Origin of the sequence: Nonomuraea sp. WAC 01424 (assembly GCF_003947315.1) — a bacterium.
GTDB lineage: Bacteria > Actinomycetota > Actinomycetes > Streptosporangiales > Streptosporangiaceae > Nonomuraea > Nonomuraea spiralis.
In genome coordinates this window covers 166528-222155 of the sequence record NZ_QHHZ01000022.1, presented here as the reverse complement: position 1 = coordinate 222155, position 55628 = coordinate 166528, and the positions used below count along the sequence as shown (strand labels likewise).

The following is a 55628-nucleotide window of genomic DNA, read 5'->3' as shown; positions in this document are numbered from 1 at the left end:
CCACCATCAGCTTCAGGACGGAGGCGGGGTAGGGGCTCATGAAGTCGATGGCGGCGTTCTCGCGGCCCGGCAGGATGTCGATGCTGCCTTGGCCGCGGTTGGCGTACCAGCCGGCGTCGTCCCACTGCCTCCAGCGGACGGCCGAAGTGCGCAGCTTGTCGTCCATCGGGACGATCTTGCCCTCCGGGTACTGCGGGCTCATCAGCACGGTGCCGGAGGACAGGGGGCGGCCGAGCCGGTCCAGCTCGATGACGGTCAGGTCGATCTGGGGCTGCTGCGTGATCGGCGCGGCGGCCGCGGCGGCCGCGCGCAGGTCCGCCTTCTGCGGGACTTGCTTCGCCTCCTTGGCGGCACCCTCCCGCCGCAGCGCGTCCAGGTCGGTCGCACTCGTCGGCGGGTTGGTGTCCAGGACCTGCTCGAACCGCTGACGGCCGAGCGCCTGTTGCAGGAAGTGCGCCAGCGCGCTTCCTGAGCCGTTGTCCGCCTCCGCATTCGCAGGGTTCGGCACGACGAGGCCGCCCAGCAGCACGGCTGTGGTGGCGAGCCCGGACAGGACACGCCTCGGGCGACTTGTTGATCTAGTCAGAATCACTAGATCACCTTAGTCAGAAATGATCTCTGTTATCTGGCAGTTATGAAAGATCTCACAATAAGTCACGACTCGTGATCATCCGATCGCAGGCGGGCGATGTCATCGGGCCTGCCGGCCCGCACCTCCGAACCACCACCTGCGCCCTCCTGGACACCGCATCCACACCGCATCCACGCCGCATCCACACCGCAAGGAACGCCCAGCGCGATCCGCACCGGGCAGCGCCGGGTGGAGCCCCTTTGCTCGCCCGTCTTTGGCTGGCTCAACCTCCTCGTCCGCCACATGCGTAAATATATTGTCACCCACCGTGACAATCGCGAAGTCTGCGCTTTGCGGTATTGATCAGCCAATTGGGTTACTTCCGCTGGACGGTCCTGGACACTTCGCGAAGCGCCGTCCGCCGAGCCGTCCCGGCCCTTTGGGCGATTCGCCATGTTCAAGTCTTTGCGCTCGACACTGCCGCACCCTTCCTGGCCTTTGACGTGCAGCAAGCGCCAGGGCGCCAGTGGATCATCGATCCCGGCAAGGGGACGCTGCTGGCCGTGCGGGACCTCGTGGCGACGCCTCCGCACGGCTCGCGGGAGCTTCCCCCCGGAGACGATGGCAAGCCTCGTCGTCTGACGGTCGGTGATCAGCCTGATCGGTTCCACAAGCCGGGGGAGGTCTCCGGGGACGAGACGTACGAGGTCGCCGAGTGGACCGACACGGCGCCGGACTTCTGACGTTCACCCTCTCGTACGCGACGACCTGACCCGCCGTGCGCCCACGCTCATGCGACGTCCGTGAGCCGTTGAGCGGCCCGGCGTGCGTCCTGCCCGTCTGGATCAGCCCCCAGGGTCCCGGCCGGACGTCGCTCTGGTGGGGTGACGTGGGCGCGCCTGGGTCCATGCCTTGAGATGTCCCGATCACAGCAGCTTGACGCCAGGAGCGGCAGCGGTGGGACCAGCCCACCACCTTCACCGCCAGGACGGGCTTGGACTTCCAACCGCCCTGACCTCAGCCTTGAAGCTCCCTAAGGGCACAGCGCGGAGGTCAGCAGGGTCATGGCCGCCTGGTGAGGGTTGCCGGAGAACGGGGTGATCGACAAGGTGACCTGTCGCGAACCGTCGGCCGAGTTGAACGCCACCGTGAGGTAGCCCGGGGCGCCGCCGCCGTGGCCATACGCAGTGCCGCAGGGAAGAGGCGCCAGCTCCAGCCCCAGCCCATACCCCTCGGTCGTACCGGGATCCTTCATCTCCTTCAGCAGGCCAGGGCGGAGCAGCTTGCCCTGGAACAGGGCGCGGTAGAACCGGTTGATGTCCCCGGTGGTGGAGATGATCTCGCCCGCCGCACCGGCCATCGTGGGATTGAACCGTGTGACGTCAACGGGGACGACCTTGCCACCCCTGGTGACCGGCACATATGCGTGGGCGTGCGGGCCGTACACCTCCGGTGAGGTTCCCGGCACGCGGGTGTGCCGCAGGCCGAGCGGCCGCAGGATCCGCTCCCTGATCTCTGTCGCGTACGGCCTGCCGGTGACCTTCTCGATCAGCATGCCGAGCACGATGTAGTTGGTGTTGGAGTACCTGTACTCGGACCCGGGTGGGAAGTCGCGCGGGAGCTTTTCCGCTCTTTCCACCAGTTCGCGTGCCGACCAGGTGCGGTAGCGCTCCTTGGGGATGCCCGCCTCGTCCATCATGCCCGTCGAGTACTCGGGAAGGCCGCTGGTGTTCTGGAGGAGGTGCCTGATCGTGATGTCGGCGCCCTTGTCCACGAGCTTCGGCAGCCACTGCTCCACGCTGTCGGACAGGTGCAGCTTTCCCTCTCCCACCAGTTGAAGCACCGAGGTCGCCGTGAACGACTTGGTCACGCTCCCGGCCCGGAAGCGCCCGTCCACCGGGGCCGGCTGGGCATTGTTCATCTTCGCCCTGCCGCTGGCGGCTCGCCAGGTCTTGTCCCCGTCGCGAACCTCGGCGATCGCGGCGACGGCACCGCCTGCGACGATCTTGTCCAGCATCGCCTGCAAACTCGTCCGACCGCTCGGGCTCGCGTCTGCCGCCGCGGTGGCGGTCACGGCGGGCGTTGCCGACAACGACACGGTCAAGTACGCCACGACGGCTGCGCTTCTGCGTCTTCCCTTCACGTTGCTCCTCCGATTCGCGGAGTCCGGCTCTCGGCCTCCGCCGTACCAAGATCCGGCGCGAGAGGGCGGTACGGCGTCGGAGTTGTCCCCTACGGAAACCCTGATTCAACACCGACGATTTCCGACTTGGGAAGGACGCCTGTGTTGGCCTTCTGGCCAACCTCGGCCTTGAAGCTCTCGACGCAATCGGCGCGCCACGCCTGCTCGGCTCACCAGCATCGCCGTCGGCATCCGATGGGCACGCGACGACTTCCACAACCCGCTGATCGCCCTGGGTGATCTCGGGGTCGTCGCCGCAGACCTCGCAGGTGCGGGTGTGGCCAGCCGGTGCGGCGACCTCGCCGCACCGGGCCGCTCGCCGCCCCAGCGACTCCGACGAGTCCTCAGTAGGCCTGACCAGCCCGGAAGACGCTTAACGATCACGTATTGCGGCTTTGGGGTCCACCTTGGCTGGACTCCTTCTACAACAACCACGGCCCCGCCTACCACAGGCACGGCATGCACGCCCTCGGCGCCGTACCCGGTGGTGGAACCAAGGCCCAATGGGCACCTGCGTGTCCGTCGCCCTGGTCACCGGCGCCTCCTCGCTGGAGGAGATTCGCCAGCTCGGCGGGATATAGGTCTTCGATACTCGTGATAGGCGGCCGGATTCGAGGAGCCCCCGCCTGAGCTGACTCCGTTGCCTCGGTTCCCGGCCGCCGGTCAAGGCGCACCGGGCCCGCACCTCACAGGCAGCTAGGGCAGCACGCGTCCTGGTCGCCGCTCCGGCACAAGCCGCAGGTTCCGTCATCGACATCGGCCACACCATCGTCGATGGGCGGTACATCAAGGGGCCGGGCAGCATGACGAACAACGGCGACTATACCAACGTTTGCGTGGTAATCACGGGAAAAAGAACTCGAGCGGTTACTCGGACTACACGTTGGCTTGTCGGACCAACCGGCGCTCCGCGTCGTGGAGCGCTCCGGATGTGTTCGCCGGGAACTTGGAGGCACGTGCCTGCTATGAGTTCTACACTCGGATTAGCGCCTACAAGAATGCCGCTCGCGTGGCCAACAAGAACTCGAATCACGTCAAGGTAGGCACCTGCGGCTACCCGGTGAGACAGCAGGCTGCTTCCCCGCTTGGCGGGAAGGTGTCGGTCTCGGGCCACTGCGGCCGGCGCTCATGGCATCGCAGACTTGGAACTCAGCGGCCACCTCGGCGAGGACACCTGGCGCACCATCGCCGACGAGCTCGTCGACACCCTCGTCCGCCTGGTCGCGGACACCGGCGGAACGACATGGCAACGCCCACGCCCCGGCGGCAGCCGCCCGCTTCCGCCTCGTGCCCAACTCGCCAAGGCGCTCAGCCTGCCGACCGCCACCGCACGCAGGCCCTCCCGGAGTTCGAAGGCGCCGGCGAACATTGGCAGCTACGGAGGCCGCGCCACGTCCACCAGCACATGTTCACCGGCCTCGTACGCCGACTTGCCCGATCAACAGCGCCTCACGACGTAAGCCGAAACCGTGGCCGCCGAGCCTGGACTCACCAAGTTCCCGCATCGCCGCGCCCGGCGCGCTGCCGCCGATCCAGTGGTGTGATGGCGGCCGGTCAAGGCGAGGCCAGCGCCTCTGTCGGGGCCAGGTGGCCGGCACGGATGGCGGGGTAGAGCCCAGCCAGGCCGCCGATCAGCAGGGTGGCGACCAGACCGCCTGCCAGTGCCCAGATGGGGATCACCATCGGCAGGGCCTGAATGGCCGCGTACACACCGGTCACCGCGGTGCCCAGGAACAGGCCGCCGAGGCCGCCGAGACCGGACAGCAGCAGCGCCTCGGCCAGGAACTGGAGGAGGATCTGCCCCTGCGTGGCACCTAGTGACCGCCGCAGCCCGATCTCGGCTTTGCGTTCCAGGACCGAGATGACCATGGTGTTGGCCACGCCCACACCCCCGACGACCAGGGCGACCGCGCCGAGGCCGAGCAGCAGGCCGGTCAGGGCCCGGTCTGTCGCCTGGCGGGCGGCGAGCGCGTCGGACGGCCTGGACGCGTTCACCTCGCCGGGCACCTGAGGTTTGGCGACGGCGGCCAGCACGGCGCGCACCGCTTCCACGGCCGAGTCCTCGGTGCGGGTGTAGATCGTGGTCGGATGCCCGTCGAACGACAGGTACCGTGCGGCAGCGGGCCAGCCGATCAGCGCGGAGGAGTCCAACTCCGGCGCGAGCGGTGCCGCGTCCAGCATCCCGATGACGGTGAACCAGTGTCCACTCAGGTACACCTGCCGTCCCAGTGTCGTGACGCCCAGCCGTTCGGCCGCCGTCGAGCCCAGCACGACGGCCGGGTACCTCGCCGTCGCGCCGTTGAGCCAGGTGCCTCGCGCCACAGCCGCCCCGACGAGATCGGGGACGGTCAGCTCTGTGGCGACGACGGCGATGCCGCCGCTCTCGGCCGCGGGGATCCGATCGTTGCGGTACACGTGCGCGTCGGGCAGCAGCGCGGTAGCGGCGGCACCCGTCACCGGGCGGATCCTGCGGATCATGGCCGCCGCCTCCCGCGGCAGCTGCGCCTGCTTGCCGAACACGGTCTGGCCCGGCGCGACCGTGAGCAGGTTGGTGCCGAGCCTGGCCAGGGTCCGGTCCAGCTCGGCTCGGCTGGAGGCGGAGATCCCGACGACCGACACCATCGCGGCGATCCCGATGGCGACGCCGAGGGCCGACAGGAGGGCTCGCAGCGGCCGGGTGCGCAGCCCGGCCGCGCCCACCCTGATCACGTCCCTGGCCGACAGCGCCGTCATGGCAGCACCCGCCCGTCCCGCATGCGCACCTGCCTGGGCAGGGCGTGCGCGATCTCCAAGTCGTGTGTGATCACCACGATCGTGGTCCCTGACGCGTTCAGCTCTCGTAGCAGCGCGAGCACGCCCGCGCCTGCCACCGAGTCGAGGTTGCCCGTCGGCTCGTCGGCCAGCAGCAAGACAGGCCTGCGCACGGCCGCCCGTGCGATGGCCACGCGCTGCCGCTCGCCACCGGACAGTTCGTGCGGCCGGTGCCGTACGCGATGGCCGAGCCCCACCTGGTCGAGCGCCTCCAGCGCTCGGGCGCGCCGCTGCCCGAGCGGCACCCCTGCATACAGCAGTCCGTCGGCCACGTTGTCCAGCGCCGACGCGCCTGTGGTCAGGTGGAACTGCTGGAACACGAACCCGATGCTGGTGGCCCGCAGCTCCGACAGGGCGTGGTCCGGCAGCGTGCCCACGTCCTGGCCGTCGAGGTGCACCCGGCCACCGGTGGGCCGGTCCAAGGTGCCGAGGATGTGCAACATGGTGGACTTTCCCGACCCGGACGGCCCGACGATGGCCAGCAGCTCGCCCTTCTCGACCTCCAGCGAGACGTCATCCAGCGCGATGACACCACCGGGGTAGGCCTTGGTGACGCCCTCGAGCCGCGCGATCATGTCGGCATCCCCACCTTCAGGCCGGCGGTGAGCCCCTGTCCCGACACCTCGACACGCCCACCGGCGAAGAGCCCCGTCCGGACCGGAACGATCCGGCCGTCGGCGAGTTCGACGCCGTACCCGCCCTCGGACAGCGCCAGGAGCGCCGCGACCGGCACCGTGAGAACGTCCTTGCGCACCTCGGAGACGAGCGTCACATCGACCGCCGCCCGGTCGTAGCCCACGGCCCCGATCGCCACGGTCAGCTCCACCTTCGTGGTCGTGCCTGCCTGATCGGAATTGACCACGAACTGCGCCGTGGCGACCTTTCCCTGAACCTGTTCGCCGGCCGGTGTCCTTACCGTCGCCGTCGCGCCGATCCTGGCCAGCCGATACTCCGTCTCATCCAGCCGTACGGTGACCAAATGCGCGCTCCCGGTAACGGTGAGGAGTGGAGAGCCCGGACGGACAAGCGTCCCAGGCCCTGCCGTCTGATCGTTGACGCGGACGGCGCCCGGCTGGAAGACAACCCGGCCGAGCTCGACCACGCCTGTCTGCTTGACACCGAGGTCCTTCTGCCACTTGCGTACGGCCCGCGTGCTCTCCCTGCCGAATACGTCGTCGACGGTGAAACCGCGATAGCCGAGTTCACGAAGGTTCTCTTCCAGCTGCCGGACATCGGCCCCTCGCACGCCGGGCCGCAGCGTTCGGTAGGCGGGCACCTTGCCGTACAAGAGCACGGTGGGGACCTGGTCGACCTTGAACAGCACGCCGCCGCGCCGGACCGTCGAGCCGATGGCGGGGAGCGCGGTGACCGTGCCGGAAGTGGCCGCGGCGAGCGGGCGCTCGCGGCCGTAGCCCACGATCCCCGTAGCCGTCGTGGTGTCGGCCAGGTCCTGCTGGGTGATCTCGGCGAGAGCGGTGGGCACGGCGTCGTGGGTGACCGGTTCGTCTCCGTGCCCGCCGAACACGATTACCGCGGTGGTGGCGCAGACCGCCGCGAGGATCAGCGACCCGGCCGCGAGCCGGCCGGTCATGCCGCGCGGCACTTTTCCATGGCGGCCTTGAACTTCGGGTCGTCAGGGCCGGCTCCGAGGGTGCCGACGTTCAGCTTGAGCCTTCCGCTTGGGTCGGGGTCGGGGAACGTGGGGTACCCGTTCTCGCGCATGCACCTGGCCTGCTTGCGCGCGCTGTCGAGATCTTGCGGACTCGGCTTGCCTCCCCGGCCGCCGGGCAGGAGGCGACCGCATTTGGCCATCGCGGCGTCCATCTTCTTCTTCTCGGCGATGTCGCTGCTGACCTCGAAGCGGCCGTTGGTCGGGTCCTTGATGTCGATGCCCTCACCTCGCATGCACCGGGCGAAGGCCACCTCGGCGTCGCCGGCGGCCGAAGGGCTCGCGGCCGCGCTCGCCGTGGCGCCGCTCGCGGTGGCGACCCTGGTCTCGGGTTGGGCGCCGCAGGCGGTAAGGACGAGGCCCAGGGCGAGGAGCCTGATCAGCGTCTTCGTCTTCATGGCCCGGAGTTCATCGCAGAGCCGATTACCGTGGCGTTAGCGCGAACGTTAACGGTGGCGATACACCCGACCGGATAGAACTCCTGAGCGTGCGTGTTCTGATCGTTGAGGACGAACCGGTACTGGCCGACGGCATCGCCGAGTGGCTGCGTCGCGACGCGCTGGCCGTTGACGTGGTCAACGACGGCGGCTCGGCGCTCGAGCGGCTCGGAGTGAACGACTACGACGTGGTCATCCTTGACCGTGATCTGCCCGCCGTCCATGGCGATGACGTGTGCCGATCGATCGTGGAATCGGCCACACGAACCCGCGTTCTCATGCTGACCGCTGCCGCGGCCGTACGGGATCGGGTGGCGGGCCTCCAACTCGGCGCCGACGACTACCTGCCCAAGCCGTTTGCTCTGGCCGAGTTGTCGGCCAGAGTGCAGGCGCTGCTGCGGCGCACGGGGCCCGCCACGCCTCCGGTCCTCAGCCGCCGTGGCATCCGGATGGATCTGGCCAGGCGGGAGGTTTACCGCGATGGGCGTTACGTCGCGCTGTCGCGCAAGGAGTTCGCCGTTCTCGCCGAGTTGCTGCGCGCCGACGGGGCGGTGGTGTCGGCCGAGGACCTGCTGGAGCGGGCCTGGGATGAACACACCGACCCGTTCACCGGCGTCGTGCGGGTGACCATTCTGAAGCTGCGCCGCAAGCTGGAGGTCCCCGTGATCGACACCGTTCCCGGAGCCGGGTACCGGATCGCATGAAGAAGCTCACGATCAGGGCCAGGCTGACCCTGGTGTACGCGGCGTTCTTCCTGGTGGGCGGAGTGGTGCTGCTCGGCGTCACGACCCTGCTGGTGTCCCAGCAGGTGCCATCGGCCATCAGCGGCAAGCACATCCTGTCGTCCACGCCATCTGAACCGCCGATGGACGAGGGACGGCAGATGTTGAGCGAACAGATCCGTACGGCGACCACCACCTCCCTGATGTCGCAGGGCGCGATGGGGTTGCTGCTGGTCGGCGCAGCCTCGGTCGGGTTCGGCTGGCTGGTGGCGGGCCACGCGCTGCAGCCCCTGCACCGCGTCACCGAGACCGCGCGGCGGCTCGCCGGGGGCGCGGGGCGGGGGCTGCACGAACGGATCGTCATGAACGGCCCGCAAGACGAGGTACGCGACCTGGCCGACGCCTTCAACCTGATGGTGGAGCAACTGGACGCGGCCTTCGACGGACAGCGCAGGCTGGTCGCCAACGCCTCTCACGAATTGCGCACCCCGCTGGCCATGAACAGGATGCTGGTGGAGCTCGCGGTCAGCAGGCAGGGTGCCTCGGAGGACTGCATCCAGCTCGGCACGTCGTTGCAGACCGTCAACGAACGGCACGAACGGCTGATCGACGGCCTGCTCACGCTGGCCGACTCCGAGCACGGCATCACCGAGCGCACCCCCGTCGACCTGGCCGACATCGCCGGCCACGTGTGCGACCAGCGCGGCGTGCCCTGCGACGGCGTGGCCGCCGCGGTCACCAGAGGCGATCCGATCCTGCTCGAACGACTGGTACAGAACCTGATCGAGAACGCCGTCGAGCACAACGTGCCCTCCGGCCTCGTCTGCGTGAGCACGAAGACCGTCGGCGAGGACGCGGTGCTGACCGTGGCCAACTCGGGGCCCATCGTGCCGCACTACGAGATCGAGTCGCTGTTCCAGCCGTTCCGGCGTCTCAACCGCGAGCGTACCGGCGGTGGGAGGGGGTTCGGCCTCGGACTGTCCATCGTGCGCTCCATCGCCCGTGGTCACGGCGGCTCGGTATCGGCCGTGCCTCGCCATGGCGGCGGCCTGGTGGTAACCGTGCGGTTGCCGGGCCCGGGCACCGCCTCGCCGCGAGAGGCCGTGTGACGCACTCGGCCGCGCCCCAGGCCGGTGTACGAGACGATTTACGTGCAGAAGTCTTGAGCACGTAGACGGCGGCATCTACCTCTCAACGGCCATCCACGGGACGTTCGAGTCCCGATTCGCCACCTCCCTGGCGCCGACCTCTTCGCACACCTACGAGCAAGACTCCGGCCAACGCGGCGGCCACCCCGATGGCCAGCCAGCCGGGTGACCCGCCGGTGATGGGGCGGCAGTCGGCGACGCACAGGATGGGATCGATTCGTACCAAGTCGGCCCCCTGGAGGATCCACAGCAGACCCAACAGGATGAGGAGTGTCCCGCCGGCGGTCCTGGCGCCCCTGCGCCGCCTCACTGGACGTGCGGGGGAGGGGTGGGGCATCTCGTCTCCTTCGGCTATGCTGCAATTATTCAGGAAGCTTTATAAGGTTAGGTTATAAGGTGGCCGAACAATCTACAAGCGATGAGCCGCTCCTGTTGCCGCTCATCGGGCAGACGTTCAACCTGATCCTCGACGGGCTGCTCCGCCACCTGGTCGAGAACGGGTGCAAGGACCTACGCCCCACTCACTACCTGAACGTGTTCCGGCTGATGGACTGCGGCGGCACCCGGCCCACCACGCTGGCCCGCAGAGCCGGGATGACCCCGCAAGCGATGAGCGAGCTCGTGGGTTACCTGGAACAACACGGCTACGTGCGACGCGTTCCCGATCCGGCTGATGGCCGAGGCAGGGTTGTCATCTTCGCCGACCGGGGCACCCGGGCCGCCGAGATCAGCGCCACCTACTTCGCCGGACTGGAGGCCCGCTGGGTCGGCATCGTCGGGGCCGACGGTATTCAGGGCGTCAAGTCCACCCTCACGCAGATCCTCGCCGACCTGTCGGCCGACAACACCGCAGTTGAGGGCAGTGTCTGAGCAATTACGCCGGGACGATCCGCGTACCCGCTTCGCCTGAGATCAGCGGAGCGGGCGCTGTCATTTCTCCCTCACGTTTCAGCCTTTGAGGTCGTGGGGGTGCAGATCGGGTCGGTTCACTTGAGGGCGCGGCGGGGCAACCAACCGCAGGACCAACTGCTGCAGGACGCGTCCGAGGATGACATGGAGCGAAGTCCCCCGCACCCGAGCCCGCGCCATGCTTGAGCCGCATGGCCACAGGTCAACCTCCGCGACCAACCTTCCGGACCCAGCAGGGCGACAGCTCGCGGGTAGGGGCGGGAACCTTGGTGCCGGTCCCGTTCCTTGTAGTAGGAGCAGTCGTGGCGATCTGTCCGATCCAGAGTCGGCGGGTAGCTGTTCGACCGACAGGAAGATCGGGCTGAGCAGGGTAATACGCGGCCCAATCCACGTCGCTCCCGACAGTCTCCCGGGCGCCTCCCACGGATGGCGACCCGTAAGCGCGGCCTGCCGGCTGTTCAGCCGGCAGTGGTGCCGGCCCCCTGCTGAAACCAGGCAAGCACCTTGGGCAGCGAGAGCCTGAGCGAGGTCAGGTGGTTCACGTCGCCGACATCCATGAGAGACGCATCAACGTGCCGCGCCCGTAGGTCCTTCAGGCAGCTCTCGGAGTTGGCGAGAACCACGTCGCGGTCGCCGGTGGCGGCGAAGAGCCGCACCGGCGCACCGGGCCGCAGGTCGCGGCACGTGGTGTCGTTGCGCCTGATCGCCTTCAACAGCCGGCCCGTAGGCTTGCCGAGCTTGCCGAGATAGGCCGGGGTGAGGAGTTCGTCCACCGTGGACGGCAGAGCGGCCGCGATGGTGCCCAGGTCGTGGCTCCCGTCGAGCAGGTCCGTCACCTTCGCGTCGTACGGCGGGCGGAACGCCTCGGACGGTTCGTCGTAGACGTCGTAGACGCGGTCCATCGAGGTCAGCCAGTACGCGAGATAGAACGCCGCCGAGCGGCCGTCGAGCCTGCCGTCGACCGCGGCGGGAAATTCTGCGTGCTCGATGTCGAACGGGCCGCTGATCGGCGCGATCGCGGACACGTCCAGGTCCCGGTCCTTCTGCAGGGCCGCGCCGAGGGCCATGGCGGCGTGGCCACCCTGGGAGAAGCCGGTCACCATGATCCGCTTGTCGAACGTGACCTGCTGCTGCCCGGCGAGCCTCCGAGCGGCCTTGAGGAGGTCGATGGAGGCGCCGGCCTCGGTGGCGGTATGCATGTACGGGTGCGCGCCCGGTCCTTCGCCCAGGCCGAGATAGTCGGCCGCGGCCGCGGCGAAGCCGTGCGTGGCGAAGTAGACCGGCAGATAGCGGCCTTCCCCCGTCGACGCCACCGAGGGCGCCTCCCGCCTGTCGGCCATTGTGCCGTGGCTGTAGCTGACGACGCGAAGCTCATGGGCGGAGGTCTGGGGCAGGACGAGTGAACCGGTCGCCGTGGTGGGCCCGCCGTTCACGTCAACCGTGCGGTAGCTGACCCGGTAGACGTCGACGCCCTTGGCGTTCTCGATCGCGGGAAAGCCCGCCTTGCCGAGGAACGCGTTGACCTCGCTGCCTGTCATGCGGCTCACCCGCTCGGCCTTCATCAGGGCGCCTCTTGCGGGAGTCGCGGTCGCGGCGGTCGCCGTCACAGGCGCAATGGCCAGGAACGCGGCACAGGTGAGAGCCGCGATGCGGGGGAATTTCTTGATCACGGGAGCACGCTATTCTCCTGTGCAGCCTCGCCCCAAGCAGGGCGTCCCCCGCATAGTGGTAGGGCCAGCCCTACCGAGCAGGACGCCTCGCTGATCAGCCCGAACACCACTTCTGCACGGACATCGGGACGCGGCCGGTCGGTCATTCGATCGTCCGCGCGGACGGCGCTCCCCGAACGGCGTACCCATCCCTGGCAGGCAAGCAGTGACCGGTGGGCCTGGCACACGGGAGCCGGAACACCGCCCGACAGGCGTTCCTGCACACCTTCGTCGCCGGCAACACCGACGCGCTGGGTGGCCCCAGGATTCTGAGACCGTTCCCGCCAGGACCTCCTGCGCCGCCCGCCCCGGGCGCGGGAGTCCCTGGCTGTGTGGCTGGAGGCAGGCCTCGAACAACTCACGCGACCGGGCAGGAGGTGAGCGCACGACGTGCTACGTGACGCTCGTCCACCTACCCATCGACCGGACCGCCGATCGCGTGCGTGACGCCCCGGCGGAGACCATGGCCACGCTGCCCGCCCATCTCAAGCGCTCGCTGACCTGGGACCAGGGCAGCGAGACGGGCCGTCATCACGAGTTCGCCGTCGCCGCCGAGTTGAACGCCAGACCACGAAAGAGGCTCGACCGGGACACCCGCCGAGCTCTTTCTCTCTGCAACCTGCGCCTGACCCGGTGGGACGCAATGCCCGCAGCGGGGCTGTGACTTTGTGGCTGGACGGCGTGATTCACCCGGCGGAATTCGGCGGGCTGTCAGCGGGCCCGATCGGTGGATGGGGCGGCCCGAACGTCATCACGGCACGCCACACCCTACATGGGTGTCTGGTGGAGGAGGACGACCCGCCAGCCCTCGGAGGTCCGGCGATAGACCGTCGACGCATGCCATGAGGACGTCTCATCGCCGCTGGTGCTCGTCAGCTTGTAGGCGACCACGGCTCCTGCGTCGCCGATGGGCTTGACCACAACATCGTGTGCCCGGTTGCGCCGGTCTGGGTTCCCGCTTCCCTTGACGTACATGTCGAGAACCTGCTGCCTGGACACGATGCCGAAATGCCCCATGGCTACGAAGTCATCGGCGCAGTACTCCTCGAAAAACCTCTCGTCAAAGGCGGCGTCCGCGTCCAGCATCCGCTGCTCGAGTTCTACCAGGGTCACTTCGATGTCGCTCATCCGGCCAACTCCTTGTTGTGGGGTGTGCGGCCCACGCTGTCAGCTGTACCTGACGTCCTCTGGCAGGTACAGCCGGCGATCCTGCAATCTCTGACGAGAGCACCATGGGCATGACGGATGTTTTCCCGGAGCGGACCGGTCGCCGCCGTCTGCCGGGGTCGTACCTGCTCCCGGGTGTGCGCGGTGAGCTGCTCGTCCGGCTCGGCCGACTCGAGTTCGGTGATCAGGAGTGACCAGGTTTGCCGAGGGTGAAGCCGACGATGGCTCCGCCGCCGGGCCGGTTGGTGGCGAAGGGGTTGCCTCCGTGGCGGAGTGCGACGTCCTTGACGATGGCGAGGCCCAGGCCGGAGCCGGGAAGCGAGCGGGTGGCCACGGCGCGGTAGAAGCGGTCGAAGACGCGTTCCAGGTCGTGCTCGTCGATGCCGGGCCCGCGGTCGCGGACTTCGATCCGCCCGCCGTCGGCGATCAGCTCGATCGGCTGGATGCCGTCAGGGTCGAATTTCGCGGCGTTGTCCAGGAGGTTGGAGATGGCGCGCTGCAGTGCGGCGGGCCGTACGGTGACGACAGCGGGGGTGGCGTGCACCAGGATGTCCCGCCCGGTGCGGCGCCGAGCAGCGGCGGCTGCGCGCTCGGCGAGCTCGGCGAGCTGGAGGTCGATCGGCTCCTCGTGACCGCGTTCGTCGGCCGCCAGCTGCACCAGTTCGTCGACCAGGTGGGTCAGCTCGCGCGATTCCTGGCTCAGGTCGTGCAGGAGGTCGGCTTGGGCCTGCGGCGGGAGTTCGCCGAAGCGCCGCAGGACCGCGATGTTGGTGTGCAGGCTCGTCAGCGGGGTGCGCAGCTCGCCAGGGCGCTGATGAACCGCCCGGCCCTGCTGCTGGCCGACGAACCGACCGGGGCTCTGGACAGCCGCTCGGGCCGGCAGGTGATGGACCTCCTGACCGAGCTCAACAGGCTCGGTCATACCCTGTTGATCGTCACCCACGACGCGCAGCTGGCGGACCGTTGCGCCACCCGGCTGGTCGAGTTCAGCGACGGCAGGATCGTGCGCGAGCGGACGCCGGAGCGGGCCTCATGAGCGCGGTGTGGCGAGCCGCCCGCGCGGCGACCTGGCGGCGCAGACTCCAGACGGTCGTGATCGGCGCTCTGGGCTCGAAGCTGGAACTCCCCGGGGGCGTGTCGCTCACCGTCGTCGGCTTCGCCACCAGCATGAGCCAGTCCGCGGGGGCCTGGGTCATGCCCGACCAGCTGGCTCGGTTCGAGGCGCCCGCCGTACAGATGCTCTACCGCTTCACCTCCGCCGCGACGGAGGAGCAGCTGCGGTCGAGCCTGGCGGGCATCACCGCGGCGCTGCCCCGGGGATCGCTGGACGCCTCCCGCTCCTACATCTCCCTCAAGGCGGCCTTCTCCGGGCCCAGCGACGACTACCTGCCCTTCATGACGCTCTTCGGCATCCTCGGACTGGTCGTCTCCGTACTGATCGTCGGCAACGTGATCAGCGGCGCGGTCATCTCGGGCTTCCGGCACATCGGGGTGCTCAAGGCCTTGGGCTTCACGTCCAACCAGGTGGTCGCCGTCTACCTTGTCATTGTCGGCCTGCCTGCCGTGGCCGGAAGCGTCCTGGGCGTCGCACTCGGCGGCCTGTTGACGGTACCCGTGCTCGAGGCGGCCTTCCAGGGGATCGAGACCGGTACCGCCACCATCGCCGTGGGAACCTGGGTACAGGTCATATGCGTGCTCGGTGTGCCCGTCCTCACGGCGCTCGCCGCGCTGGTCCCTGCCCTGCGGGCGCACCGGCTGCCCGCAGCGTCGGCGATCAATGTGGGGAGCGCGCCGCACGCCACCCGCGGCCTGCGGATGCAGCGCCTGCTCAGCGGGACCAGGCTGCCACGCGCGCTCAGCCTTGGCCTGGGCCAGCCCTTCGCCCGCCCCGGACGCTCGGCCATGACCTTGGGCGCCGTCGTGCTCGGCGTGACCACGGTGACCCTGTCCACTGGCCTGACCAGCACCCTCCTCGCATTCGATGAAGCATCGGGCGGCGGGCAGTCCACCGAGTTCTTCGTCCGCGCCGGCAGGCCGGGGCTGGGACAAGCCACGCGCAAGCTGAACGACCGGGAGACCGAGATGATGCTTCGCTCCCTTCCTGGCACCCTCACGGTCACCCCCGGCGTCTTCGTGGGCGTGGACCTGGCCGGATCCCAGCAGCCGCTCGACGTCCAGTTCCTGCGCGGGGACACCCCGAGCCTGGCCTCCCAGATCGTCAGCGGACGCTGGCTCGAAGGGCCGGACGAGGTCGTCGTACCGCCGGCCTTCCTGTCACAGCGCGGGCTGAACGTCGGCGACCAGATCACACTGGTGCTCAGAGGCAAGCAGGTACGAGCCAGCATCGTCGGCCAGGCCATGGAAGGCGGCCCCCGCTTCATCTGGTCCTCCTGGCAAACGCTCACCGGACTGGCCCCGCAGATCCAGGCCGACCTCTACCAGGTCCGGCTCAGGCCCGGCGCCGACGCCGGTTCCTACGCCCGCGCGGTCAAGGCGGCCGACCCCGGCCTGCGCGCGGAGATCGACGCGGACAAGGGTGAGTCCATCGGCACTGCCACCGTGGTCGGCTTCGCCTTGGTGTTCACCACGCTGCTCACGTTCGTCGCGGCCCTGGGCGTCTTCAACACCGTCCTGCTGAACACCAGGGAGCGCCGCCGCGACCTGGGCATGCTCAAAGCGATCGGCATGACGCCGCGGCAGGTCACGGCGATGACGATGACCTCCATGACGTTGCTGGGCGCGGCCTCGGGGCTGCTGGGCATCCCCATCGGGATGGCTGGGCACCGTGTCATCGTCGACAACGTCGGTTCCATCGTCTTCCCTGACTCGACGAAGGACGTATGGCACGTACCGCAGCTGGCCCTGCTGGCCCTTGCAGGCGTCACGATCGCCGTCCTCGGCGCGCTGGTCCCGGCGAGGTCGGCGGCGCGTCTGACGATCGCCAAGGTTCTGCACAGCGAGTAGACGCGCTTCTGGCCGGCCCGCGGATCGGAGGAGGCGAGGCCGGCGTTCTTGAAAGAGCAGCCGTCGTCGGCCAGGCGATCCTGAGAGCCGCAGCAGCGCCGCCTGCTGTCTGTGGCGGGTGGAACTCCGGACCCGCGCTGCGCGTCTTCCTTCAGTGACCACGTCAGCTCGGAGGAGCTGATCGCGATCATCGAAAGGCGTGGTGGACCAGGCGCTCCCGCTTCCGCCCACGAGGCATGGGCTGCGCCGGTCAGCCCGCCGCCGGCTCGGTGAGGCGGGCTTCGAGGCCGGCGAGCACGCGCTGAGCCGCCACGGACGAACTTCCCGCGCCGAGTCCACCAAACGCCAGTGGATGCCGCGGGCCGGGTCGTGACGCCTTCGGGGCCTGGGGCCAGTTCGGCCGTTCCATCTCATGGGATGTGATCGATGAATTAGGCTCCTCCTGCTCTACGGGGATCGGACTGCCGGGAACGCGGGTGCCCATCGGCCTCGATCGCCACCTGGGGGAGAGCCGAAGGCGCACCAGGGCGGCATTGCCCCTTGTCGTCGCCGAAAGGTGGTTGAACATGGGACGTCAGCTCACGGTGGCCCTGGCGTGGTCATCGCCTGCCCCACACCGCGCGGATCACTTCGGCCGTGGCTCGCAGGACACGTGCGCGATCGGCCGAGGCGCATCCCCGGACGGCCACCCAGACCATGAGTACGGCGGTCGTGGCCACGCACACCAGGCTGATGACCGGCACCAGCACCCACAGCGCAGAGTTCATCGACGTGTCCCTCCCGTGATCGGCAGCCGGAGGATCGGCTGCGGTGGGTGTCAGTACACCGTGCGGGCAGCCGGCGTCCAACGATTGCCGGAGCGGCCGGATGGAGGGCCTTCCGGCCCAGGTCAGCATGCCTACCGGCGCCCGTCCGGCCGGACGGGCCGGACGCGCTGGACGGGCCGGACGCGCTGGACGGGCGCCCGCTCCGGAGAGTTGCGCGCATGACCGGTGACGGCGATCTGCCCGCCACGCGAGCGGTGTTGCGAGATGCGTTGAAGGCGCTGGAGGAGGCGGCCCGCGAGTGCACACCCAGGCTGCGGCGCCGTGACCTGATCGACCGGGCCAACGAGTTGCTCACCACGCGGCAGGCGACGGCCAGACTGACTCCGCAGACGGTCAGCGACTGGTTCCGCAAGGGCAGCACCGCTCAGGACTTCGTGCCGTTGTGGACGCTGGTCCGCGTGCTGCTGGAGCACGCCGGCAGCACGCCTGCCTACGACCTGAGGCACGCCTGGTGGCACAACCAGCATGAGCTGTGGAAGAAACGCTGGGAGCAGGCCCGCGCGGCCGGCGCTCAGGACGGACGATCGAGTCGTGGCCCGGCGGCGGGGGAGACGTGCCCGTATCCGGGGCTGCACTCGTTCAAGGGGGAGGAGGCCGAGTGGTTCTTCGGGCGGGAGGCACTGGTCAGCAGCGTCATGGACCGGCTCGAACTGTGCCTTGCCGACTGCAGCCCGCTGGCCGTCGTCGCGCCCTCCGGTGCCGGCAAATCGTCGCTGCTGCATGCCGGGGTGCTTCCGGCGCTGGCCAACGGCCAACTGCCTGGCTCCCGGCATTGGCCGCAGCTGCTGCTCACCCCCACGGCTGATCCGCTCGCAGCGCTCGCCGGGAAGCTCGGCACCCTGATCGGGGCCGACGAGGCGCTGCTCACAGCGACGCTGGAGGACCGTCCCGACGGGCTGGGCGCTCTGATCCGCGAGCGGCTCGGACTCCCGTCTGACGGCAGGGTCGTCCTGGTCGTCGATCAACTGGAGGAGCTGTTCACGCTCTGCCAGGACGAGTCCGCACAGCGCCGATTCGTGACCGCGCTCGCCGGCCTGACCGCGACAGCGGCACACATGCCCCCGCCCAGCGCAGAACCGCCCGTCGCGCTGGCTCTCTACGGTTTGCGCGCGGATTTCTACGGCTCCTGCGCCGACTTCGCCCATCTTCGCGACGCGCTGGCGAAGCATCAGGTCTTCATCGGTGCGATGACCGACGACGAGGTGCGCAGGGCCGTCACCGAACCGGCCCGGCGAAGCGGCCTGTCGCTCGCCCCGGGCCTGGTCGACATCATCCTGCGCGATCTGCGCGGCCGGGCCGGCCCGCACGGAGGCACCTACAAGGCCGAACGGTTGCCGCTGCTCGCGCACGCTTTGCGGGTGACGTGGCTGAACCGCAGAGGCAACGCCCTGACTTTGGACGGCTACCGCGCCTCCGGCGGCATCGACGGCGCGGTCGCCACCACCGCGGAGAACGAGTTCGGGAAGCTGACGACGCCGTCCGCCCAGCAGGCGGCCCGGGCGTTGTTCCTCGGTCTGGTCAGGATCGGCGAGAACGGCGAGGTCACCAGCCGCCGCCGTACCCATGAAGACCTGTTGCTGGCTGCCGCCGACCCGCGGACCGCCGGGGAAGCCGCCGAGCACTTCACCCGCGCCCGGCTGCTCACCCAAGGGGTGGAGCGGGAGGACGCCTCGGTCACGGTCGAAATCACTCACGAAGCACTGCTGTGGGCCTGGCCACGGCTGCGCGACGACTGGATCGGGCAGGGTGCGAGGGGGGCGAGTGCCCTGATTCGCCAGGAAGCGGAAGACGCGGCCGTTGCCTGGGAGCGTAGCCGGCGCAAAGACGTATCGGCCCTGTACGGGGGCGGCAGGCTGGAGCTGGCCCGCAGTTGGGCGGCGGGCGTGAGCCGCGCGGAGGTCAGCCCGCTCGTCAGGGCGTTCATCGCCGCTTCCCAGCGGCACGAGCGGCACAAGCGGCGGATCCGGAACGCGGTGGTGAGCACGGTATGCGTGCTCGGGCTGCTTGCCTCGGGGTTGGCCATATTCGCGCTGGACAAGCAGGGTGCCGCCGTCGCGGAGCGTGACAACGCGATCTTCGAACGGGTCACGGCGGAGGCCGACCGCCAGCGCGAGACCAATGGAGCGCTTGCCGCACAGCTCGACCTGGCCGCGTATCGGATGCGGCCGACGCCCGCACTACGTACCCGGCTGATGACGGAGGCGGGGGCCGTGTCGTCCACGACGCTGCCGGGACACTACCCGAATGCCCCCGTGGTCGCCTTCGGTCCGGACGGCAACCTCGCCACAGGCTCCAGCCGGCTGCGGCTCTGGGACGTGTCGGACTGGACTCGCCCGGTACCCCTGACCTCCGAGCTCAGCGCTGGAGATCGAGTCGCCGTGCAGCAGCTCGCCTACAGCCCGCGAGGCGACCTGCTGGCCCGCGGCGGTTCGGATGGCACCATTCGGCTCCTGGACGTCTCCGATGCCAGACACCCGGTGGCGCTGTCAGCTCCGGTGACCGTGTCGAAGGGCATGGTGGTGAGCCTGAAGTTCAGCGCCGATGGCCGGACCTTGGCCCTCGGCACCAGATCAGAGACCTCCGGCACAACGACGAGCACCGTGCAACTGTGGGACGTCGCGGATCCGCGACGTCCCCGGCGACTGAGCACCGTGCTGTCCCGGCAGCGTGAAGGCGTCACGTCCGTCGCGTTCAGTCCGGACGGGACCACGCTCGCCGTCACCGGAGGCACCGGTCCTGGGGTTGACCGCAGGCTGCTGACCCGGCTGTGGGACGTGTCGGATCCAGCCCGTCCCACCCCGCTGGGCGGCGAGCTGGGCGGGCACACAGGCGTCGTTCACCAAGTGGTGTTCGCCCCCGGGGGACAGATGATGGCCACCGCCGGGGGCGACAACAGGGTGCTGGTCTGGGACATCGTGGACCGCAAGCGGCCGAGGGTGAGCGACACCCTCTTCCTGTCCACGACCGTGAGCGCGGTCGCTTTCAGCCCGGACGGGCAGGTGCTGGCCACCGGGGACAACTCCGGGAGCATCTACCTCTGGAACACCGGCGCCCCGGCCCATGTCAGAACGCTCGGCCCCCCGCTTCCAGGGCACGCCAGCGTTGTCAGCAGCCTGGCCTTCGACTCCACGGGACGCACCCTTGCCAGCGCCAGTGGCGACGGCACGATACGGCTGTGGCGATCGCCCCCGACACTGGCCGTCACGGGCGGCGGCCTGTCCGTCAACTCGCTGGCGATCACGGGCGACGGCCGCCTGCTCGCCGTGGCCTCCGGGTTCCACGTCACGCTCTGGGACGTCTCCGACCCGGGCCGCCTGATCCCGCTCGGCACGCTCCCGTCGCCCCCCTACATCGTGGACGCGGTTGCCTTCAGAAACGGCAGGTCAGGTACGTCCGAGAAGACCATCTTGGCCACTGGTGACCGTGGAGGCGCCGTACGGCTGTGGGACGTCTCCGCGCCCGCCCGTCCGGTGGATCTCGGTAAAGCACCGGCCGGGCAGCTCGCGTCGATCTCCGCGTTGGCCTTCGACGCCACAGGGCACACCCTGGCCGCGGCCTCGATGAATCTCCAAGGCGGCTACTCCGGCGCACTGCGCGCCTGGGACGTGACGGACCCGGCCCACCCCACAGCGCTCGGCGGTGAGCTGCGCGGACAGCCACTGCCGATCAAGGGCATGGCGGCCGCACCCCGGGGACCGTACCTCTACAGCAGCGAAGTGTTCGGCACGATCCACGTCTGGCGGACGGGCGACGGAGTCGTTCCCGTGCCGGCCGGCCGTGTCGCCACCAATCAGCTGCTCATGTCGCTTGACGTCAACATCCGTTCGCTGCTGGCTGTCGGCGGAGGGGACAACACGGTCCGGTTGTGGGACCTGTCGCGGCCGGACTCCCCGAAGGCCGTCGGGACGCCGCTGCCCGCCGGCGGCGTGGTCTCCAGTGTGAGCTTTTCTCCGGACGGCAGGCTGGTCGCCAGCGGCGCGGTGGGCCAGATCCGGCTGTGGGACACCTCCACCCCCACGTCCGCCTCCGCTCACGGACTCCCGGTCACCGGCCACAACGGCTCGGTCAACGCCTTGGTGTTCAGCCCACGCGGAACCCTGCTCATCAGCGGCGGCCAGGACGGTACCGTACGACTCTGGCAGACCGACCCGGAGCGTGCCTTCGCGATCCTGTGCGCGTCGACACGTCACGCCATGACACCCGACCTATGGAAGAAGTACGTGTCACCCGCCCTGGTCTACCACCCGCCGTGCAGCAAGTGAGCGGTCGGCCTGGTCGCGGCGCCGGCGGCCGGGCAGCAGAGCAGCTGGTACGGCGGCGGCCAGCGCGAAACCGAACGCCCACCAGAAGGCTCCTTGAAACCCGGTGTTCCACTGCAAGGTGGTGGCGAGAACGGCGGTGCCGAAAGAGCCGCCGACCTGCTGCAGGATGCGGGTACCGCTGCTGGCGTGCGGGATCTGCGCAGGGGCCAGGCCCTGGTAGGCGCCGGCCATCACGGCGATCGTGACCGCCGACAGACCGGCCCCGAAGATCGCCGCGGCGATCCCGAGGACCACCAGGTCGGTGTCGGTGTCCGCCTGGGTGAAGGCCAGCATCCCCGCCGCCGCGAGCAGCACGCCCGCCAGCACGACAGGCCGCGGCCCGAGCCGGTCGGTGAGCCTGCCCACCGCCGAGCGAACGACCAGGCTGCCGATGCCCTGCGGCACCAGCAGCAGCCCCGTGATCTCCCAGTTCGCGCGGCGTGCCCACTCGGTGATCGCACATCCGGGTGTCAAGGACCTGACCGAACGTGAAGGCGAGGTGACGGCCTGGGTCGCGGCCGGCCTGTCCAACGACGAGATCGCGGCCCGTCTGGCGATCAGCGCGGAAACCGGGCGCACCCACGTCAGCCGGGCAATGCTCAAACTCGCGGCCCGTGACCGCGCCCAGCTGGTGGTGTTCGCCATGCAGTCCGGCCTGGCCCCTCCGATGTGAGCGCGCATGCGCCATCCCTGCCGGCGACGGGGCGGCGTACGGTGCGCACCTGCATCACCGAGGGAGACGAGCAGCACGTCACAGCAACGCTATGTCCCGGGTGACGCTCGACCTCATCGGCGTCACGGGTGCCTTTGCGCCGGCTGTCTCCTTGCTCTACGGCCGTTCTGGCGACTTCGTAGTGTGCTCCCAGCGTTCGAGGAGGAGGGCGGGGGAGGGCGTGGTTCCGGGCAGTTGGGGGTGGCCGGGGCGTAGGCCGTCGAGAGCGATGGCGATCGCACGCTTTCGGGCGTTACGGGCCGCGTCGATCAGGTCGGTACGGTCCTGCCGGTCGAGTTGTTCGATCAAGGGGGACTTGCCGAGTTGTTCGATCAGTAGCGAGATGTCCATGGCGGTGGCGTCCGGTCTGAGTACTCCGGCGGCGTGCGCGCGGGCCACCAGATCTCGCATCAGCTCGTCGGACCTGGTGAACTTGGCGGCCATCTCGTCGGTGACGGCGATCGTGCCGGCCAGCGGCCCGAGGGAGCCGCCGCTGAACTCGATGCAGGCGCTGACGTAGTGAGAGAGCCCTTCCCAAGGGTCGTCATGCTGCAGGCCGTGTTCGGCGGCCTGAATCCACTGATCGAGGGACAGCGCGCACAGGTGCTGGAAGAGCTCGTCCTTGGAGCGGTAGCGGCGGTAGAGGCTGGCGATGCCGACTCCGGCGCGTGCGGCGATCGTCGCCACCGATGCGTGGGCTCCGTCCACGGCCAGGACCTTCTTGGCGGCCTCCAGGAGCGCGTGATCGTTGCGTTCGGCTTCTGCGTGCCGCGGAGCTTTGCGGGCCATGCGTTCACTGTAGTCGCGTTGCGAAGCGATTCACTCCGTTATAGCTTTCACAAACGAAGTGAATCTATCCGTTTGGAGGAAGTGTCATGCGAGCTGTGGTGATGGAGGAGTTCGGAGGGCCGGAGACCCTGCGAATCCGGCAGGTCGAAGATCCCGTGCCAGGGCCGGGGCAGGTGCTCGTCGCGGTGGCGTATGCGAGCGTGACGTTCGTCGAGACGCAGGTGCGCTCGGGCAATGGGCCGTTCGGCAGGCCCGCGCTGCCCCGCGTACCCGGCAATGGCGTGGGGGGTCGCATCGTCGCCGTCGGACCGGACGTGGACCCCGTCCTGGTGGGGACGGTCGTGGTCACCACCACGGGCGGCGAGGGCGGTTACGCGGAGCTGGCGCTCGCTCGAGCGCAGGACGTGGTTCCGGTTCCCGCGGGGCTGGAGCTCAAGGACGCGGTCGCGCTGCTGGCCGATGGGCGTACGGCGCTGTTGTTGCACAGGCAGGCGGAGATCAGGCCGTCGGAGCGGGTGCTGGTGGAGGCTGCGGGCGGGGGTGTCGGCAGCCTGCTGGTGCAACTCGCCGCCTCGGCGGGTGCCCACGTGATCGGCGCCGCCCGGGGTGTCGGCAAGGCAGAGCTGGTCACCTCGCTGGGTGCGTCCGCCTATGTCGACTACTCCCGGGACGACTGGCTGGAGCAGTTGGCAGAGGCGACCGGCGGCGCCGGGCTCGATCTCGCCTACGACGGGGTCGGCGGCCGGATCGGCACCGAGGCGATCGGGGCCCTGCGTGACGGCGGGCGCGTGAGCATCTACGGAATGGCCAGCGGCGCCGACACCGTACTCGACGAAGACGAGCTCCGGGCACGCTCCATCGGCGTCATCGGGCTCACCTCCGCGCCGAGCCCCGCCCAGACCCGGGCGCTCATCGTCGATGCGCTGAACCTCGCGGCCGACGGCGCGTTGCGGCCGGTCATCGGCCAGACGTTCCCGCTCGAGGCGGCAGCCGCCGCGCATCAGGCGATCGAGTCGCGGACCACCACCGGCAAGACCCTGCTCATCCCCGCCGGCGACGCGCGCGGCTGAGATCGGAACCCTGGTGTCCTCCGAACCTGCCGCGAGAGCCGGGGCTCGCGAGTGGATCGCCCTGGCGGTCCTGGGCGTTCCCGCTGTGCTGGTCATGATGAACATGTCGTTGCTCTAGCTGGCGCTGCCGAGCCTGAGCGCCCGCCTGGAGCCCGACGGCGTCCAGATGTTGTGGATCACCGACATCTACGGCTTCATGGTCGCCGGATCGCTGGTCACGATGGGCGTCCTCGGCGACCGCCTGGGGCACCGCCAGATCTTGCTGGCCGGCGCCGTCGCCTTCACCGGCGCCTCCGTCAGGCTTCACCCTGCCGTCCGCCGGTGTGCTGGTGGCGGGCCTGGTGATCGGCGCCGTCTTCGTACGCCGTCAGCGGGTGTCGGCCGACCCGCTCCTGGAGGTGGGGTTGTTCCGTGTCCCCGCCTTCACGGTCTCCGTCACGGGCATGGTGCTGGTCGGGACCGTACTGTTCGGGACCAGCCTGCTCACCACGCGATACCTGCAATTGGTGCTCGGCTTCTCTCCACTGGAGGCCGGCCTGTGGCAACTGCCCAGCGCGGTCGCCGGTAGCGTCGTTGCCCTGGTGGTGTCCGGAGGACGTGGGGGCGGCGAGCAGCAGAGCGGCGGCTCGGGCGAGGACCTGCGCCCGGGTACGGCCACCGTGGTCGGCGGCCAGGAAGTGTTCGCCGATCGCCACGCAGAAGGCGAGCAGGCTGCGTGCCTCGACCTCCTCGGGGTCGGAGCAGAAGCTGCCGATCATCTCGCGCAACAACGCCATACGCCGGTTGTCCACCCGCCGCAGGCGTACGGCGACCGCCTCGTCGCGCCTGGCCCAGTCGCGTACGGCGAGGTCGATGGGCAGCAGGCGGTCGTCGGAGAAGGTGAGCACGCCCGCACGCTTGATCTTGGACCTCGGGTCGCCACCCTCGCGTTCGACGCGCTCGATCACCTCGTCGGTGCTCTCCCGCTCCCAGGTGTCGAGCATCGCCTCAAGAAGCGCCTCCCGGTCGGCGAAGTACCCGTAGAACCCGCCCTTGGTGACGCCGAGCCGCTTGGCCAGCGCCTCCACGCGCACCGCGTCGGGGCCACCGGCGGCCAGCGCCCGCAACCCCTCCTCGATCCACCCGTCACGTGTCGTACGGATCGCGCCCACAGTGTGTGCCACCTCACTCAGGATCCATATATACGCCACCGTATAACCATGGTTAACCTCAGTATACGGCAGCGTATACATTTGGAGGGATCATGAGGCTCCCGAACGCCGCGTACACCGGCCGCCCCTGGCGCATCCACGACATCGCCGGAGGTTTCGAGCTGGAGGACGTCTGGGCGATCCGCACCCCCGGCGCCGGACGGGAGGACTTCCCCGCCGTGCTCGCCGCGATGCGCGACTTCGGCGGCGCCCCTCTGCCGCTGCGGTTCCTGTTCGCGGTGCGCTGGAAGCTGGGTGTCCTGTTCGGCTGGGACAGGGCCTCGGCGGGCATCGGGCTGCGTGTCCCGTCCCTGTGCGACCGCCTGCCCGCTGACCTGCGCCGGAGCCCGCGTAGCGCTGGCGCGGGTCTGGCGCCCTTCTCTCCGGTGTACACGCTGGACGACGAATGCGCGCTGGAGCTGGCGAACCACACCGTTCACGCGGTGATGCACCTGGCATGGGCACCGGCCTCCGGCGGCGGGCACGAACTCCGCATGGCGGTCCTCGTACGCCCCAACGGCCTGCTCGGACGGTTCTACATGGCCGCCATCACGCCGTTCCGAAGGCTCTTCGTCCTTCCGGCCTTCACCCGGCACCTGGAGCGCGCCTGGCGGGACCGCGGCGCGGGCGTCGTGCACTCGGCCGTCGGGACGGGCGACATCCCGCCGTCCGCCCGCGCGGCGACCTCCTTGCCCGTCATCGACTACGCCGACCACTTCAGCCTGGCCACGGACGTCGAGGCGACGGCGGAGCAGTGGGCGCGGGCGATGTTCGGCGACGTGCCCAGCGCGGCGGAACGGTTTATCTGGCGGGGCCTCCTGGGGCTCCGGCTCGCCCGCGGCCGATCGCCGGCCACCGTGGCCGGGTGGCGGATCACCGCGCGTGGCGGCGACTGGATCCGGCTGGAGGCCGCGTCCTGGTTCCTGACCGGCAACCTCGTCGTACGGGCGGCGGAGGGACGGGTGTCACTGACCACCCTCCTGCGCCATGACCGGCGCGTCGGGCACGTCGCGTGGCCGCCCCTGTCGGCGATCCATCGCCGGCTGGTTCCCGGGGTGCTGCGCGGCGCCGTGGCGAGGATGGCCCGCGACGGCGTCCGGTAGTTCCCGGTCAGGCCCTTCGGAGCCGTACCTGACCGGGAACGGCGTGGTCAGCCGCGCTTGGCGGGCGGCCACCCGTGACCCCAGCCGCCCTGGACCATGGTCTGGAACGCCCACCCGTCCTCGGTACGCACCAGCAGGTCGGCGTAGTGCATGTGGTGCTTCTCGCCCTCGATCGCCATCGACGCCTCGGTCTCCACGACCACCAGGTTGGGGGTGAGGAAACGCGGGGTACGCGTCGAGCGCAGGTCGAGCCCGGCGGTGCCGCCGCCCATGGACTGCTTCATCGCCTCGACGTACTCGGCCCGCGTCCACTGGCGGACGCTCGCGTGGCCGCCCGGCGCGTCGGTGGCCACGTTCATCGGGAAGACCGCCAGGTCGGCGAGCTGCTCGATCGCGCCCTGCTCGGCCAGCGCATCGTAGTCGGCGAACCACTGCTCGATGTTCTTCAGTTCCTCGGCGCTCGGCTGGTACATACTGCCCCTCCTCAAGTCGTACAACGTACCGTACACCATACGGGAACGTGTACGGCCCGTCTGCCGACGGTCGCGTCCCGAGGGCTCGCTCACCAGTGACTCCGGGCACTCACGCCCCGGTCACCACGACGTCCTCGCTCCTGACGAACATGATGCGGTGGCCGAACTGGATCTGGTGGTACTCCTGGGTGCCACGGACCACCCGATGCTGCGTGGTGTCGAAGGTCGTCGCCTTGTAGAACTCGCCGACGGTGGTCAGGCCGACCGTGTACGACTGCCCGGCCGCGAACGTGTACTGCAGCGGGATCAGCGGCTGCACCTCCACGTCCGGCGGGTACGCCGCCGCCTCCGGGTACGCGCGGCCGTACACCGGAACGGAGTCCAGACCGGGCCGGGGCGTCGCCATCCGGGCCCGGCTGGGCACGGCCACGGGACCGGACTCCGGATTGTGGAACCACGCCTTCTGGCCCAGGTACCAGATGGCGGTCCAGTCGTCCCGCCGCTCGGCGACGACGTAGCGCTGCCCGGTGACGGCGCGGGCGGCGTGATCGTACACGCTGAACGTGGACTGGTCCGTCGGGTGCTTGCCGATGTCCTTGACGAGGGGCGCTTCCTCGCGCGGCTCGGTGTGCAACCAGATCGAGGCCGACCCGTGGGCCGGGCAGTCGGCCGCGGGGTGGTCGTTGTCGCAGCCGATGTAGTGAGGACGGGTGCGGTCGTAGTCGGGCAGGATCATGACCGTGGCCGTACCGGAATCGCCGTCGGGGCGCAGCGGAGCCCCCATCAGGTCGAAGAAGTGGGCCCAGTCCCAGTACGGTCCCGGGTCCTCGTGCATCTTCTGCACCTTCTCCGGCAGCAGGCTGGGCACGTTGTCATGGCCGAGGATGTGGGCGCGATCCAGCGGGACGCCGAACCTGTCGGCCAGATACCGCACGAGCTTGGCGGACGTACGGTACATCGCCTCGGTGTACCAGGTGCCGCCGGCGGCGAGAAAGCCCTCGTGCTCCAGGCCGATCGCCTTGGCGTTGACGTACCAGTTGCCGGCGTGCCAGGCCACGTCCTTGGTGAGCACGTGCTGGGCGAGGTGGCCGTCGTGCGAGCGCAGCGTGTAGTGCCAGCTCATCTCCGCCGGGTCCTGTACGAGGTCGAGCGTCTTGGCGTACAGCTCCTCGGTGTCGTGGATGACGATGTACTGGATCGTCTGACTGGTGGGGCGGTCGGCGATGTCGTGGTTGCCGTACTTGCCGTTCGGCAGTTGGCTGTAGGGCGCCGGGATCCACTCGCAGGACAACGAACCTGGGCACTCCACGGCGTCCGCGCGGGCCAGCCGGGGCAGGTTCAGCCTGGCCAGCCAGGCGCGGGACGGATACACCTCGGGAGAGGGCGGCAGCCTCACCTCGGTACCGGTGTCGGTCATCCGGGTGGCGCCCTCGTGGATGACCTCGTACACCTCGTCGGCGAAGTTCGCGGCGACCTCCTCGGCCGTGGCGCCCGAATAGCGGGCCACCGCGCCGTACCAGTCGGCGGGGTCGGCGCTCGCCGGGGCGCCCAGGGCGCGCTGGTAGTCGGCGAGCAGCGCCGCGCCGCCGTCGATGTTGGCGGCCGGGTCCTTACGCAGGCGCTCGACGCTCTCCCCGGTCAGCTCGGCGGCACGTTCCAGGGTGTGCAGGGACGCGGGAAGACCGCCCCGCCGCTCCACCGGCTCAGCGGGACGCAGCGCAGGCCGGGAGTCGTCGCCGCGGGGGTCCTCGTCCCCGTCGATGTGGTGGTGCCGCGAGGTGCGCAGGGTGGCGCCGTCGGTGAGGTGCATGGGGCCGAACCCGGCGGCCGTACTGGGCTCGCCGCCGTTGCAGTCCCAACGCGACTCCATGTACGAGACGGCGAGCAGGACGCTCTCCGGTACGCCATATCTCCTGGCGGCCTGTTCGAACGCCTTCGTCATCGTGGCCATCACCACCACCTCCACCTGCACCGTCGCATGGAGATGCGCCCAGCTGGCGGCAACATGTCATAGTTTTCCGCTTTCTTGCAGCACCGCAACAAGCCACCGACCGACCGCCGTACGATCCCGCCTGCCGGCCGTCGGAACACGAGGGAGACAGAAGGGGAGAACGTGGCTTGGGGCCTGAGGGTCAGCAGCCGCCGCAGCCGCATGCCGAGGGGCCGCACGCGCTCGCCCCGGCCGGGGCCCTGCGGGCGGCCTTACGGCGATGCAGCCACCACATGCCGCCTGCCGCGGCCAGCAGGAGGCCAGCAACGGCCAGGAGCGTCTGTTCGGCGAGCGCCGCGCCCGCCCCGGTCAGGAGTCCGGCGCCGATCAGGACCGGCAGTGCGCAGCAGGCCGCGCACGCCAGCACGGCCAGCATGGCAGCGACCTTGCTGCGCCGGGGTGGCCCGCCGTCGACGCCGCCATCATGGTTGTTGCTCACGTAGGTCAGTTCTCCTTCGGGGACGGCCTTCGGCCAGGTCGGCGATCTCGGTTCGGGTACGGGCGTCGGATCGGGGGTGGGATGGCCGCGTCGCCCGGTGCTGGGCAACTCGGCCACCTCCTCCAGGACGAAGCCGAGCCGCTGCGCGGCCTTGATCACGGTCGGCAGGGTGACCGTCTCCGGCTGGTAGGCGCGATGGCCGCCGAGGCTGCGCCGGGTTCGTCGATCAGTCCGCGGCGCCGTGGGATGGCAGGGGCTGCAGGTTGACCCCGGCCTCAGGGCGTCCGCCCCGTTCCAGCCGTGGGTATGGTCGCGCGACTGCCCTCGAAGGCCGGCCCGGCCTCGGCCCAGCCCTGCTTGCCACCGGCATAGACGCGAACGTCGGCGCAACCCAGCCGGGCGAACGCGGCAGCGGCGACGGCGTCCGTTGACAGGGCCTCCACCAGCTGCACGGTCCCGGTCTGAAGGAGGGCGAGCGGGCCCTTGCGGCTGATGCGCTCCATCACCATCGTCACCCCGAGCTCAAAAGGCGGGCGCCACCAGCAGGAGGTACACCACGACAGGAAAGGCGATCATGGAGGCGGCGAACCACAGCCGCACCGGCCAGTGCCCGATCACCATGGGCAACGTGATCCGGCCGAGCCGGCGATCACCGTCGACATCGCGGACGTCCTCGAAACGCAGCGGTACGTTGAAGGCGATCGCCAGAACGAGGATCCACCTCCAGCCGGTGGCGTCGACGGGCCCCGCGAGCTGCCAGGCGGCGGCGAGTTGCGCGACCGTGCCGGCCAGCAGGGGCACCGGTTTGACGAGCAGGTAGTGCCCGGGCCGGACCAGCAGGTGCAGGCCGATGACGATGGCCTGCCACAGCGCCACCCACATCAAGGTGCCGGTCGCCCAGCCCAGCAGGCCATAGGCGGCCATGGCGATCCAGAATCGGCGCAGCAGGCCGGAGGGGGTGGTCAGGGCGGCGGGCACGGGCCGGTACGGCTTGTTGACCGCGTCCTCGACCGCGCCCTTGGCCTGATTGGACGTGTCGAAGATGTAGGCGAACAGGCCGAACAGCAGGCCGCTGATGACCAGGTGCCGCGCCAGCGGCCAGCCGCCGATGTCGTGGTGGGCACACGCCGCCGCGGTGAAGGTCACGCCCGGCAGCCAGGAGGCGACGGCGTTGTCGGCCATGAGCCGGCCGGTCAGCTTGATCTCGCCGAGGAGGCGCTGTGCCGGGAGATGCGAACGAAGGGCGGGGCTGGTCGCGGCCATGAGAGGCGTCCTGATGCGATGGGGCCGGGGGAGGGGGGCGTCGGCCCGGCCGCCGGGGGAGCGGCCGGCAGGCGTGGAGAGACCGGTTCTCGTCGCCGCCACTCTGGTCGGCCCTGGCAGAGTGGGCGCTGGGCCGCCCGTCTGCTCGCACGGCTCTGCGAGCCTCGACTCGCCACAGGCAGCGGGCGGTGGTGGGGTCGGCGGGTCAGGCGGGGAGTTGCCGGCAGTTCTGGCCGTTGATCCACAAGGCGCCTTCGGCCCAGCCGGACCTGCAGAAGTAGCTGACGCCGGAGTTGCTGTCGCGGATGACGAAGTCCGACACCGGCCCCCAGTGGGTGGTGTCACAGGAGCGCGCGAAAACGTCGGGCAGCTGCGCCGACACCTCGCGGCAGGAGAAGACGCCGGCTCGTGCGGCCTGGGCCGTGCCGGCAGTGGTGGCCACCGCCGGGACGGCGGTCAGGGCGACGGTGAACGCGCCGAGTACCAGGGCTTTCGCGGCGGCTCGGCATGTCTGCCGTGTTGCGTACATGATGTTCTCCTCTCGGATGGTCACATCCCAACCCTATACAGACAGTAATGTCGTAACTACTTTCCGTAGGGTAATAGTGTCCGTCCCTAAGCCGATCGGACCATCGGCGGCCATCGCGGACCTTTTCGGCTGATACGGCCGTTCAGTGAGCTGCGTGCTTGCGGAAGGTTCGGAACCACCGCACGGGGTCGGCGGGAGGACGAGGGCGATGTCGTACGGGTGTCACCAGTCGTCGTCCGTCGTGGCGTCGGCGTTGCCCTGCGGTTCCGCTATGTGCCGGTGGACAGTCGGCTTGCGGCCTGGTCCCATGGCTGAGGCTCGGTCAGGTCGTCTCTGTCGGAGGCGTCCTCCTCGAACCAGCCCGTCCCCGCGAGCCACGTCTCCAGCCACGCCGCGAAGCTGGCGGAGTCGAGGAACCAGCACGGATCCCACGAACCGCCGCTGTACGGGTTCGGCTCGAAAAGCAGGACCTGACCGTCCTCGCTGAGACAATCCACGCCCGCGTACATGGCACAGCCCCAGGTCAGGATCGGCACGATGCCTTCGGGCCACTCCGGATGCTCCACTCCAACGGACGCCGCACGCCGCGTCAGGTATTCGTCAGTGACGCTGGATCCCGGACCAAGCAGTGGCAATAGTTGGTAGTCAGGGCCGAAGCCGCCGTCAGCGACCTCGCGATACAGGCGCGCAAGCAGGGGATGCAGCCCGAAGCCCAGTTGAGCCTCGGCCTCCCCGATTCGGGCGTCGGCGACAGGTGCGGGAAGGTCCGCGTTGTCTGATGCGGCCCGGATGGCAACGCGTTGCACGAGGTCATCGATGGCGGTCATAACCGGTGATGCTGTCAGAGCCCACCGACAATGTCGGCGACCGAGGCCACCGGGCTGAGTCACAGGAAGTTCGGACAAGCGTGCATCACCAAGAGAACGCGAAGAGCTGCCTCATGGCGATGATCGCCGGGCCGCGGCGACGGGCATTGGCCCACGGCGGTCATCGCGGCTGCTGTTCCGCGATGACCGCCCAGTCGTCCGCCCCGCGACCGTCGGCGATGGCCTGATCGAAGACAGTCCGCAGGAGTTCACCGATCGGGAGTGGGATGTCGTGGTCGTTCGCAGCATCGAGCGCGAGGTGGAGGTCCTTGCGGCCCAGGAACGTAGTGAATCCGGGCGGCTGGTAGCGCCGTTCGGCGATCATCGACCCGTAGCCGGTGTAGACGGCTCCCGGGAAGAGTGTTGAGGTCAGCAGTTCGACGAACTGCCCCGAGTCGACACCGGCGCCTTCCGCGAGGCTGACAGCCTCGCCCAGCGACTGGATCGCGCAGGCGATCAGGTAGTTCCCGAGGATCTTCACGATGTTGGCCTGCTCCGGACGATCGCCGAGTCGCCAGGTCCGCGAGCCGATCACGTCGAAGAGCGGCTGCACGCGGTCGATCAGCCCCTGCTCGCCCGCCGTGAGGATGTTGAGTGCTCCGGCTTCGGCGACCGGAGCACGGCCGAAGACCGGTGCTGCGACGTACCCGACACCATGCTCAGCGTGCGCCGCGCCGGCCCGGCGAGCCAGGCCGGCGCTCACCGTCGCGAGGTTGACGTGAACGATCCCGCCCGGGGCCTGAGCGAGAACACCGGAGTCGATGAACGTCTCGGCGACGGCCCGGTCATCGGCCAGGACCGAGAAGACCACCGGCGAGTGCATGGCCTCGGTGACCGAGGCGGCTCGCCGGGCACCCGCCGCGACAAGCTCGTCCGCGGGCCCGTCGGAGCGGTTCCACACCACGACGTCGTACCCGGCCCTCAAGAGGTTGCGTGCGATGGGACGCCCCATTGCTCCCAGACCGATGACCGCGATGTTGCTCATGCGGAGAACCCTCTCTATGAACCGTCTAAGGTGGTTCCACGATGCCATGGGGGTACCATCATGTCGAACTGGCTAAGACGGTTCGAAAGGTGTTGTTGCTCACTGCGGAGGTTGGAATGACCGAGGACGTACGTCGTGTGTTCCGAATGGACAACGAGGTCTTGGCGTTCCGGTTCACTGCCACCGTCAGCGATCGAGCCGGCATGGCGCCGCGAGAGCGGCTGACCGACCCTGCACGACTGAAGATGTGGCTGCAGGTGACAGGGCTTGACGTCACGGACGTGTCGCTGACCGATCTGAAGGACGCCGTCGAGCTGCGGGAGGCGATCTACCGAATCGGGTCGGCGATCGCCGCAGGTGAACAGCCCGATTCGAAGGATGTCCGCACTCTCAACACGGTCGCGGCCGCTGGGCACGCGAAGGCCGCGCTCGAACGCGATCTCGCAGGATGGCGCCTGACCGAGACGACGCCTGTCGGCGACGCCTTCGGGGTCCTGGCCACAGATGCCATCCACGTCCTCGGGGGCCCTGACCGCGGCCGCATCAAGAACTGCGAAGGCCCCGGATGCGCGGGGCTCTTTCTTGACACCAGCCGCGGAGCCAACCGCCGTTGGTGTTCCATGAACACCTGCGGCAACAAGGTCAAGAAGGCACGACTCGCCGAGAGCTGACCCAACAGCCGTGATCAGGCCCGGCGCGCGCCCGAATGTAATCTACATTGTAAAGGCGTCGGGCTGGAGCTCATAGAACGTACGCCACTCCAATCAAACGGAACGGGCTTCGCCCGTACTCGCTCACCAAAACCAAGAAGCTGGCGTCGCCTGAGGGGCGCTGAGCAGGCCTCGTCCAGCGGGTCTAGGGAAATCGGTTCACCTGAAGCGGCATGAGCCGCTGGTACCAGCGGCGTCCTAGGGCACCGCAGGCGGTTCTCGTGCCCTGGATGCCGGATTTGGCGCTGCTCGGAACCTTCGTGTCCGCCTCGCGCGTTGATCATCCACACGGGAGGTGGGCATGGATGTGATCCTCGTATGGTTGGCGGTGCTCCTCGGGGCGGTCACCGTCGGCACGGTTCTCGCGGCCGAGGTGGCGCACGTCGGCGCCCGCCTGAGGCTCGGTGGGCTGCGCGACGTCGACCTCGGCCATTACGAGCTCGCCTATCTCGCGGGCGGTCCCGTACGGGTGGCGGACAGCGCGATCGGGCTGCTGGCCAGGGAGGGGGAGATCCGTGTCTCCCGGGGTGGGAAGATCCATCGCGTCTCCACGGCCGTGACGGCGGGATACCCCGTGGAGGAGCGGCTTGTCGCGATCCTCGCCGAGCGCAGGAGTTCGCCGGTCGTCCAGGTCAAGCGGCGCCTGGCCGTGAGTGCGGAGGTCGCCGGGATCAGGGGTCGGCTCGCCGAACTGGGCCTGCTCGTCGACTCTCGGAGTGTGCCCGGCTTCCGTGTCTGCCGCGACGTCCTGAAGCTGATCCCCACGGTCGCGGTCGTCGCCGCCGGGGCCGACGTGATCTACATGATCGTCGCGCAGTCGCCGCCGCTGAGCGTGGCTGCTCTGTTCGGGTTCGGGGGCAGCTGGCTGGTGGCCAGGAAGATCCGGTCTCTGTACGTCAGGAACCGGCCGGTCCGGCTCGGCCGTGCGGGCCGCCACCAGTTGGAGAAGGCGCGCCGGGCGCATCCGTACGGGGCCGAGACCGACGCCGTGGCCGTTCCGCTCGCGCTGTACGGACTGAGCCACCTCGGCGACCCGCAGCTGTCGGCCGAGCTCAGCAAGCGTTCGATCCCGGACGGTCACCTCTACCGGGCCGAGCCCAGCAGCCCGAGCACCCAGTGCGGCTCCGTCGGCTGGACCCCGGACGACAGCGGAAGCGGCACCTGGGACGGAGGGGGCGGCGGCTGGGACGGCGGCGGCGGCTCGGGTGACGGCGGAGGCGGCGGATGCTGACGAGCGGCACGGCACTCCTCCGACCACTCCGGATCCCTCCGATCACGACCCGCCCGCACAGGGCCAGCCACGGCCGCCCCGAGAGGGCGAGCCGCGGCCCGCCCTGATCGGTCCCTGGGGCGCCCTCGAGCTAAAAGGACCTCGCCTTGCCCGGGGAATCGACTGGTGGGAGCTGATCAAGCCGGCACCGGGACGCGGCGGGCACGCCATATCCCGGCGCCAGGACACGACAGCGGCGCGTGGCGAGACGTCGTCGAGCCCGGCTTCAACTTCCGCTGTCAGGATGATGCCGGCCACCTTCGTACGTAGGGGGTTTTGAGCGGTGGTGAGGTCAGCGGTTGAAGTCGCGGGCCGTTACGCTCCCAAGTCCGTTACTCCCGTCCTTCGACAGGTAAACGGTCATCTGCACACGGACGTTCATCAACTGGCGCAGAAGGTCCACTTCACACTCCTTGATCACGACGTGGAGAGTCGTGATCAACCAGGTGAACGAGTGCAGGGGCAGGCGGCCGTCGGCATCGACGATCGGGCCTTCGGCGTCGTCCTCATGGGCGAGCCGCCCTCGGTCTGGGGTGGGGGCGACCTCGAGCGAGCACATGACGATGGCTGGTCGCCTCGCAAGTAACGGGGGGCTGCGGCATCCGGGGCCCTCGTCGGTGATGATCGGTGGGTGGCCACCGTGCTTGCCCTTGCGGGCGGCCTGGTCCAGGCCCCTCCAGGGGTGGTCTCATGGATGTTCTCGCGCTCGGTCTCGGCCATCGCGGAGAAGTAGGCGAACAGCAGCCGGCCTGGGCCGCGACGCGGCCCAGGCGCTTCATCTCGACCACGGTGAGGATGACCCGGCAGTACGGGGCGTGCGCCTTGAACTGCCGGGCCGGCGCGAGCGCCGCCTCGAACTGCGGACGCACCTTCACCCGGGTCGAAATCGCGGCGAAGATCTTCTCGCGATGCGTGCGCGGCCGGGGCGTCCAGCTGTGAATGCAGCTCCTGGGGGAGGGGGGAGCAGCGGGCGTGGCTGATGCGGATGTCGGCGCTCGGCGTATCGGGGGGCGGCGGGGCCGCCGGTGGCATGGCGACCAGGTTAAGGCTGCGGTGTCCGCTGCTGCGATCTCACTCGGGCGGTGAACGCTTCGATGGCGTCGACGAGCGCCTCGAAGCGGACCGAGTGGTACAGGTCGAAGGCGTGGTTGCCGCCGCGCAGCTCGGCGTAGACGACGGGGGAGGCCGACGTACGGCGGAGCTGGTCGGCGAAGTGCCGGGCCTCGGCCACGGGCACCAGCGGGTCCAGATCGCCGTGGGCCACGAGGAACGGCGGCGCGTCCGCGGTGATGTGGGCCAGCGGCGAGGACTCGGGGCCCTGGCCGAAGTAGGTGCCGTACCAGCCGTTCAGGTAGATGACGCCGGTGACGGAGGTGTCGGCGTGCTCGAAGCCCGGCTGGTAGGCGGGGTCGTTGGGGGTGAGCCCGGCCAGGGCCGCCATGTGCCCGCCCGCCGAGCTGCCCGCGACGAACAGCGTCGAGGGGTCGGCGCCGTACTCGTGACCGTGCTCACGCACCCAGGCGATGATCTTCTTGAGGTCGATCAGGTGGTCCGGGTGCTGGGCCTGGGGCCGTAGCCGGTAGTTGGCGCTGACGCAGACCCAGCCCTGGCCGGCCAGGTGGTGGAGCAGGGGGAGCGACTGGCTGTTCTTGTGGCCGCCGGAGTATCCGCCGCCGTGCAGGTGGATCATGACGGGCCCGCCGGACGGGCGCGAGCGGTGGTGGTAGAGGTCGAGCAGGTTGCGGCGACCCGCCTCGCCGTACGACAGATTGGCCACCCGGCGGACGTCCATGCGGCGCTTGAGGATGGGCAGGAACAGGATGCGGGCCCACGGCGGACGACGGCGCAGTCCGGCGGCGAGGTCGGCGTCGATGGCGGCGCGCCAGCCCGCGCCCAGGCCGGCGTCCATCGCGCGCCAGATCCTGGCCCGCTCTCCCAGGCCGCGGCAGGCGATGACCGTGAGCCCGATCGTGGTCACGGCGGCCAGGGCGACGACCGCCCAGCCGCCCGCCGTGTGGATGTCCCCCTCGGCGAACGCCAGCACCGTCGGGGCCAGCAGCAGCCAGAAGAAGGCCGCGAACGGCAGTTCGTTGGCGGCCAGCCCGAAGAAGTAGCTCACCCGGCCGGGCGCGCTCCACCCCGGCAGCGGCCGCAGCGCGAACAGTGTCCCGATCGCGACGAACACCACAGGGATCAGATATCCGACGGGCACCGAACCTCCAAGCCGCACTTCCTTCGAACGCGCCAAGCTTCTCCCACCTGCCCGCCGCGCATCTACGACGGATCCGATAACGTCCTTTAACCCTGAAATGAAGAATTCGGAGGCCCGCTCGTGGAGATGCGAGAGATCGAGATCTTCCTGACGCTGGCCGAGGAGCTGCACTTCAGTCGTACGGCCGAGCGGCTGGGCATCAGCCCCGCCCGCGTCAGCCAATCGATCAAGAAGCAGGAGCGGCGCATCGGCGCCCCCCTGTTCGACCGCACCACCCGAGCGGTCCGCCTCTCCCCGCTCGGCGAGCAGCTGTACCAAGCGCTCAAGAGTGGCCACCGGCAGATCTTGCAGGGGATCGCGACCGCTCAGGCCACCGCCGACGGCACTGCGGGCACACTGACCCTCGGCACGCTCGGCCCGCTCTCCACGCAGATCAAGAACGTTCTCGACCTGTTCCTCGCCCGCCACCCGAACGCCCGGCTCCAGCACCGCGAGATCCAGCCTGCCTCCCCTCTGGACCTGCTGAAGTCGGGCGAGGTGGACGTGGCGCACGTGTGGCTGCCGATCCGCGAGCCCGATCTGACCATCGAACCGACCTCGTTCGCCTCCGACGTGGTGTTGATGGTCTCCGCCGACCATTCCTACGCGGGACGAGACTCCATCTGCCTGGAGGATCTCGGCGACTGCATCGTGGTCGAGGGCCAGTCGATCCCCGCCTGCATGGAGGAGATCTTCAACCCCTACCACACCCCTTCCGGTCGCCCCGTCCGCCGCGGACACAAGGTCACCACCTGGCAGGAGACCCTCAGTGCCGTCGCCTCGGGCCAAGCCGCCGCCGGAGTCACCGCCGAGGCCGCGACCTTCTACCCCTGGCCCAGCCTCGCCTTCGTCCCGATCCGCGACGCCCCGCCGTGCCGGTGGGCCTTCGCCTGGCGTACGGCGAGCGAGACGCCACTCATCCGCGCCTTCGTCCAAGCGGCAGCCGACACCCGGCAACCGGCGGAGTAGCACTCCCGAGGTTTTTGCGGTTTGTCCGGCACGGGCCGGTGTTGTGGTTTGAGTCAGCTGTGGCCCAGAGGAACATGGGGGCACGACCGATCAGCCAAGTAGGCGGGGCTCATCAGCGCTGGGCAGCCCTCGGAAGGTGAGCGGTCACGGGCTCGGCGGGCGCCCCGGACGGGCCCCCACGAAGGAGCCCGTGCGAGATGCGGGCTCAGGACAGGGGCACCTGTAGGGCGCGCCAGGTGGCTACCTTGACGGTCAGCGCGTCAGCCTGGGCGGGCAGGGCATACAGCGACCAGAACTCCTTCGTCTCCCCGGGCTCGAAGTTCATCGCCGACAATGCCACCCCGGAGGTGTTCGTGCATGCGCAGTACGTGCCCGGCTCCTCCCCCTTGGCCACGATCACGCGGGCCGGGCGGTACAGGCGGCGCGCGGCGGGGTCGGTCACCTGGATGTTCGTCGCTGCGTGGTACTTGAAGGCGTTCCAATCGTCGGCCCAGTTGAGGTCGTGGTACCACGCCTTGCCGTCACCCCGGTTGGTGATCGTGTAGCGGAGCAGGCCCAGGTCACCAGGCATCCGGCGGAAGGCCGTCACCTTCAGGTCGAACGGCACCCCCTTCGCGCGCACCGTCGCCGTCGTCCCTTCGCCCTCGGGCAGCGGGGAGGCGGTGGTGCCGGTGGCCGGCACTTCGGCCGGTGCGGGCTTGGCGAACGTGATCGTCACCCGGCGGTTGCGGCGCCGTCCCTCGTCGGAGCTGTTGCTGTACAGCGGGCGGCGGGAGCCGTACCCGTTGGCCTTGAACGTCACCTGGTCGCGCGTGATCAGCTGCGTGAGGGCCTGGCGCACCGCCTCCGCGCGGCGGCGGGACAGCGGTTCGTTGATGGCGTCGGTGCCGGAGGAGTCGGCGTGGCCGTCGACCTCGATCGTCGTGTCCGCGGACGTGTCGATGAGCTTGGCCGCCTTGGCCAGCACCGTGCGGGCGCGCGACGTGAGCGTCGCCTTGTTCAGCGCGAACAGCACGTCGGAGGAGAGGCTGACCTTGAGGTCGGCGCCGTCGTCGGTCGTCTCCTCGGTACGGTCGAGCGACTGCGACGGCGTCTCGATGAGGTGGCTGACGGTCTCGACCTGGGACGCGTCAGCGTCGGGCAGTTGCTGACCGGGTGGTGGCACGGGCGGGTCGTCGCTGATCGGGACGTCGACCATCGGCGGGCCGATGGGTGTGACGATCGTCGTGGTCGCCGGGTTGCCGGACGGCGCGGGCAGCACGGCGTAGACCGTCAGCGACTCGCCGGGATCGATGATCGGTTTGAGATCGTCGCGGTCGGTGTCGCTGCACAGGCATTCGCCGTCGGCGGGTTTGTACGGCATGAGCCACCGGTGGGCCGGGGCGTCGAGCACCGCGATGCCGGAGGGCCAGCGCCACTTGAGCGGCCGCATCGGGTCGGCGAGCGGCGCCTGCCAGTGCAGCGGCTTGTCGGTGCTGGTGGACAGGCGCAACTGCACGATCAGGTGCTTGCCGCCGACGCGGTTGAGCCCGACGAGTTCGGCCTTGTAGTTCGGCTCGACCGTGCCCTGGACGGTGGCCAGCGCGGGTCGGGTGTCCTCGCCGCCGGACGTCGCGCTCGCACTCGCGGAGGGCGAAGGAGCGCTGGTCGAAGGCGCGGAAGGCGGTGCGGTGGTCTCGCTCGCCAAGGGCGCGGGGGGTAGCTGACCACATCCGGCGGCCGTTAAGGCGACGGCGGTCAGGGCCATGATCCGGATACGCATGCCGGGCATTGTGCCATGACCGTATCGATAGCGGTCAGTCAAGGGGCTCGTGGCCGGGAGCGGGGCTGGGCTGGCCGTTCCCGCTTTGGTGGGGGTCCTCGCCCTGCTGGAAGCGGCGCTGACCACGGTCGCCGGCGGCGACCCCCCGGCAGTCCTCGGTCCCGAGCGCGTCAGGATCCCTGGCCACGCGACTTGGCCGGTTACGGGCCCGCCAGGGCGTTGTTGACGGCGGCGACGTAGGCGTGGAAGGCGGCCGTCCGGTGGCTGGGGTTGTCGATCCAGGGCTGGTGGAGCTTGCCGTCTTCGAAGAAGAGTCTGCGTTGTCCCCTGGTGATTTCCAGCTGTACGCCCCTGCCGCGTACGTTGCGGTTGGCGATGTTGCGGTGACTGGTGCCGGTGTAGCGGGGTGGCACGGTCACGGCGACCGCGAATCCGGCGGCTGTCAGCTGGGCCTTCACCCGGTCGGCGAGGTCTCGGTCACGCCCGCCCACGTAGGTGGTGGGTTGCTCGCCGCGGGCGCCGTGCCAGGAGACGGTGGCGGACATCCTTGCCTGCAACGCCAGTGCCCACGGTTCGTCGAAGTGGTTGGAGGTGACGTGCAGGACTCCGTTGGCCGAGCGCTTGAGGCCCTCGAACGCGTAGAAGGCGTGCTGTCCCACGGTGGCGGCCTGGTCGGCGAGTTGCGAGGTGCCGGGCTCGATGCCGCCGCCGTGGATGGCGATGTGCGACACGATCGCCCCGCCGGGCAGGCGCGTCACGCGCCGGTAGTCGGTGCTCTCGTTCTCATGGGCGGCGAGGTCGGCATAGCGGGCGTAGGTGTCGGCCTGGGGCATGTTCAGCTTCAGGGCGAGGGCGAGCATGCGGGTGATGGCAGCCGGCATGGCCTGGCTCCTTGATGTCACGGCCTCCACTTGCCTGAAGACCCCTGAATGCTGGTGTCCACCTATCTTACTTACTGCGCACGTGCGACTACTTTAAGTGGTTGATGGCTGAAGTCGTTCCCGAGGGACTCGCGGCCGAGGTGAGGTGGAGCGCGGCGCGGACGCGTGTGGGGGAGCGGCGGCAGGCACCAGGAAGACGGGCCGCCTGGTCGGTGTGCTCATCCAGCGGGACCGCCTCTGTGCCGATGCGGTCAGCTGTCGCGGCCGTCGTAACGGCCATACCGAACGGAATCTGGCGCGAGCCGCGAACGGAAGAGAACCCGACAAGGCTCGTTTACCAGCAGGAACTCCGTTGACGCCGAATCACGTTCCATCCCCGCGTCATTGACGGATTCCCAACCCTCGCTCTCCACGATGGCCCCCTGCGACTGTGGTCGCAGACGGGCCGCGCAAGGTCGTACCGGGATCGCATACAACTCTCGGCATTGAGCCCGATGTCTGGCTGAGGTCGTTCCGCCACGGTGATCACATGAATGTGACCGTATTCGGCCTGTCCCTCGCAGAGCTCTTGGTCTTGGCGGCCGCCGTCGTGCTGGCGCTGGCCCGCTGGCTGCCGCCCGGCGCGCGCCGACCCTCGACGCTGGCCGGTGGCGCGGTTCTCGCGGTGACCGGGATTGTGCTGGCCGTGCTCGGGATCCGCTGGCAGCTCCTCCTCGTCCTCACAGGTGGGGGCATCGCGCTGGTGTTCGCCGTTCCCTCCCTGCTGAGGTGGCGGCCCGCGCGGCGGGCTCCATGGTGGCTGGCCCTGCCGGGATCGGCGGCATGCCTGGCGCTGATCCTCGCGGGCGCGGCGGCGGCGTGGGCGCTGCCCCTGCCCGTGTTCCCCGAGCCTTCGGGTGCGTACGCCGTCGGCACCACCGTCGTGCAGTGGAGCGACCCCGATCGCCCGGAGATGGCCACGCCCCGGGCCGATGACGTGCGGACGGTCGTCGTCCAGCTCTGGTATCCCGCGCAGAGCGGCCCCCCGGCGGCCCAGCGGGCGTGGTACCTCGGCCGTACGGCGCAGGAAGCGCAGCTCGTCGCCCGCGGCGAGGCCGACTATCTGGGACTTCCGCGCTTCGTACTCGACGAGCCGCCACGCGCCCGCACGCACTCGGCGCCCGATGCCCCGGTGGCCGGGGGAGGCGACCGGTTCCCGCTGGTGCTGTTCTCACCCGGGCTCGGAGGCGTACGGACGCAGAACACCGCCTGGGCCGAGGAACTGGCCAGCCGCGGGTACGTCGTGGCGGCCCTCGACCACCCATACGACTCGGCCGTCGTCACCCTCACCGACGGCCGGACGATCCGTACCCAGGTCGCGGCCACCGGCGACCAGGCGGAGGACAACAGACGCGCGGCCGGGTGGACGGCGGTCAGGGCCGCCGACCTCAGCTTCGTACTCACCCGGCTCGGCCGCCTGGACCGGGGAGAGATCCCGGGCCCGCTGACCGGCCGGCTCGACACCCGCCGCGCCGCGGCGACCGGCCACTCCCTCGGGGGCGCCGCCGCCCTCCAGGCCGCCCGCCAGGACCCCCGGTTCGCAGCCGTCATCGACCTGGACGGCTTCCCCCGCGACCCCGCGCCGCGACCGTTCCACCAGCCCGTGCTCGCGCTCACCCACGACGTCGAACCGGGCGAGGAGCCGGACTACATCCCGCGCCTCACGCAGGTGCTCCAGCTCAGTACGGCGACGGGCTACCGGCTCACCGTCCCCGGCACGGCGCACCTCACCTTCACCGACGCCCCACTCTTCCTGCCGCCCCTGCCCGCGCTCACCGGCTCCCTCGGCCGGTCTGCCGGGCCGCACATCACCGCGGAGGCCACCGCCGCCTTCCTGGACGCCGCACTCCGCGGCAAACCCGGCGACCTGACCGCGGCGTTGTCCAGGTACGGCCACTTGACCGTCCTATAGCGGTTCCAGGGGCTGGGGGATCTCGGCGGCGCTGGGAGTTGGATGCTGTGGTGCGGTGGCGCTAGGACAGGACATAGACGCTTACCGCTGTGAAGGGAATCCAGCCGGCGTCGCCCGGGGCCAGGTAGAAGGGCGCCCCCTTGCAGTCGACCTCGGGGAACAGGATCACCATGGTGTCGGTGTTGTTGTAGGCCCGTACGGCAGAACTGACGGAATGGCATCCCGCGGCGGGGTTTTCGAGAGCGGACCCTCCTCCGTCGGAGGACCACAGGCCCACCCACCCTTGTGCGGCGGATGCGGGGGCGGCGGCGGCGAGTGCGCACCCTGCGGCCAGAGCGGCGACGACGACGGCGGTGAGACGGCGCATGGGACCCTCCTCGTGGCTCGCTGGAGGCTCCCCAAGCAATACCAGAACAAATGGTAATCGTCCCATTACTGTTAGCCACTATCGATTTGGCCATCCGCCGCTACCGACACAAAGCTGACGGGTGGCCGGGGCCCTGAGCTTGTGCAGTTGCAGAACGGCGCTCGCATGCCTGTCGTCACCGCGGAGGGCGACCGGTACGGCGCGTGAGTGCAACGCCTGGCCGGTCTCCGCCCCGATGCGTGTCGCTACGATCCGATGGTGCGCAATGGTGCTTTCCCCGCAGATCGGCTCGCGCGCTGGTCCCTGGTCGGGTTCTGGGTGTGTTCGGCCGTGCATCTCGTCCTGGTGGCCGTGGAGTTGGAGCCATACGACTCGGTGACCAAGGCGTTGCTGATGCCGCTGCTGGCGGCCTGGGCAGCCAGTGCCGGCGGGCCCGCCCTGCTGGTGGCGGCGTTGCTGTTCTCCTGGGGCGGGGACGTGCTGCTGTCCATCGATGGATGGTTCGTCCCCGGGATGATCCTCTTCGGCGCGGCGCACGTCTGCTACATATGGTGTTTCGTCCGTCGGGGCGCTCTGCGGCGACTGCGGCGACGCCCGGTGGTCCCGCTGCTGTACGGCCTGGGATGGGTGGCGGGCATCGCGGTTTTGTGGTCAGGGCTGGGTGCGATGCGACTGCCGGTGATGGCGTACTCGTTGCTGCTGTTCGCGAGCGCGACGGTCGCCTCGACCCGCAACCGCCGTACCGCCTTGGGCGGGCTGCTCTTCCTGCTGTCGGACACTCTCATCGGCGTCAGACTGGGCGGCCTGCCCCTCCTGCCGCTGCACGGTGTGGTCATCATGGGCACCTACGTCACCGCCCAGTACCTTCTGGCCTCCGGCCTCCTGCGCGACACGGAGCACGCACTCGTCGCCGCCCCTCGGTGAGCCGGGCCGTCCGGTTCGCGATGGGCGGTGGAACTGCGGTACGGCGGCGGTGCCGTCTCCGTGACGTCCCATCTGGCCGCAGCGACTCTGATAAATCGCGATTTTCTCCCATTTACCACGTTATTGACCTCTTGTGGTTCATCAACTCAAATGCAGGTGACCCCATACACCACCCCCCAGCTCATAGGGAGCCACCAGTGAGACGCAATGCCGTGTTAGCCCTGGTCACGAGTGCCGTCTGTGTGCTCGTGGCCACTTCGGTCCCCGTCCCGGCGAACGCCTCCAAGGGCGATCCCGCCGACCTCCTGGTGAAGGCCAGGCCCTCCCTGCTTCACAGCTCGCCCAAGGACACGTACGTACGCCAAGGTCTGATCGAAGGGCAGGGCGGCCTGCGCTACACGACCTACACCCGCACGTACGCGGGGCTGCCCGTCTACGGCGGTGACTTCGTCGTGGTCAGCACCGCCACCGGCGAGGTCCTGAGCACGTCCGTCTCCCAGGACAGCGCCCTGGACGTGGCCACCACACCCAGGCTCGGCGCCGCCGACGCGGTCCGGGTGGCCAGGAGCCAGCTGCCCGAGGTCTTCTCGGTCACCACGCCCCGCCTGGTGGTCATGGCCCAAGGACGCGGCCGGCTGGCCTACGAGGTGACCGTCCACGGCACCATCGACGGCAGGCAGAGCAAGCTGCACGTCTTCGTCGACGCACTGACCGGCGCGGTCATCGAGAAGTCCGACGAGGTCAGGGCAGGGCTGGGTAACAGCTACTACAACGGCAACCCGGTCACCATCGGCACCACCGGGACCGGCTCCTCCTTCGCCATGGTGGACCCCGTACGGCGGAGCGTGCGCTGCGGCGGCATGACGGGCGCCGCCTACACCGGGCTCGACGACAACTGGGGCAACGGCACCGGCACCAACCTAGAGACCGCCTGTGTCGACGTGCTCTACGCGATCGACACCGAGTGGGACATGCTCAAGACCTGGCTGGGACGCATCGGCTTCAACGGCGCCGGCGACGGCTACCCCGCCCGCGTCGGCCTGAACGCCGTCAACGCCTACTGGAACGGCAACTACGCCGTCTTCGGCCACACCACCGACAACCTGCGCCAGATCACCGCCATGGACGTCGTGGCGCACGAGTACGGCCACGCCGTCTTCGCCACCACGCCTGGCATCGACCTCGGCGACAACGAGAAGGCCATACTCAACGAGTCCACCGGCGACATCTTCGGCGCCCTGACCGAGCAGTACGCCAACCAGCCCGCCACCCTCGACCCGCCCGACTACACCGTCGGCGAAGAGGTCAACATCGACGGAACCGGGCCGATCCGCTACATGTACAAGCCGTCGGTGATCCCCGGTCACCCCGACTGCTTCAGCAGCGCGGTGCCGTCGATGCCGCCCGATGTCGGGGCCGGGGTCCAGAACCACTGGTTCTACCTCCTGGCCGAAGGCAGCAACCCGACCAACGGCCAGCCGCCCAGCCCGACCTGCGACTCCTCGACCATCGTCGGGCTCGGCGCGCGCAAGGCGGGCCAGATCTACATGGGCACGCTGCTGCGCAAGACCACCAGCTGGCCGCACACCGCGGCCCGCCGAGCCTCGATGCAGGCGGCCCTGGATCTGTTCCCCGGGTCGTGCCTGGAGTACAACACGGTCAAAGCCGCCTGGAACGCCGTCCGTGTGCCTCCTCGCGCCGGCGAGCCGTTCACGTGCGACTTCTCGGTCGGGGTCACCCCTACCGCGGCGACCGTACAGCCGGGCCGGCAGGTGAGCGTCACCGTCACCAGCGCCACCGTCTCGGGCAGCCCTCAGCAGATCGCGCTGCAGGCCAAGGGGCTTCCGGCGGGCATGACGGCCTCGTTCAGCCCGGCGAGCATCACCACCGGCGCCACCTCCACGCTGACCTTCACGGTCGGCGCGACCACGGCGTCCGGGACCTATGCGATCACGGTGCTGGGCGACGGCGTCGCCCTCGACCACACAGCCACCCTCACCCTGACCGTGATGTCCTGAGCCGATGACCCCGCCGCCAGGGTTCCCACCGGGCACCCTGGCGGCGGAGCGATGCACCAGCGAGGTGAGGGCGCCGGCAAGCCGTGGACCAGGGCCTGGCGTGGGCTGGAGGCCCTGCCGGGGTTCAGCGCTTGGGGCCCGGGGGAAGCCGGATCAAGGCCTTGTCGGAGTCGAGCTTGGTGGTCGTCTGCGACGCGGGCGGGGCCTTGACGGAGACCTTGGCACCCCACCCGGAGTAGCTGGTCTCCAAGGTGACCGGGCCGAGCCCGGCCTTGGCGCTGGACAGCCTGGTGCTCATCGTGCGGGGCAGCCCGGCAGGGGTCACGGTGAGCGTCCAGTTGACCTTTACGCCGGAGGCGAGCTTCCACCACAGTGTGGCGCGCGTCCAGGCCGAGACCCGCTGCAGCTCCGTGACCGTCATGCTCCCCTTGTACGTGTTGCCGCTCCACTTGGAGCGGGCCGGCATGGCCTTGAGCGTGCTCGGCTCGACGGGGTTGATGAAGTCGCCCTGCATGGCGGTGACCCCGCTCGTCCAGCCGAGCGACTGCTTGTACCAGGTCTTGCCGGCGGGAAGCACGGCGCCGATCGGGCCGCCCTTGAGGTAGGACGTACGGCCGATGCGGACGATCCGCTCCGGCTTGTCGAGCGAGGTGGCCTGGGTCTCCTCCTCCTTGGGGGTGGGGTCGAACTCGTCGGCCGTGTCGTCCTTGCCGGCGAAGGTCAGCTTGGCGGTCAGGTCGGAGGCGGCGATGCCGTGCCGGTCGAACTGCAGCCGTCCCCTACGGGTGAGCGAGGTCGTGGCCCTGCCAGGCGTCTCCTGCTGGACGGTCACGCCCCTGCCCGCGTGCCGGCGACGATGCCGGAGATCACATGCTTCTTCATGACGGAAGATCATTCCGTCTGAGGATCACGCCGAGAACACGAAGTCGGCTGATGGTTCAGACGGTCCGGAGGGCACATCGGCCGCCGGATCAAGTCGCTGCCGGCTCGAACAGGCGGTCCAGGTGGTAGTCGATGATCTCGGCCGCGGCCTCGTGGCTGCGCTGCCGGCTCAGGACGCTGGAGGTCAGGCCGTTGGCGAGAGCCAGAAGGCCGGCGACTTCGGTACGCGGGTCACGATCGGGGGCGATGTCCCCGGTCTGCTGCGCGGCGGTCAACCGTACGGTGAGGAAGTTCTCCAGTGCGTTGGGCAGGGTGAGCCCGACCGCGGCGAGCGCCGGGTCGGTGAGGGCGGCGGTGTAGTAGGCGGTCCAGGCCATGGAGTCCAGTTCGCTCTGCTCGTCGAACGGCAGGATCGCGCCGAGAACGGCGGCGAAGACGCCCCGTGGTGTCAGCTCGCCCGCGGCGGCCCGCTGCTTGACCCGGCGGTTCATGCGGGCGCCCAGCTCGGTGAGCCCGGACTCGAGCAGGGCCTGCTTGTTCGTGAAGTAGTACTGGACGACGCGCAGCGAGACCCCGGCCTCGGCGGCGATCTCACGCATCGACACCGCCCGCAGGCCGCGGGTGCCGGCGATGCGCAGCAACGCGGCGGTCAGCCGGCGCCGCCGCTCGTCGTGATCCACCTGTCGGGGCATGCCGGTTTCCTACCTGTTGTTCGTGTCATGCGTTCGAGGTCCCGGGCCGCGCCCGGCCGGGAAAGGTGAGGATGCGCTCGGCGACCAGGTCAGGAGCTTCGACGGGCAACCCGTGGCCGGTGCCGGGCACGATCTCCACGCGCCAGGACGGCACGACGTCGGTCAGCCGCGCGGCCAGCGCCTGCGCGTCGAACAGCGCGCTGCGGGCACCCAGCAACATCTGCACGGGCACGGACACCGCGCGGATCTGCTCGTCGGTGTAGGCGGGCGGGATGGGCACACGCCGGCGGAAGGCCCAGCCGGCCCGCATCAGCTCCACCAGCCGGTCCTCGCGCAGCGCCCCGTTGTCGGCGACGCCGGCCATGCGGTGTCGCAGCGTACGAGGAAGCATGGAGACGACGGCGCCGGCGAGGGCCCAGCGGACGAACCGCCTGGGCAAGGGCGCGAAGCCGCCCGGGTCCACCAGCGTCAGCGCCGCGACCCGGCCGCCCCTGCGGAGGTGCTGTTCCATGGCGGCCCAGCCGCCGGCTGAGAAGCCCGCCACATGTGCGCGTTCGGCCCCGACCGCGGCCAGCACGTCGGTGACCCAGTCGGCGACGTCGGCGCCGGTCGCGAGCGGCCGCCTCTGGACCGAGCGGCCCGGTTCGCCCAGAGGGTCGAGGGCGAGGACCGGGCGTGTACGCGCCAGCGGTTCGATGTAGCGGTACCAGGCCAGCGCGTTGCCGCCGGCGCCGGCCAGGAGCACCACGGGATCCCCCTCGGCGGGCCCGGCCCGGTGGATCCGGACGGTGCCGAGGCGGGTCTCCACGTCGAAGGCGTCCACCGGCACCGGCCACAGCTCGCCGAGCACCCGGTCGTAGACGGCGTAGTACTTGTCACGGGCGGAGTCGCTGGTGAAGGCGGACGGTCGGTCAGGCGTGCGCATCGTGACCTCCATCTCCTGAATGGATACAGTCGTATCCTAACAAGCCGCCATCGAGGCCACGACGCTCAGGCGGTACGGCCGTTGCGCGCGTCTCCGCCGGTCAGGTGAGCACTGTCACGGACGGGCCCGGCTTCGTGAACCGGATCGCCGGGTTTCCCGATCGGAGGATTCAATGTAGGTTAGCCTAACCTAACTAAGGAGCCCTGTGGTGGTTGACCCTTTTCGTGCCTTCGACGTCCAGGTTCGAGGCCTGCGGCGGCTGAGCCCGTCGTTTCTCCGCGTGACCTTCACAGGGGATGACCTGCACGAGTTCGCGGACAACGGCTGGGACCAGCGCATCAAGCTGGTCCTGCCGATCCCCGGCGCGGGCGTGACGCGCTTCCCGCGCGGCGCAGACTGGTTCAAGCAGTGGTACGCCCAGGGCGACGAGCGCAACCCGCTGCGCACCTACACCGTCCGCGCGGTCCGCCCCGAGGCCGCCGAGGTCGACATCGACGTCGTCCTGCACGACGACTGCGCCGGACCCGCCGGACCGGCCGCCCGCTGGATCGCCGCCGCCGAATCCGGCTCGCAGGCGGCCCTCTTCGGCCCGAACGGCCTCTACGACGGTTTTCACGGCGGCCTGGAGTTCCGGCCGCCCGCCGGTTTCGGCAACGTGCTGCTCGCCGGGGACGAGACCGCCGTCCCGGCGATCGTCGGCATCCTGGAGCGCCTGCCCGCCCATGTCACCGGCGAGGCCCTGCTGGAGGTTCCGTACGAGGAGGACGTCCTCCCGGTGGTCACCGCGTCAGGAGTGAAGATCACCTGGCTCGCGCGCGGCGACGCCCCTTGGGGCGCTCGCCTGGAGCCCGCCGTCGTGGAGGCAGCGGCCAGGATCCTTCCCGCGGGCGCGGCAGGCGTCGAGCCCGAGGAGGTCGACGTCGACACCGAGATCCTCTGGGAGGTCCCCGAGGACGGCGACAGCCCCTGCTACGCCTGGCTGGCCGGCGAGGCGGCGGTGATCAAGCGCCTGCGCCGCCACCTGGTCTCGGAACGCGGCATGGACCGCAAGGCCGTGGCCTTCATGGGGTACTGGCGCCAGGGCCGCTCCGAGGACGCGTGAGCCCGCCATGACCGACCCCCTGCTCGCAGGCTGCGCCGACCACGCGCTCACCGGCACCGACCTGTGCCTCGGCTACGCGGGCCGCCCCGTCGTCGACGGCGCCCGCATCAGCCTGGCCACCGGCGCCGTCACCGCCCTGGTCGGCCCGAACGGCAGCGGCAAGTCCACCCTGCTGCGCGCCCTGGCCCGGCTGCACCGCCCCGACTCCGGCCAGGTACGGCTGGCCGGCGGCGCCGATGCCCTGGCCCTGTCCGCCCGCGACTTCGCCCGCCGGGTGACGCTGCTGGCGCAGAGCCGTCCCACCCCGACCGGCGTACGCGTCAAGGACGTGGTCGGCTACGGCCGCCACCCCCACCGCGGCCGCTGGCGCGCGGGCGACCCCGGCGGACCGGCGGCGATCGAGCACGCCATGGAGCTGACCGGTGTGAGCGCCATGGCGGGACGAGCCGTCGACGAGCTGTCCGGCGGCGAGATGCAGCGCGTGTGGCTGGCCACCTGCCTCGCCCAGGACGCCGGCGTGCTCCTGCTCGACGAGCCCACCACCTTCCTCGACCTGCGCTACCAGGTCGAGCTGCTCGAACTTGTGCGCGACCTCGCCGACCGGCACGGCGTGGCCGTCGGCGTCGTCCTGCACGACCTCAACCAGGCCGCCGAGATCGCGGACCGGGTCGTACTCCTCCAGGGCGGCCGGGTGCGCGCCGACGGCGCGCCGCACGAGGTGCTCACCGAGGACCTGCTCACCGAGGCCTACGGCATCCGCGTCGAGGCCACGATCGATTCCCTCACCGGACTGGTCCGCACCAGGCCGCTGGGCCGCCACTTGGCGATGAAAGGCTGAAAGATCCCATGCGTTCCCTCCCGGCGGTCATGGCCGCCATGCTGCTGCTGACCGCGTGCGGCACCACCGAGGCCCCCGTGGCCCCCGTGGCCCCCGCGACTCCGGAGCCGTCGGCCAGTGCGGCCGTCCCGATCACCGTGACCGACGCCCGCGGCAAGCAGGTCACCCTCGACCGGCCCGCGACCCGCGTCGTCGGCCTGGAATGGGGCGAGGTCGAGATGCTGGTCGCACTCGGGGTCCAGCCGGTCGGCGCGGCCGACGTCAAGGGGTACGGCACCTGGGTCACCGCGGCCCCGCTCGACGCCTCCGTCAAGGACGTCGGCACCCGCCAGGAGCCCAGCGTCGACTCCATCGCCGCCCTCCAGCCGGACCTGGTCGTCATGGAGTCCGACGACGCCGGACTCATCGGCCAGTTGGAGAAGATCGCCCCGGTCATCGTCGCCAAGGGCAGCGACGCCGCCGCGAACCTCACCCGTATGAGCGCCGACCTGACCATGCTCGCCACCGCCGTCGGCAGGACGGAGGAGGCGGCCAAGGTGATGGCCGACTTCGACGCCGCGATGGCCGACGGCAAGGCCAAGATCGCCGCCTCCGGCTCGGCCGGGCAGAAGTTCATGATGGCCGACGGCTGGAAGGACGGCAGCAAGATCTCCATCCGCCCGTTCGGCAAGGGCTCCCTGGTCTCCGACGTGGCCGAGCGGCTCGGCCTGGCCAACGCCTGGACCGGCGAGGTCGACAGGCAGTGGGGCCTCGGCAGCACCGACGTCGAGGGCATGACCGCGGTCAAGGACGAGAACCTCCGCTTCTTCTACAACGCCTCCGACGGCGCCGACGTCTTCGCCGACCTGGCCGGCAACGCCCTGTGGAAGTCGCTGAGCTTCGTCAAGCAGAACCGGATCAGCAAACTGCCCGACGGCATCTGGACCTTCGGCGGCCCGCTGTCGTGCCGGCAGTACGCCGACGCCCTGGTGAAGGCCTACGCCGGGTGATCACCGCAGTCGAGGCCCCCGCGACGCCGCTGCGCAGGCTCGGCGTCGCGGGGGCCTTCCTCGTGACCTTGGCCGTCATCACGGCCCTCGCCGCGCTCCACCTGACGCAGGGCACCTCCGACACCGACCTGTTCGCCCTCGACGACCAGGCGATGAATGTGCTGGTCGCCTCCCGGCTGCCGCGGCTGCTGGCGGCGGTCAGCGTCGGCCTCGCGCTCGGCGCGGCGGGCGCGCTGCTGCAGTCGGTCGCCCGCAACCCGCTGGCCTCGCCCGACACCCTCGCCGTCAGCAACGGCGCCTACCTGGCGGTCGTGCTGGCCGCCACCTTCGGCCTGAGCCTGCCGGCCTTCCTGTCCGGCGGCCTGTCCTTCCTCGGCGGCCTGGCCGCCGCCGCCCTGGTGCTCGCCCTGTCGGCGGGCGGCCGGACCGGCACCACCCGGCTGATCCTCGCCGGCTCCGCGACCGCGCTGGCCCTGCAGTCGATGACCACCCTGCTCATGATCCTCTTCCAGGAGGAGAACACCGGACTGTTCGCCTGGGGCAGCGGCTCGCTCGTGCAGAGCGACCTCGGCGGCGTCACCCAGATGGCCCCGGTCGTCGTGGTGGCGATCGGGGCGGCCGTCGCCCTCGGCAACCGTCTCGACATCGCCGGCCTCGGCGACGACACCGCCATGGTGCTGGGCGTCAACGTCCGGCGGCTGCGGCTGACCGTCGTCGTGCTCGCCGTCATGCTCTCGGCCGCCGCGGTCACCGTCGCCGGGCCCGTCGGCTTCATCGGCCTGTGCGCGCCGGTCATCGTCCGCCTCCTAGCCCGGCGGCTGCCCGAGCTGAGCCGGCACCGCGCCCTGGTGCCGCTCTCGGCGCTGGCCGGCGCGGTCATCCTGCTCGCCTCCGACATCGCGCTGCGTTTCGTGCTCGGCGCGCGGGCCGGGGTGGACGTGCCGCCGGGCGTGGTGACCGCGATGCTGGGCGCGGGCGTGCTCATGTGGCTGGCCCGCCGCCATCGCGACGCCGGCCCGACCAGGCAGCCGCCGACCGTCCGCACCGCCGACCCCGGCCGCGCCGCCTTCGCCGTGATCCTCCTGTCCGGTACGGCGCTGCTGATCGGCGCGGTCGTGCTGGGCCTGCTCGGCGGCGACACCTGGCTGCTGCTCGGCGTCGTCGCCAACTGGCTGCAGGGCCGGACCGGCAAGGCCCTGACGTACGTGCTCGACCAGCGCTGGCCCCGCGTCGCGGCGGCGGTACTGGCAGGTGCGGCGCTCGCCGTCTCCGGCGCGGCCTTCCAGGCCGTCTCCCGCAACCCGCTGGCCGAGCCGGGTGTGCTCGGCATCACCGCGGGCGCCGGAGCGGCGGCCGTCGCGATGCTCACCCTCGTGCCCATGGCCGGGATCGCCGTGGTGTCCGGCGCCGCCGGGCTCGGCGCGCTCGCCGCCTTCGCCCTGGTCTACGTGCTGGCCTGGCGCGGCGGGCTCAGCTCCGACCGGCTCGTGCTCATGGGCATCGGCGCGCACGCGCTGTTCAACGCGGTCACCGTACTGATCATCGTCAAGTCCGATCCGTGGAACACCGCCAAGGCGCTCACCTGGCTGTCCGGTTCCACGTACGGGCGGGTCCCCGGCCAGCTCCTGCCGGTCGCCGTGGCGCTCGCGCTCTTCCTGCCGCTCGCTCTGTGGCTGCGGCGCGACCTCGACCTGCTCGCGCTCGACGAGGACACGCCCCGGGTGCTCGGCGTGCCGCTCGAACCCGTACGGCTGCTCGCGCTGGGCGGCGCCGTCCTTCTCACCTCCACCGCGGTCTCGGCCGTCGGCGTGGTGGGATTCGTCGGCCTCGTCGCCCCGCACGCCGCCCGCGCGCTCGTCGGCGGCAGGCACGTCCGGCTCCTGCCCGCCGCGGCGGTGCTCGGGGCGGTGCTGGTCAGCCTCGCCGACACGCTGGGGCGTACCGTCATCGCACCCGCCCAGGTGCCGGCCGGGCTGGTCACCGCGCTGCTCGGCACGCCGTACTTCGTCTGGCTGCTCTGGCGCTCACGCGCCGGCCGTCCCTGACAACGACATCGAACCCGACGGCCGGGGCGGCCGTCCAATCGATCATGGGAAACCAGAGTGTGAGACGATCGCCGGCGCTGCTGTGCGCCATGGCCGCCCCCGTGCTCTACGCGGTGGCGAACCTGGTCGCGATCCAGGCGGCCGCCCACCCGACCGGGCTGCACCCCAGCTTCGAAGAGCCCTGGAACGACTGGATGTTGCAGCAACTGGACAGGGAGCTCGGGTCGGCGCGGGCGTGGACGTTCGGCATCACCTTCATCCTGGCCGCAGAGGCGGCCTTTCTCGGTGCTCTGCACGACTGGCTGAACCGCCGCCCCAGCGTCGCCCGCGTCCTGCCGCGTGCGGTCGTGGGCATTGGTTACCTGATGAGCCTCGCCCTGGTCATCGTGGCCAATCCCGCGACCTCACTGTGGGAGCTCAACGATGACAGCGCTCTCGACAGCATGGTCCCTGAGTGGCACTTTCCCGTGCTGGTCGCCATCGGTGTGGTGACCCTGGCCGCGGTGGTCGGCTGGTTGTCCGGCACGGCCCGGCACCGTGCCGCCGATGCTTCTCGCCGGGAGGTTCCGGAGAACGGCGACGTGTGATGTCAGGGTGCCTCACCGCGTCCGTCCCGCGGGGCGAAGCTGCCGGGGTTGATCACGAGCCGACCATGGGCGAGGCGTGAATCCACCAGTACGACCTCTTCGTCGTCACGGGGGGTGGCATGACAGGACAGCACCTTCCCCAGGCCGCGCACCGGCAGAGCAAGCGATCGGGGCAGCCGGCCGAGCAGGTCGAGATGGTCTTCGCGCAGTTGTCCGGCGGCCCAGGGGGCGATCGGATCGGGGATCGAGTCGCGCCGGCCACGGCGGTGTTCGAGGAGTTCGCGGTCCGCGTTGCCGCTGATCCAGACGATGCGGTCACCGAGACCGATCAGCAGGTCGAGGACCTGGTTCGGCTGCGGGCCGGCGGTGATGTCGCCGGTCAGGACGGCCACTCGGTTCAGCATGGCCGCCAGTTTGACTGGATCAGCACATACGTCGGCCTGCGGCGTCAGGACGGGAGGGAGAAGCCCTCGGGCGGCGAGCCTTCGGCGAACAACATCCGAACCTGAGCGGTGTCCTTCCGCATCTCCCGGGCCCGCCGGTATTCGGGAGAGTCGTACCACTCCCTGATCCGGTCCATGTCGGGGAACTCGATGACCACGAGCCGGGAGAAGTCCCACACACCTTCGACCGGCTCGGACGTGGGGCCCGCCACGAGGTATCGCCCACCGTGGCTGAGGATGGACGGCTGGGCCACGGCGGCGTAGGCCAGGCCGGCCTCTTGGTCGAGCACGTCGACTCCGACGATGACGTAAGCAGGCACGGGTTCTCCACATCTAGGACACGGCGTGTACTTTTGACACGCTGGAACCTAATGTACTGCTGTAACCTGAGTCAACATGAGCAAGGAAGAGGGCGAAGGCGTCGTGGCCGTGGCGAGCCGCCGGGAGCGCCTGCGGGCGGAGACGAGTCACGAGATCAAGGCCATCGCGGTGCGGCAGATGGCCGACGGAGGGCCGGGGGCCATCTCGCTGCGTGGCATCGCCCGCGAGATGGGGATGACCCCACGGGCGATCTACAGCTATTTCCCCACCCGAGACGACCTGATCACGGCACTGATCAGCGAGATCGCCGCCTCGCTCGCCGAGTCGTTGGAAAGCGCCAGCAACGCCGTGCCCGACACCGATCCCGGCGGCAGGCTGATGGCCTGGGGCCAGGCCCTGAGGGAATGGGCGTTGGCCCACCCGGAGAGCTTCCGGCTCTTCTACGGCCAGCCCATCCCCGGCTACCAGCCCCCCGAGGACGGGCCGGTGGACCGGACGGCACGCCGGGTGTGCCGCGACCTCACCCGCCTGGTGGCGGCCGCATGGCCCCACGCCCGGCACCACCAGCCCGAGGACACCTCCTGGTCCGATCTTCACCCGGATTACGTCGCGAAGATCCGGGCAGACCTCCCGGACGTGCCGCCGGCCGCGGCGGCGCTCGCATTGCGTGTCTGGGGCCGGATGCACGGCCTGGTGGCCCTGGAGATCGACGGCCACATCCATCCCGTCGCGGGCAATCCGGCCGCGCTGCACCGCGCCGAAATGCTCGACCTGGTCAGGTCGTTGGGCCTGGCCTAGTGCCTTCAGCCGCCGGCGGACCCGAACCGGCACATGTGCCGTCCCGTCTAGGGTGGGCGCGTGGCCGAACGGAGTCC

The 55628-nt window shown here is 69.9% G+C and carries 56 protein-coding genes and 1 pseudogene (2 of these 57 only partly in view); 25 read left to right on the top strand and 32 right to left on the bottom strand.

Translation table 11 applies throughout. The features are described 5' to 3' along the window. Nucleotides 1–592: the 5' end (the start) of a serine hydrolase gene (locus DMB42_RS45455; RefSeq protein ID WP_221762655.1), read on the bottom strand. It extends 854 nt beyond the left edge of the window; only the first 592 of its 1446 coding nucleotides appear in the window; the start codon lies at nt 590–592; its stop codon lies off the left edge, out of view. Nucleotides 593–930: 338 nt separating this feature from the next. On the opposite strand from DMB42_RS45455, the gene DMB42_RS45450 reads away from it, so the two are divergent. Beyond that, nucleotides 931–1314 carry a hypothetical protein gene (locus tag DMB42_RS45450; RefSeq protein ID WP_125646148.1) on the top strand — a complete coding sequence of 128 codons (384 nt, stop codon included), beginning with the start codon at nt 931–933 and terminating at the stop codon, nt 1312–1314. Between the two features lie 290 nt (nt 1315–1604). On the opposite strand, the gene DMB42_RS45445 is transcribed toward DMB42_RS45450, so the two are convergent. After that, a complete protein-coding gene (locus DMB42_RS45445) occupies nt 1605–2588 on the bottom strand; it encodes a serine hydrolase (RefSeq protein ID WP_221762654.1) in 984 nt (327 codons plus the stop codon). Nucleotides 2589–3895: 1307 nt separating this feature from the next. Here DMB42_RS45445 and DMB42_RS53840 point away from each other — a divergent pair. Then, entirely contained in the window at nt 3896–4213 is a 318-nt protein-coding gene (locus tag DMB42_RS53840) for a hypothetical protein (protein WP_185845208.1), read from the top strand. Nucleotides 4214–4307: 94 nt separating this feature from the next. Here the strand turns inward: DMB42_RS53840 and DMB42_RS45435 are convergent, their stop codons facing one another. Genes DMB42_RS45435 through DMB42_RS45420 form a run of 4 tightly spaced genes read right to left on the bottom strand, consistent with a single transcriptional unit; the run spans nt 4308 to nt 7631 of the window. Continuing rightward, nucleotides 4308–5486, bottom strand: a complete 1179-nt coding sequence (locus tag DMB42_RS45435; RefSeq protein ID WP_125646146.1) for an ABC transporter permease — start codon at nt 5484–5486, stop codon at nt 4308–4310. Further along, nucleotides 5483–6139, bottom strand: a complete 657-nt coding sequence (locus tag DMB42_RS45430) for an ABC transporter ATP-binding protein (RefSeq protein WP_125646145.1) — start codon at nt 6137–6139, stop codon at nt 5483–5485. Before DMB42_RS45430 ends, DMB42_RS45435 begins: the two co-directional genes overlap by 4 nt. Further along, on the bottom strand, nt 6136–7155 hold the full coding sequence (locus tag DMB42_RS45425) for a peptidoglycan-binding protein (protein ID WP_125646143.1): 1020 nt from the start codon (nt 7153–7155) through the stop codon (nt 6136–6138). Before DMB42_RS45425 ends, DMB42_RS45430 begins: the two co-directional genes overlap by 4 nt. After that, a complete protein-coding gene (locus tag DMB42_RS45420) occupies nt 7152–7631 on the bottom strand; it encodes a hypothetical protein (RefSeq protein WP_125646141.1) in 480 nt (159 codons plus the stop codon). Before DMB42_RS45420 ends, DMB42_RS45425 begins: the two co-directional genes overlap by 4 nt. 89 nt (nt 7632–7720) lie before the next feature. Here DMB42_RS45420 and DMB42_RS45415 point away from each other — a divergent pair, with 89 nt between their 5' ends. From DMB42_RS45415 to DMB42_RS45400, 3 genes are all read left to right on the top strand, one after another. Beyond that, complete coding sequence (locus DMB42_RS45415) at nt 7721–8374, top strand: response regulator transcription factor (RefSeq protein ID WP_125646139.1); 654 nt, start codon at nt 7721–7723, stop codon at nt 8372–8374. Beyond that, nucleotides 8371–9501, top strand: a complete 1131-nt coding sequence (locus DMB42_RS45410; RefSeq protein WP_125646137.1) for a HAMP domain-containing sensor histidine kinase — start codon at nt 8371–8373, stop codon at nt 9499–9501. The genes DMB42_RS45415 and DMB42_RS45410 overlap by 4 nt, the downstream gene beginning before the upstream one ends. A 471-nt stretch (nt 9502–9972) precedes the next feature. Next, entirely contained in the window at nt 9973–10410 is a 438-nt protein-coding gene (locus tag DMB42_RS45400) for a MarR family winged helix-turn-helix transcriptional regulator (RefSeq protein WP_125646135.1), read from the top strand. A gap of 497 nt (nt 10411–10907) precedes the next feature. Here DMB42_RS45400 and DMB42_RS45395 read toward each other — a convergent pair whose 3' ends face one another. Continuing rightward, the gene (locus DMB42_RS45395) at nt 10908–12119 is read right to left on the bottom strand and encodes a S9 family peptidase (RefSeq protein ID WP_125646133.1); all 1212 of its coding nucleotides are present in this window, start codon (nt 12117–12119) and stop codon (nt 10908–10910) included. A gap of 436 nt (nt 12120–12555) precedes the next feature. Between DMB42_RS45395 and DMB42_RS56540 the strand changes: the two genes are divergently transcribed. Beyond that, nucleotides 12556–12822 (top strand): hypothetical protein, encoded by a 267-nt coding sequence (locus DMB42_RS56540; protein ID WP_185845207.1) that lies wholly within the window; start codon nt 12556–12558, stop codon nt 12820–12822. Between the two features lie 104 nt (nt 12823–12926). Here the strand turns inward: DMB42_RS56540 and DMB42_RS45385 are convergent, their stop codons facing one another. The 3 genes and pseudogenes from DMB42_RS45385 to DMB42_RS56535 all read right to left on the bottom strand — a co-directional run. Beyond that, a complete protein-coding gene (locus tag DMB42_RS45385; RefSeq protein ID WP_125646131.1) occupies nt 12927–13286 on the bottom strand; it encodes a nuclear transport factor 2 family protein in 360 nt (119 codons plus the stop codon). A 223-nt stretch (nt 13287–13509) separates the two neighbouring features. Further along, the gene (locus tag DMB42_RS45380) at nt 13510–13983 is read right to left on the bottom strand and encodes a sensor histidine kinase KdpD (protein WP_260478322.1); all 474 of its coding nucleotides are present in this window, start codon (nt 13981–13983) and stop codon (nt 13510–13512) included. Between the two features lie 39 nt (nt 13984–14022). Then, a pseudogene (locus DMB42_RS56535) lies at nt 14023–14247 on the bottom strand (hypothetical protein); the annotation flags it as partial. A 110-nt stretch (nt 14248–14357) separates the two neighbouring features. Between DMB42_RS56535 and DMB42_RS45375 the strand changes: the two are divergent. Then, nucleotides 14358–16289 (top strand): FtsX-like permease family protein, encoded by a 1932-nt coding sequence (locus DMB42_RS45375; protein WP_125646127.1) that lies wholly within the window; start codon nt 14358–14360, stop codon nt 16287–16289. 599 nt (nt 16290–16888) lie between these two features. On the opposite strand, the gene DMB42_RS53835 is transcribed toward DMB42_RS45375, so the two are convergent. After that, the gene (locus DMB42_RS53835; RefSeq protein WP_185845206.1) at nt 16889–17056 is read right to left on the bottom strand and encodes a hypothetical protein; all 168 of its coding nucleotides are present in this window, start codon (nt 17054–17056) and stop codon (nt 16889–16891) included. A gap of 458 nt (nt 17057–17514) precedes the next feature. On the opposite strand from DMB42_RS53835, the gene DMB42_RS45370 reads away from it, so the two are divergent. After that, a complete protein-coding gene (locus DMB42_RS45370) occupies nt 17515–21378 on the top strand; it encodes a WD40 repeat domain-containing protein (RefSeq protein ID WP_185845205.1) in 3864 nt (1287 codons plus the stop codon). Here DMB42_RS45370 and DMB42_RS45365 read toward each other — a convergent pair. After that, entirely contained in the window at nt 21340–21891 is a 552-nt protein-coding gene (locus DMB42_RS45365; RefSeq protein ID WP_185845209.1) for an MFS transporter, read from the bottom strand. The genes DMB42_RS45370 and DMB42_RS45365 overlap by 39 nt on opposite strands. Here DMB42_RS45365 and DMB42_RS45360 point away from each other — a divergent pair. Continuing rightward, complete coding sequence (locus DMB42_RS45360; RefSeq protein WP_125646121.1) at nt 21809–22090, top strand: response regulator transcription factor; 282 nt, start codon at nt 21809–21811, stop codon at nt 22088–22090. The two genes, DMB42_RS45365 and DMB42_RS45360, sit on opposite strands and share 83 nt — an antisense overlap. 156 nt (nt 22091–22246) lie before the next feature. Here DMB42_RS45360 and DMB42_RS45355 read toward each other — a convergent pair whose 3' ends face one another. Next, nucleotides 22247–22918, bottom strand: coding sequence for a TetR/AcrR family transcriptional regulator (locus DMB42_RS45355; RefSeq protein WP_125646119.1), 672 nt, complete (start codon nt 22916–22918; stop codon nt 22247–22249). Between the two features lie 86 nt (nt 22919–23004). Here DMB42_RS45355 and DMB42_RS45350 point away from each other — a divergent pair, with 86 nt between their 5' ends. Next, nucleotides 23005–23988: a zinc-binding dehydrogenase gene (locus DMB42_RS45350; protein WP_125646117.1), complete on the top strand. Its 984-nt coding sequence runs from the start codon at nt 23005–23007 to the stop codon at nt 23986–23988. 296 nt (nt 23989–24284) lie between these two features. Here DMB42_RS45350 and DMB42_RS55680 read toward each other — a convergent pair whose 3' ends face one another. Next, nucleotides 24285–25151, bottom strand: coding sequence for a TetR/AcrR family transcriptional regulator (locus DMB42_RS55680; RefSeq protein WP_260478321.1), 867 nt, complete (start codon nt 25149–25151; stop codon nt 24285–24287). An 80-nt stretch (nt 25152–25231) separates the two neighbouring features. Here DMB42_RS55680 and DMB42_RS45335 point away from each other — a divergent pair, with 80 nt between their 5' ends. After that, nucleotides 25232–26281 carry a DUF2867 domain-containing protein gene (locus DMB42_RS45335; protein ID WP_125646115.1) on the top strand — a complete coding sequence of 350 codons (1050 nt, stop codon included), beginning with the start codon at nt 25232–25234 and terminating at the stop codon, nt 26279–26281. A 47-nt stretch (nt 26282–26328) separates the two neighbouring features. On the opposite strand, the gene DMB42_RS45330 is transcribed toward DMB42_RS45335, so the two are convergent. The 8 genes from DMB42_RS45330 to DMB42_RS45290 form a co-directional block, all read right to left on the bottom strand. Continuing rightward, a complete protein-coding gene (locus DMB42_RS45330) occupies nt 26329–26754 on the bottom strand; it encodes a nuclear transport factor 2 family protein (RefSeq protein WP_125646113.1) in 426 nt (141 codons plus the stop codon). A gap of 109 nt (nt 26755–26863) precedes the next feature. After that, nucleotides 26864–28705: an N-acetylmuramoyl-L-alanine amidase gene (locus DMB42_RS45325; protein ID WP_125646111.1), complete on the bottom strand. Its 1842-nt coding sequence runs from the start codon at nt 28703–28705 to the stop codon at nt 26864–26866. Nucleotides 28706–28886: 181 nt separating this feature from the next. After that, on the bottom strand, nt 28887–29342 hold the full coding sequence (locus tag DMB42_RS55675; protein ID WP_260478320.1) for a hypothetical protein: 456 nt from the start codon (nt 29340–29342) through the stop codon (nt 28887–28889). Between the two features lie 116 nt (nt 29343–29458). Continuing rightward, nucleotides 29459–29698, bottom strand: a complete 240-nt coding sequence (locus tag DMB42_RS45315) for a hypothetical protein (RefSeq protein ID WP_125646109.1) — start codon at nt 29696–29698, stop codon at nt 29459–29461. 7 nt (nt 29699–29705) lie between these two features. Further along, nucleotides 29706–30446: a UbiA family prenyltransferase gene (locus tag DMB42_RS45310; protein ID WP_125646107.1), complete on the bottom strand. Its 741-nt coding sequence runs from the start codon at nt 30444–30446 to the stop codon at nt 29706–29708. Between the two features lie 205 nt (nt 30447–30651). Beyond that, nucleotides 30652–30975, bottom strand: coding sequence for a hypothetical protein (locus DMB42_RS45300; RefSeq protein ID WP_125646105.1), 324 nt, complete (start codon nt 30973–30975; stop codon nt 30652–30654). Nucleotides 30976–31244: 269 nt separating this feature from the next. Then, nucleotides 31245–31802, bottom strand: a complete 558-nt coding sequence (locus tag DMB42_RS45295) for an SMI1/KNR4 family protein (RefSeq protein ID WP_125646103.1) — start codon at nt 31800–31802, stop codon at nt 31245–31247. A 160-nt stretch (nt 31803–31962) separates the two neighbouring features. After that, nucleotides 31963–32874 (bottom strand): NAD(P)-dependent oxidoreductase, encoded by a 912-nt coding sequence (locus DMB42_RS45290; protein WP_125646101.1) that lies wholly within the window; start codon nt 32872–32874, stop codon nt 31963–31965. Between the two features lie 68 nt (nt 32875–32942). Between DMB42_RS45290 and DMB42_RS45285 the strand changes: the two genes are divergently transcribed. Further along, nucleotides 32943–33497: an ABATE domain-containing protein gene (locus DMB42_RS45285; protein WP_125646099.1), complete on the top strand. Its 555-nt coding sequence runs from the start codon at nt 32943–32945 to the stop codon at nt 33495–33497. Nucleotides 33498–33837: 340 nt separating this feature from the next. Continuing rightward, nucleotides 33838–34767: a TIGR04222 domain-containing membrane protein gene (locus DMB42_RS45280; RefSeq protein ID WP_125646097.1), complete on the top strand. Its 930-nt coding sequence runs from the start codon at nt 33838–33840 to the stop codon at nt 34765–34767. Between the two features lie 331 nt (nt 34768–35098). Here DMB42_RS45280 and DMB42_RS53830 read toward each other — a convergent pair whose 3' ends face one another. After that, nucleotides 35099–35365: a hypothetical protein gene (locus tag DMB42_RS53830; RefSeq protein WP_185845204.1), complete on the bottom strand. Its 267-nt coding sequence runs from the start codon at nt 35363–35365 to the stop codon at nt 35099–35101. Nucleotides 35366–35496: 131 nt separating this feature from the next. Between DMB42_RS53830 and DMB42_RS53825 the strand changes: the two genes are divergently transcribed. Next, nucleotides 35497–35745, top strand: a complete 249-nt coding sequence (locus DMB42_RS53825) for a hypothetical protein (RefSeq protein WP_185845203.1) — start codon at nt 35497–35499, stop codon at nt 35743–35745. A 103-nt stretch (nt 35746–35848) separates the two neighbouring features. On the opposite strand, the gene DMB42_RS45270 is transcribed toward DMB42_RS53825, so the two are convergent. After that, nucleotides 35849–37018, bottom strand: coding sequence for an alpha/beta hydrolase (locus DMB42_RS45270; protein ID WP_125646095.1), 1170 nt, complete (start codon nt 37016–37018; stop codon nt 35849–35851). A gap of 126 nt (nt 37019–37144) precedes the next feature. On the opposite strand from DMB42_RS45270, the gene DMB42_RS45265 reads away from it, so the two are divergent. After that, nucleotides 37145–38026: a LysR family transcriptional regulator gene (locus DMB42_RS45265; protein ID WP_260478324.1), complete on the top strand. Its 882-nt coding sequence runs from the start codon at nt 37145–37147 to the stop codon at nt 38024–38026. Between the two features lie 205 nt (nt 38027–38231). Here the strand turns inward: DMB42_RS45265 and DMB42_RS45260 are convergent, their stop codons facing one another. Continuing rightward, nucleotides 38232–39788: an OmpA family protein gene (locus tag DMB42_RS45260; protein ID WP_185845202.1), complete on the bottom strand. Its 1557-nt coding sequence runs from the start codon at nt 39786–39788 to the stop codon at nt 38232–38234. Between the two features lie 200 nt (nt 39789–39988). Next, entirely contained in the window at nt 39989–40669 is a 681-nt protein-coding gene (locus DMB42_RS45255; RefSeq protein WP_125646089.1) for a poly-gamma-glutamate hydrolase family protein, read from the bottom strand. Nucleotides 40670–41198: 529 nt separating this feature from the next. On the opposite strand from DMB42_RS45255, the gene DMB42_RS45250 reads away from it, so the two are divergent. Then, nucleotides 41199–42620: a hypothetical protein gene (locus DMB42_RS45250; RefSeq protein WP_125646087.1), complete on the top strand. Its 1422-nt coding sequence runs from the start codon at nt 41199–41201 to the stop codon at nt 42618–42620. 61 nt (nt 42621–42681) lie between these two features. Here DMB42_RS45250 and DMB42_RS45245 read toward each other — a convergent pair whose 3' ends face one another. Beyond that, entirely contained in the window at nt 42682–42987 is a 306-nt protein-coding gene (locus tag DMB42_RS45245) for a hypothetical protein (protein ID WP_125646086.1), read from the bottom strand. Between the two features lie 330 nt (nt 42988–43317). On the opposite strand from DMB42_RS45245, the gene DMB42_RS45240 reads away from it, so the two are divergent. Together DMB42_RS45240 and DMB42_RS45235 are read left to right on the top strand one after the other, a co-directional pair. After that, nucleotides 43318–43911, top strand: a complete 594-nt coding sequence (locus DMB42_RS45240) for a lysoplasmalogenase (protein WP_185845201.1) — start codon at nt 43318–43320, stop codon at nt 43909–43911. 197 nt (nt 43912–44108) lie between these two features. Further along, the gene (locus tag DMB42_RS45235) at nt 44109–45929 is read left to right on the top strand and encodes a M4 family metallopeptidase (protein ID WP_125646082.1); all 1821 of its coding nucleotides are present in this window, start codon (nt 44109–44111) and stop codon (nt 45927–45929) included. 124 nt (nt 45930–46053) lie between these two features. Here DMB42_RS45235 and DMB42_RS45230 read toward each other — a convergent pair whose 3' ends face one another. The 3 genes from DMB42_RS45230 to DMB42_RS45220 form a co-directional block, all read right to left on the bottom strand. Continuing rightward, nucleotides 46054–46761, bottom strand: a complete 708-nt coding sequence (locus DMB42_RS45230) for a hypothetical protein (RefSeq protein ID WP_125646081.1) — start codon at nt 46759–46761, stop codon at nt 46054–46056. A 139-nt stretch (nt 46762–46900) separates the two neighbouring features. Further along, a complete protein-coding gene (locus tag DMB42_RS45225; protein ID WP_125646079.1) occupies nt 46901–47503 on the bottom strand; it encodes a TetR/AcrR family transcriptional regulator in 603 nt (200 codons plus the stop codon). A 25-nt stretch (nt 47504–47528) separates the two neighbouring features. Then, the gene (locus DMB42_RS45220; RefSeq protein WP_125646077.1) at nt 47529–48428 is read right to left on the bottom strand and encodes an alpha/beta fold hydrolase; all 900 of its coding nucleotides are present in this window, start codon (nt 48426–48428) and stop codon (nt 47529–47531) included. A 205-nt stretch (nt 48429–48633) separates the two neighbouring features. Here DMB42_RS45220 and DMB42_RS45215 point away from each other — a divergent pair, with 205 nt between their 5' ends. Genes DMB42_RS45215 through DMB42_RS45195 form a run of 5 tightly spaced genes read left to right on the top strand, consistent with a single transcriptional unit; the run spans nt 48634 to nt 53989 of the window. Beyond that, nucleotides 48634–49530, top strand: a complete 897-nt coding sequence (locus tag DMB42_RS45215; RefSeq protein ID WP_312024805.1) for a siderophore-interacting protein — start codon at nt 48634–48636, stop codon at nt 49528–49530. Between the two features lie 7 nt (nt 49531–49537). Next, complete coding sequence (locus tag DMB42_RS45210; RefSeq protein ID WP_125646073.1) at nt 49538–50368, top strand: ABC transporter ATP-binding protein; 831 nt, start codon at nt 49538–49540, stop codon at nt 50366–50368. Between the two features lie 8 nt (nt 50369–50376). Continuing rightward, nucleotides 50377–51357 carry an ABC transporter substrate-binding protein gene (locus DMB42_RS45205; RefSeq protein ID WP_125646071.1) on the top strand — a complete coding sequence of 327 codons (981 nt, stop codon included), beginning with the start codon at nt 50377–50379 and terminating at the stop codon, nt 51355–51357. Further along, on the top strand, nt 51354–53402 hold the full coding sequence (locus DMB42_RS45200; RefSeq protein WP_125646069.1) for an iron ABC transporter permease: 2049 nt from the start codon (nt 51354–51356) through the stop codon (nt 53400–53402). The genes DMB42_RS45205 and DMB42_RS45200 overlap by 4 nt, the downstream gene beginning before the upstream one ends. Nucleotides 53403–53461: 59 nt before the next feature. Next, nucleotides 53462–53989, top strand: coding sequence for a hypothetical protein (locus tag DMB42_RS45195; protein ID WP_125646068.1), 528 nt, complete (start codon nt 53462–53464; stop codon nt 53987–53989). 2 nt (nt 53990–53991) lie between these two features. Here the strand turns inward: DMB42_RS45195 and DMB42_RS45190 are convergent, their stop codons facing one another. Together DMB42_RS45190 and DMB42_RS45185 are read right to left on the bottom strand one after the other, a co-directional pair. After that, nucleotides 53992–54381 (bottom strand): hypothetical protein, encoded by a 390-nt coding sequence (locus DMB42_RS45190; RefSeq protein ID WP_221762651.1) that lies wholly within the window; start codon nt 54379–54381, stop codon nt 53992–53994. A 56-nt stretch (nt 54382–54437) separates the two neighbouring features. Beyond that, nucleotides 54438–54752 (bottom strand): DUF1330 domain-containing protein, encoded by a 315-nt coding sequence (locus DMB42_RS45185; RefSeq protein WP_125646066.1) that lies wholly within the window; start codon nt 54750–54752, stop codon nt 54438–54440. A 76-nt stretch (nt 54753–54828) separates the two neighbouring features. Here DMB42_RS45185 and DMB42_RS45180 point away from each other — a divergent pair, with 76 nt between their 5' ends. Further along, a complete protein-coding gene (locus DMB42_RS45180) occupies nt 54829–55551 on the top strand; it encodes a TetR/AcrR family transcriptional regulator (protein ID WP_125646064.1) in 723 nt (240 codons plus the stop codon). 60 nt (nt 55552–55611) lie between these two features. After that, nucleotides 55612–55628: the start of a sensor histidine kinase gene (locus DMB42_RS55670; RefSeq protein ID WP_125646062.1), read on the top strand. 1132 nt of this gene lie beyond the right edge of the window; only the first 17 of its 1149 coding nucleotides appear in the window; its start codon is at nt 55612–55614; the stop codon falls past the right edge of the window.

Bases quoted from the DNA above. Each gene is read 5' to 3' on its own strand.
- DMB42_RS45445 (WP_221762654.1), bottom strand. From the start codon at position 2,588: ATGCTGGACAAGATCGTCGCAGGCGGTGCCGTCGCCGCGATCGCCGAG.
- DMB42_RS45435 (WP_125646146.1), bottom strand. From the start codon at position 5,486: ATGACGGCGCTGTCGGCCAGGGACGTGATCAGGGTGGGCGCGGCCGGG.
- DMB42_RS45430 (WP_125646145.1), bottom strand. From the start codon at position 6,139: ATGATCGCGCGGCTCGAGGGCGTCACCAAGGCCTACCCCGGTGGTGTC.
- DMB42_RS45425 (WP_125646143.1), bottom strand. From the start codon at position 7,155: ATGACCGGCCGGCTCGCGGCCGGGTCGCTGATCCTCGCGGCGGTCTGC.
- DMB42_RS45420 (WP_125646141.1), bottom strand. From the start codon at position 7,631: ATGAAGACGAAGACGCTGATCAGGCTCCTCGCCCTGGGCCTCGTCCTT.
- DMB42_RS45410 (WP_125646137.1), top strand. From the start codon at position 8,371: ATGAAGAAGCTCACGATCAGGGCCAGGCTGACCCTGGTGTACGCGGCG.
- DMB42_RS45385 (WP_125646131.1), bottom strand. From the start codon at position 13,286: ATGAGCGACATCGAAGTGACCCTGGTAGAACTCGAGCAGCGGATGCTG.
- DMB42_RS45375 (WP_125646127.1), top strand. From the start codon at position 14,358: ATGAGCGCGGTGTGGCGAGCCGCCCGCGCGGCGACCTGGCGGCGCAGA.
- DMB42_RS53835 (WP_185845206.1), bottom strand. From the start codon at position 17,056: ATGAACTCTGCGCTGTGGGTGCTGGTGCCGGTCATCAGCCTGGTGTGC.
- DMB42_RS45360 (WP_125646121.1), top strand. From the start codon at position 21,809: ATGCCCTGCGGCACCAGCAGCAGCCCCGTGATCTCCCAGTTCGCGCGG.
- DMB42_RS45355 (WP_125646119.1), bottom strand. From the start codon at position 22,918: ATGGCCCGCAAAGCTCCGCGGCACGCAGAAGCCGAACGCAACGATCAC.
- DMB42_RS45350 (WP_125646117.1), top strand. From the start codon at position 23,005: ATGCGAGCTGTGGTGATGGAGGAGTTCGGAGGGCCGGAGACCCTGCGA.
- DMB42_RS45335 (WP_125646115.1), top strand. From the start codon at position 25,232: ATGAGGCTCCCGAACGCCGCGTACACCGGCCGCCCCTGGCGCATCCAC.
- DMB42_RS45330 (WP_125646113.1), bottom strand. From the start codon at position 26,754: ATGTACCAGCCGAGCGCCGAGGAACTGAAGAACATCGAGCAGTGGTTC.
- DMB42_RS45325 (WP_125646111.1), bottom strand. From the start codon at position 28,705: ATGGCCACGATGACGAAGGCGTTCGAACAGGCCGCCAGGAGATATGGC.
- DMB42_RS45310 (WP_125646107.1), bottom strand. From the start codon at position 30,446: ATGGCCGCGACCAGCCCCGCCCTTCGTTCGCATCTCCCGGCACAGCGC.
- DMB42_RS45300 (WP_125646105.1), bottom strand. From the start codon at position 30,975: ATGTACGCAACACGGCAGACATGCCGAGCCGCCGCGAAAGCCCTGGTA.
- DMB42_RS45295 (WP_125646103.1), bottom strand. From the start codon at position 31,802: ATGACCGCCATCGATGACCTCGTGCAACGCGTTGCCATCCGGGCCGCA.
- DMB42_RS45290 (WP_125646101.1), bottom strand. From the start codon at position 32,874: ATGGCATCGTGGAACCACCTTAGACGGTTCATAGAGAGGGTTCTCCGC.
- DMB42_RS45285 (WP_125646099.1), top strand. From the start codon at position 32,943: ATGACCGAGGACGTACGTCGTGTGTTCCGAATGGACAACGAGGTCTTG.
- DMB42_RS45280 (WP_125646097.1), top strand. From the start codon at position 33,838: ATGGATGTGATCCTCGTATGGTTGGCGGTGCTCCTCGGGGCGGTCACC.
- DMB42_RS53830 (WP_185845204.1), bottom strand. From the start codon at position 35,365: ATGTGCTCGCTCGAGGTCGCCCCCACCCCAGACCGAGGGCGGCTCGCC.
- DMB42_RS53825 (WP_185845203.1), top strand. From the start codon at position 35,497: ATGGATGTTCTCGCGCTCGGTCTCGGCCATCGCGGAGAAGTAGGCGAA.
- DMB42_RS45265 (WP_260478324.1), top strand. From the start codon at position 37,145: ATGCGAGAGATCGAGATCTTCCTGACGCTGGCCGAGGAGCTGCACTTC.
- DMB42_RS45260 (WP_185845202.1), bottom strand. From the start codon at position 39,788: ATGCGTATCCGGATCATGGCCCTGACCGCCGTCGCCTTAACGGCCGCC.
- DMB42_RS45255 (WP_125646089.1), bottom strand. From the start codon at position 40,669: ATGCCGGCTGCCATCACCCGCATGCTCGCCCTCGCCCTGAAGCTGAAC.
- DMB42_RS45250 (WP_125646087.1), top strand. From the start codon at position 41,199: ATGAATGTGACCGTATTCGGCCTGTCCCTCGCAGAGCTCTTGGTCTTG.
- DMB42_RS45245 (WP_125646086.1), bottom strand. From the start codon at position 42,987: ATGCGCCGTCTCACCGCCGTCGTCGTCGCCGCTCTGGCCGCAGGGTGC.
- DMB42_RS45225 (WP_125646079.1), bottom strand. From the start codon at position 47,503: ATGCCCCGACAGGTGGATCACGACGAGCGGCGGCGCCGGCTGACCGCC.
- DMB42_RS45220 (WP_125646077.1), bottom strand. From the start codon at position 48,428: ATGCGCACGCCTGACCGACCGTCCGCCTTCACCAGCGACTCCGCCCGT.
- DMB42_RS45210 (WP_125646073.1), top strand. From the start codon at position 49,538: ATGACCGACCCCCTGCTCGCAGGCTGCGCCGACCACGCGCTCACCGGC.
- DMB42_RS45205 (WP_125646071.1), top strand. From the start codon at position 50,377: ATGCGTTCCCTCCCGGCGGTCATGGCCGCCATGCTGCTGCTGACCGCG.
- DMB42_RS45180 (WP_125646064.1), top strand. From the start codon at position 54,829: ATGAGCAAGGAAGAGGGCGAAGGCGTCGTGGCCGTGGCGAGCCGCCGG.